The organism is uncultured Sphingomonas sp. (genome assembly GCF_964237155.1).
Taxonomy (GTDB): domain Bacteria; phylum Pseudomonadota; class Alphaproteobacteria; order Sphingomonadales; family Sphingomonadaceae; genus Sphingomonas.
On sequence record NZ_CAXSHH010000024.1, the window covers coordinates 1 to 40830 of the forward strand.

A 40830-nucleotide genomic window follows, 5' to 3' on the forward strand; every position below is an offset into this window, starting at 1 on the left:
GAAGGTGTCGGGCTCGATCAAGCTCGAACTCGCCCAATACCGCGAGATGGCCGCTTTCGCGCAGTTCGGCTCCGATCTCGACGCCTCGACCCAGCGCCTCCTCGCCCGCGGCGCGCGCCTGACCGAGCTCCTGAAGCAGCCCCAGTTCGCGCCGATGCCGTTCGAGGAGCAGACGGTGTCGATCTTCGCGGGGACGAACGGTTATCTCGACAAGGTGCCCGTCGAACAGATCACGCGCTACGAGGCCGCGATGCTCTCCGACATGCGTGCCAACCATGCGAACGTGCTGACCGACATTCGCGACAAGCGCGACCTGTCCAAGGACACGACCGAGTCGCTAAAGGACGCGCTCGACCAGTTCGCGAAGTCGTTCGCGTAAATGGCCAGCCTCAAGGCGCTAAAACTCCGCATCGGCTCCGTGAAGTCGACGCAGAAGATCACCAAGGCGATGAAGATGGTCGCCGCCGCCAAGCTCCGCCGTGCGCAGGACGCCGCGCAGAGCGGGCGACCCTATGCGGAGCGGTTGACGTCCGTGATGGAGACGCTCGCCTCCAAGGTGGCAACATCCGCGAACGGCCCGCTGCTGCTGTCGGGCACGGGGAGCGACCGGACGCACCTCCTCGTCGTCGCCACTTCCGAGCGCGGGCTGGCAGGTGCGTTCAACACCAACATCGTCCGCGCCGCACGTCGCAAGGCCGACGAGCTGACGGCGCAGGGCAAGATCGTCCGCTTTCATCTTGCCGGAAAAAAGGGACGTGTTCTCAAGCGCTTCTACCCGCAGGACGTCACTGGTGACCACGACCTGTCCGGGGTCAAGAAGGTCGCCTTCGCCGACGCGCAGGGTCTCGCCCAGGACCTGATCGCCCGCTACGAGGCCAGCGAGTTCGACGTCGCGCACCTGTTCTACGCCCGCTTCGTCTCCGCGCTGAACCAGGAGCCCGTCGGCGTCCAGATCATCCCCGTGCCGCTTTCGACGGTGCAGATGCCCCTAACTTCGGCAACATCCGCCGCCTCCGTCGTGGATTACGAACCGGACGAGGAAGCGATGCTCGCCGAGCTCCTGCCGCGCAACATCGCCGTCCAGCTATTCCGCGCGCTCCAGGAGAACGCCGCGTCCGAGCAGGGATCGCGCATGAACGCGATGGACAACGCGACGCGCAACGCGGGCGACATGATCAACCGCCTGTCCATCCAATACAACCGCACGCGCCAGGCCGCGATCACCACCGAGCTGATCGAGATCATCGCCGGCGCCGAGGCGGTCTGAGCAGATGCGCGTAGCCGCCCTTCTCCTCTGCGCGATGCTTGCCGCCTGCGGCTCGAACGACAAGGCCGCGTCTACGGCCGTCGTTGAAGAGCGCGGGTCGGTACGCGAGCGGGAGGTCGCGCAGGTCGCGGCCGCCAAGGAACTGACCGGCTGGGATCGTGTGTTCGCCTCCCCCGCCCAGACGGTGGGCACCATCAATCAGGCGGGCTTCGGCCTTCCCGACTACGCCGCCTCGAAGGTCGGCGCTGCGCATACCGCCGCCGGGATCGATCGGTTGATGTCGCGATCGACCGCGCCCACGCCCAACATGGCGACCGCCACCGTCGCCGGCTCGGCCGCCGACCGCATCGACCAGATCAGCTACGTGCTAAAACTGAACGACCCCGAGGACGCCGCCACCGCGCGCGACCGCTTTGCCGGGCTGATCGCCGAGTTCCTGACCCGCGCCCAGATCACCGACGGCGCGCCGCTCGTCGAGGTCGTCCGCGCGGGCCGCTCGGCCGAGCCGGTGGTCGGCGGCCGGCGGGCGACCGTGACCGCCACGGACACCCGCATCGACGTGACTTTTCTCCGCCCGGCCGCTACCGGCGCATCCACGAACTCGTAAAAGGCAAGACTCATGGCGACCGCCGCTGAAATGATCCGCCCCACCCCGACGACCAACAATGTCGGCCGCATCGCGCAGGTGATCGGCGCGGTGGTCGACGTGCATTTCGACCAGAACCTCCCCGCCATCCTGTCCGCGCTCGAGACCGACAATAATGGCAACAAGCTCGTTCTCGAGGTCGCGCAGCATCTGGGCGAGAACACCGTCCGCACGATCGCCATGGACGCGACCGAGGGGCTGACCCGCGGCCAGGTCGTCCGCGACACCGGCTCGCAGATCACCGTCCCGGTCGGTCCGATGACGCTCGGCCGCATCCTGAACGTCGTCGGCGAGCCGATCGACGAGCGCGGTCCGGTCATGACCGACCTGCGCAGCCCCATTCATGCGTCGGCCCCCCTGTTCATCGACCAGTCGACCGAGAGCGCGATCCTGGTCACCGGCATCAAGGTCATCGATCTGCTCGCCCCCTATGCGCGCGGCGGTAAGATCGGGCTGTTCGGCGGCGCGGGCGTCGGCAAGACCGTGTTGATCCAGGAACTGATCAACAACATCGCCAAGGGTCATGGCGGCGTGTCCGTCTTCGCTGGCGTCGGCGAGCGTACGCGCGAGGGCAACGACCTCTATCACGAGTTCCTCGATGCGGGCGTCATCGCCAAGGACGCCGACGGCAACGCCACGCCTGAGGGATCGAAGGTCGCGCTCGTGTTCGGTCAGATGAACGAGCCGCCGGGCGCCCGCGCCCGCGTCGCGTTGTCGGGCCTGACGATCGCCGAATATTTCCGCGACCAGGAGGGGCAGGACGTCCTGTTCTTCGTCGACAACATTTTCCGCTTCACCCAGGCGGGCGCGGAGGTGTCCGCGCTGCTCGGCCGCATCCCGTCGGCGGTGGGATACCAGCCGACGCTGTCGACCGACATGGGCCAGCTGCAGGAACGGATCACGTCGACCAACAAGGGCTCGATCACATCCGTGCAGGCGATCTACGTCCCCGCCGACGACCTGACCGACCCGGCTCCCGCGACGTCGTTCGCCCACCTGGACGCGACGACCACGCTCAACCGCGCGATCTCGGAGCTCGGCATCTACCCCGCCGTCGACCCGCTCGACTCGACCAGCCGCGTGCTCGAGCCGCGCACCGTCGGCCAGGAGCATTACGACACCGCCCGCGCGGTCCAGTCGCTGCTCCAGCGTTACAAGTCGCTCCAGGACATCATCGCCATCTTAGGGATGGACGAGCTGTCGGAGGAGGACAAGCTGACCGTCCAGCGCGCCCGCAAGATCCAGCGCTTCCTGTCGCAGCCATTCCACGTCGCCGAGGTCTTCACCGGCATCCCCGGCAAGTTCGTCCAGATCGAGGACACGATCCGCTCCTTCAAGGCGGTCGTCGACGGCGAGTACGACCACTTGCCCGAAGGCGCGTTCTACATGGTCGGCGGCATCGACGAGGCGGTCGCCAAGGCCGAGAAGATGGCTCAGGAGGCGTAGTCGACTTCAGTCCGCGCTTTGGATAGGGTGGACGAGTGAACATCGACACGCTTTCCAATGCTCGCGATCTGAAGGCGACCGAGTTGCCGGCCGCTCAAGCGGAGGCGATCGCCGCTGCTATTGGTCGTTCAGTCACGGAAGGAGTGGCGACGAAGCTCGACATACAGCTCATGGAGGAGCGACTCGCGGCCAAAATCGAGGTAGCTAAGACGCAAATCTTGATCTGGCTGATGGGCGTCATCATCGCGACTGCCGGCGCGATCATCGCCGTCGTGAAACTGTGAGCGGCGAACTGTTCAGGGCGCGCGCGAACTGGACATTCGCTAGGTTCTTCGCTGCTAATTACATCGTGGCATGTGCCTTCATTATTGTCCTTCGGATAACAGAGTAATTCATGCTCCACTTCGAACTCGTCACCCCCGAACGCCTCGTCCGGTCGGAGGAGGTCCACATGGTCGTCGTCCCCGGCACAGAGGGCGATTTCGGCGTGCTCGAGGGGCATGCGCCCTTCATGTCGACGATCCGCGACGGCGCGCTGTCGGTGTACCGCACCGAGCGCGGCGAGGCGGAGACGGTGGCGATCTCCGGCGGCTTCGCGGAGGTTACGGCTACCGGGCTGACGGTGCTCGCCGAGCGGGTCGACTGACCCGACAGCGTTAGCGCCACTTTAACCATCGTTGGTTGAGGGTTCTCCTGAAAAACCGGGGAAGCCGATGACCGTCCACACGCCGATCGTCGCCGGGTCGAACGTACGCTCGCGCCGGCTCGTTCGTCCGGCCGTCAGCGCGGCGATCGTACTCCTGGTCGCTGCGATCATCCTTCGACGCGGTCAGTTCGGCAATCCGATCGCCGGGTTGGACGAACAGCTCTATCTCCTGATCGGCGATCGGCTTTGGCATGGTGAGCTGCCCTACGTCGACCTTTGGGATCGAAAGCCCTTCGGCCTCTTCATGCTGTTCGCCGCGATCCGCCTGCTGCCCGGCGACGGGGTTCTGGCGGCGCAGATCGTGGCCACCTGCTTCGCGGCGGGCACGGCGTGGTTCGTCTTTCTCTTGGCTCGTCGCGAGGTAGGCTGGTCTGCGGCCACGATGGCGGGGCTTTTCCATCTCGCGGCGCAGATCGAACTATGGGGCGATACCACTCAGACGCCGGTCTTCTACAACCTGCCGATCATCGCCGCCGCATGGTTGACGCTCCGCGCCGAAGCCGATCCACTGATGGCCCGTTCGCGTAGGGAGATGATCGGCGCGGTGCTGCTCGCCGGGTGCGCGCTGCAGCTGAAGACCAATGCCGTCTTCGAGGGCGCGTTCTTCGCCGCTTGGTATCTTTGGCGCGTCTCGGAGACGGCCTGTAGCAATACCGTCGCGATCCGGTGGGCGGGACAACTCGCAGCGGTAGGTGCCGCGCCGACGTTCGCAGTGGTCGCATACTACGCAATGGTCGGTTTCTTGCCCGCCTGGTGGCACGCCAACGTCCTGTCCGTGATCGCGAAGGGGCGGCCCGACGACTTGGCCGTCGGAAGCATGTTAGGAGAGACGGTGGTGCTCGTCGCACCAATCCTGCTGTTGGCGCTTCTCGGCGTATGGGCGCGCACCCGCCGGTTCACGCACTGGGACCGCGGAACCGCATTCCGGCTCGGATGGATCGCGGTCGCCTCGGTGGACTTCGCGGCGATCGGCGGCTATTATCCTCATTACGCGTTGCCGCTGTTGCTTGCCGCGACGCCTTTGATCGCCGAGGCCTTCAATGTACGCAGGTCGGGTCCGGCTCTTTTCCTGGGAGTGATGGTCTGGCCCACGCTTCACACCCAATATTTCATGCCGCGGATTGGCCTCGCCGAGCGAGTCATCGCGCGCACCGTCTTGCAAGCGCTACCGGCCGACGTGACGACGCGCTGCCTGCTCATCTACGAGGGGCCAGTCGCATATTATCATCTCACCGATGCCTGCCGCGTTACCCGCTTCGCGTTCAGCGCCCATCTCAGCTCCAATCGTGAGCAGGCCGCGCTCGGTGTCGATCCCAAAGCAGAGCTGGACGCCGCCATGGCGCGGCGACCGGGCACGGTCATCACCGTCGATGCGCCGCCGCGGCCTGATCGGGCGATGGAGATGGAGCAGCATCTAAAACGCTTGTTACTTCGCGAGTATCATGTCGTCGCGCGCTTACCGCACCGTTACTTCACGCCCGATGAGCGACTGGTGATCTGGCGGCGCGACTAGAGGAAGCTGTACGGGTCCACATCGACCGCGACTCGTACCTTGGCCGGCCATACCAGGTTGCCCAGCCACTCCCGGATCACGTCCTGCACGTCGAGCGCCCGCCTGGCATGCACCAGCAGCCGGAACCGGTGCCGTCCGCGTAGCATCGCCAGCGGCGCGGGGGCGGGGCCGTAGACGGCCATCCCGTCCGCCTCCGGCGCGGCGCGGCCGATCAGGCGGGCAGTCTCCGCCGCCGCCGTTTGGTCCTCCGACGACACGATGATCGCGGCGTAGCGGCCGAAGGGCGGCGCGTCCGCCTCGCGCCGCGACTCGGTCTCCGCCGCGTAGAACGCGTCGGCGTCGCCGGTGACGAGCGCCTGCATCACGCCCACCTTGGGGCTGTGCGTCTGGATGAAAACGTGGCCGGGCTTGGCCCCCCGCCCGGCGCGGCCCGACACCTGGCGGATCTGCTGAAACGTCCGCTCCGCCGCGCGCAGGTCGCCGCCGGACAGGCCGAGGTCGGCGTCGACCACCCCCACCAGCGTCAGATTGGGGAAATGATACCCCTTGGTCACGAGTTGAGTGCCCACCACGATGTCGATGTCGCCCGCATCCATCCGCCCGACGAACTCCGCCGCCTTGGCGGGCGACCAGATCGTGTCGGAGGTGACCACCGCGACCCGAGCTTCGGGAAAGCGTACCGTCACCTCGTCGGCGATGCGCTCGACCCCGGGGCCGCAAGGGACGAGCATGTCCTCCGCCTGGCACTCCGGGCAGACGCGCGGCACCGGCTCCAGGTGCCCGCAATGGTGGCAGGCGAGGCGGCGCGTGAGCCGGTGCTCGACCATCCAGGCGGTGCAGTTGGGACACTGGAACCGGTGCCCGCACGCGCGGCATAGGGTGAGCGGCGCATAGCCCCGGCGGTTTAGGAACAGGAGCGACTGTTCGCGCTTGCCCAGCCGGTCCTCCAGCGCCTGGACGAGGCGGGGCGACAGCCAGCGGCCGCGCTCGGGCGGCTCCGCGATCAGGTCGATCGCCTCGATCGTCGGCATCTCCGCCGCGCCGTAGCGGGCGGGAAGCTGGACCTCGCGGTAGCGGCCGAGCGCGACCTGCTGGCGCGTCTCGATCGCGGGGGTGGCGGAGGCGAGGATCACCGGGCAATCCTCGAACCGTCCGCGCATCACCGCGACGTCACGCGCGTGGTAATGGACGCCGTCCTCTTGCTTGAAGCTCGTCTCGTGCGCCTCGTCGACCACGATGAGGCCGAGCCTAGCGTAGGGCAGGAACAGCGCCGAGCGCGCGCCGACCACGACGCGGGCCTCCCCGCTCGCGATCGCGCGCCAGGCGCGGCGGCGTTGGGTGGAGCGCAGGCCCGAGTGCCAGGCCACCGGCTCGCAGCCGAAACGGTCATGGAACCGCTTCAGGAACGGCTCGGTCAGCGCGATCTCGGGGAGGAGCACCAGGCATTGCCGGCCCGAGCGGATCGCCTCGGCGACCGCCTCGAAATAGACCTCGGTCTTGCCGGAGCCCGTGACGCCATCGAGCAGCGTCGGCTCGAACGCCTGTGCCCCGACGCCCGCCACTAGGCAGTCGGCGGCGGCTTGCTGTTCGGGCGACAACTCGGGCGGGGCATGATCCGGGTCGGGGACGGGGTAGGGGCTGTCCACGTCGATCTCGACCGCCTCCATCGCGCCGACCTTGACCAGGCCGCGGATCACGGCCTCCGACACGTCGGCGATGGTGGCGAGCTCGCGGATCAGGCCCTGGCGGTCGCCGATGCGCTCCAGCGCCTGCGCGCGCTGGGGCGTGAGGCGAGGCGGCACCTCGCCCGTCGCACGGTACTCGATCACCCGGCGCGCGCCCTCCAGCGCGGAGGTGGAGGCGAGCGTCATACGCATGACCGACGCCGGCGGGGCCAGGTAATAGTCGGACGTCCACTCGATGAGGCGGCGGAGCGGAGCGCCGACCGGGGCGACGTCGGCGACGGCGAGCAGATGGCGCAGGCGGTTGTCGCCGACCTCCTTGTCCGACGGCAGCCGATCGGCCTCCCACACGACGCCCAGCAGCTGGCGCGGGCCGAGCGGCGCGACCACGATCGACCCCGGCTCGACCGCCATGCCGTGGGGCACGCGGTAATCGAGGGGTCCCAGGGCGGAGTTCAGGACGAGAACGCGGACGCGCGACATGCGGGTTCATATGGGTGGTATCCGGCCATAGGTGAACCGTTTTCGATCTGTTCCGGTGCGAAAACGATGCGGGCGCGAAAACCGCGAATCATGCGATCACAACGAGTTGACGGCCGGATGTTGGCGAAGGTGCCGCGTAACGTGCGTTCGTGCTTGCACGGGCGCGGGATCGACGATGAGAAAGAGCACCGGCAGGCTAAGGATGATCCGGGCTGTAGGACAGCACTTTCCGCGTGACCGGGAGCGGCTTAGACGGAGGGGATGATGGACGATCCGCCCGTCGCTTTCGCGGCGCATCTCCTGCGCGACCGGCGGCGGTCGATCCATACGGTCCGGGCGTATCGATCGACGGCCGAGCGACTGCTGGCCTTTCTTCAAGCGCATTGGGGCGAAGCGGTCGGACGGGCGCGGCTTGGCGAGACCACCACCGCCGATCTGCGGGCCTTCTTGGCGCATCGGCGGGCCGAGGGACTGGGCAACGCATCGGCGGCGCGAGAGCTGTCGGCGGTGCGGGCCTTCCTGGGTTGGGCGGGTGAGGGCGCTGCCGGTCCGCGCCTGAAGGGGCCGCGCGTCAAGGCGGGCGTGCCGCGCCCGATCGCGCCGCATGAGGCAATCGCGCTCGCGGCGGAGGTGGCGGAGGACGCGGCCGAGCCGTGGATCGGGGCGCGGGACTGGGCGGTGCTGCTGCTGCTGTATGGCGCGGGTCTCCGGATCGGCGAAGCGGTCGGACTGACGGGCGCGGTGCTGCCGCTCGGGCGGACGCTGAGCGTGTTGGGCAAGCGCGGCAAGACGCGGATCGTGCCGCTGCTGCCGCAGGTGCGCGATGCGGTGGAAACGTACGCGGAGGCGTCGCCGTGGCCGACCGAACGCGTCGCGCCGCTATTCCGAGGGGCGAAGGGCGGGCCCCTGTCACCGGGGATCATCCGCACGTCGGTGCGCCGCGCGCGTGGGCGGCTCGGGCTTTCCGACCGGACGACGCCGCACGCGTTGCGCCACAGCTTCGCGACGCACCTGCTGGGGCGCGGGGCCGATCTGCGCGCGTTGCAGGAATTGCTGGGCCATGCGAGCCTGAGCTCGACCCAGGTCTATACCGCCGTCGACGCGGCGCATCTGATGGACGTGTACCGGAACGCTCACCCCCGCGCGGAGTGACGCGGTTCCCAGGTCAAGACGCGGTAGATATAGCCGACGACGATCAACGCCGTCGTCGCGATCGCGACCGGGCCGACATAGTGGTCGAGCTCGCCGAAACGACTGCCCAGGAGGACGCCCGCCTGGGCGAGGATGAAGTTCCAGATCGCCGCGCCGGCCGTGGTCCATAGAATGAATTTCCAGCGCGGCATCGCCGCCATGCCCGCGGGGAGCGACACGATCGTCCGGAACACGGGCAGGAAGCGGAACACGAACACGACCCAGTGTCCGCGGCGGTGGAAGAACCGGTTGATCCGCTCCACCTCCTCCCAGTCGAGCGTGAGCCAACGACCCCACCGGTCGACGAACGGCTTCAGCCCGCGATAGCCGAGCCGTCGCCCGAGCGCGTACCAGAAATAGTTGCCGACCGTGGTGCCGAGCGTCCCGACCGCGACAAGCGGCGCCAGTTCCATATGCCCGCGGGCGACGGCGATGCCGCCCAGGCCCATGATCACCTCCGACGGGATCGGCGGCACGACATTCTCCAACGCCATCAGCAGGAAGATGCCGAGATACCCGCCCCAGGCGATCGCGCGGATGATGAGGTCGGTCATTGCCGGGGTCAGCGCGGAAAGGTCGGGGTTGTTCCCGGGTCAGCCGCCGGCACGAGTCGCCACCTTAGCCTCGATAGCGTCCCAGATCATGCCGGTCACATCGCTTCCGTCGAACCGCTCGATCGCGACGATCCCGGTCGGGCTCGTCACGTTGATCTCCGTCAGCCACTCGCCGCCGATCACGTCGATGCCGACGAACAGCAGCCCGCGTCGCTTCAATTCCGGGGCGAGCACCGCGCAGATCTCGCGCTCGCGCTCGGTGAGGGCCGTCTTCTCCGCCGACCCGCCGACCGCGAGGTTGGAGCGGATCTCGCCCTGGCCGGGCACCCGGTTGATCGCGCCCGCGACCTCGCCGTCGACGAGCACGATGCGCTTGTCGCCCTTCGCCACGGCGGGGAGGAAGGCCTGGACCATGTGCGGCTCGCGGTAGGCGGCGTTGAACACCTCGATTAGCGCGGACAGGTTCTCCCCGCCCGCACGGACGTGGAAGATGGCCTTGCCGCCGTTCCCGTGAAGCGGCTTGACCACGACCTCGCCGTGCTCGGCCAGGAACGCGCGCGCCTCGTCCAGCTCGCGGGTGACCAGCGTCGGCGGCATGAAGCGCGCATAGTCGAGGACCCACAGTTTCTCGGGCGCGTTGCGGACGCTGGCGGGATCGTTGACGACCAGCGTGCGGTCGGCGATCCGTTCAAGCAGGTGGGTGGCGGTGATATAGCCGAGGTCGAACGGCGGGTCCTGGCGCATCAGCACCACGTCGGCTTCGCCGCCCAGATCGAGCGCGATCGGCTCCTCAAAGTGGAAGTGCGCACCCTGGACGGGTTCGACAGTGACGGGGTTCGCGCGCGCCCAGACACGGCCCGATGAATAGTTGAGCCGGTCGGCGGTGTAGTGGAACAGGCGGTGACCGCGCTTCTGGGCAGCCAGCATCAGGGCAAAGCTCGAGTCGCCCGCGATGTTGATGGTGTCGAGGGGGTCCATCTGGACGGCGACGGTCAGGGGCATCGCTTAACTCCGTTCGTCACCCCGGACTTGTTCCGGGGTCCCGCTATAGCCGCATAGGCGGGCTCGCCGATAAGAAGAAGCGGGACCCCGGAACAAGTCCGGGGTGACGGGCTGGGGTAGGCGGACGTCACCCGATCCAGGCATTCTCGATGTGCCGGGGCCGCACGCCCGGCGCGATGAGGATAACGTCGACCCGGATGTCGTCGCCCGGGCCTGCATAGCGCGGCATCAGCATCTCCGCCGCCGCCGCGACGCGGGCGAGGCGGCGTTCGTCGATGGCGAAATCCAGCTCGGCGGCGGTGGCGCGCGCCTTGACCTCGACGAAGGCGATCAGGTTGCCGCGCCGGGCGACCAGGTCGACCTCGCCCGCCGGGGTGCGCACGCGGCGGTCGAGGATGCGCCAGCCCTTGAGCCTGAGCCACCAGCCCGCGAGGCGTTCGCCACGCCGCCCCGCCGCCTCCGCGCGGCGGCGTTCGTCGGGGTTCCTGGCCCTCAACCCCTCAGCTCCAATGCGCGGGCGTACAGCGCGCGGCGGTCGAGGCCGAGCGCCTTGGCCACTTCGCCAGCCGCCTTGGAGGCGGGGAGGCGCGTCAGCGCCTCCATCAGCGCGGCGTCCGCGTCGGCCTCGCTCGCGGCTTCGGGCTCGCCGGGCGGGGCGACGACGATCACGATCTCGCCTCGGGGCGGGGCGTCGGCGTAGCGGGCGGCCAGGTCGGAGAGCTTGCCCGTCACCGCCTCTTCGAAACGCTTGGTGATCTCGCGCGCGATGGACGCGTCCCGGTCGCCAAGGCCGTCGGCGAGCGCCCGGAGGCAAGCGGCGAGTCGTGGGCCCGACTCGTAGAGGACCAGCGTGGCGCGGATGGTCGCGAGTTCGGCGATGGCGGTCGCGCGTGCTTGCGCCTTCGATGGCAGGAAGCCGACGAACAGGAATCGATCGGTCGGAAGCCCCGCCAGCGTCAGCGCCGCGACGGCCGCGCACGGGCCGGGGATCGTCACCACGCCATGCCCGGCCGCGCGGGCGTCGCGAACCAGCTTGTACCCGGGATCGGAGATGAGCGGGGTGCCCGCGTCCGAGACGAGCGCGACCGCCTGCGTCGCCATGCGCGCGACGAGGCCGGGACGGACGCCTTCGGCATTGTGGTCGTGATACGGCGTCATCGGCCGTTTGATACCGATATGGCGGAGCAGCCCGGCGGTGACGCGGCTGTCCTCCACGGCGACGATATCCGCTCGCGCGAGCACGTCGGCGGCGCGGGGGGAGAGGTCGCCGAGATTGCCGATCGGGGTCGCGACGATGTAGAGGCCTGGCCCAAGAGGTTCCGAGGGAGCGTTCATGAACCAGGCGGTAAGTACTTACGAAGGCGGCGTCCATGCACGGCGCTGGGCGGCGCTCGCGGCGGCGCTGTCGCTCTGCGCATGCCAGACCGTCGTTCCGCGCGGCCCCGCGCCGGCGGCCGCTCCCGAGCCTTCGATCGAACGGCCCGCGCCCGCGCCGGGACCGGTGTTCGACGCCGATATCCCGCGCGATACCCAGCGCCACCGCGTCGCGCTGCTCGTGCCGCTGTCGGGCGGCAATGCCGGGGTGGGCCAATCCATCGCCAACGCCACGCAGCTCGCGCTGCTCGACACCCAGAGCCAGCAGGTGCGGATCACCAATTATGATACCGGACCGGGAGCGGCCGCCGCCGTGCGCCGGGCGATCGCGGACGGGGCGCAGCTGATCCTGGGGCCGCTGCTCGCCGACGATGTCCGGATCGTCGCGCCGCTGGCCCGCGCGGCCGGGGTGCCGGTGGTCAGCTTCTCGAACGACGGGAGCGTGGCGGGGAACGGGGCGTACCTGATGGGGTACCTGCCCGCCCAGTCGATCGCGCGGGTGGTCGAGTTCTCGCGCGGGCGAGGGGTCGCGACCTTCGGTGCGCTGGTGCCGAACGGCTTGTATGGCGAGCGGGCGTCGACGGCGTTCCTGCGATCGGTCGAGGGGGCGGGCGGACAGGTCGTGTCGCTGCAGACCTATGGGCGGCAGCCAGGGGGGATCGCGCAGGCCGTGACGCGGCTGAACACGAAGGCGCCTTACGACGCGGTCATGATCGCGGATGGCGGCAACCCGGCCGCGGCGGCCGCGCCGTTGGTCAAGCGTGGGGCGGGAGCGGCGACGCGGCTGCTGGGGACCGAGCTGTGGAACTCGGAAGCCGGGGTCGCAGGCAAGCCGCAGCTCAACGGCGCTTGGTTCGCGAGCGTGTCCGACACCTTCTACCGGCAATATGCGGGCAAGTACCGGGCGCGGTTCGGGGCGGCGCCGTACCGGCTGTCGAGCCTGGGATACGATGCGGTGCTGCTGACGGTCAGGATCGCGCGGGACTGGCGGATCGGCGACGCCTTTCCCGAGAGTCGGTTGCGCGACGCGGGCGGATTTTCCGGTATCGACGGGGCGTTCCGCTTCGGGCGCGACAACGCCGCCGAGCGCGCGCTGGAGGTTCAGGAGATACGCGGCGGGACGACGGTGGTGGTCTCGCCCGCGCCCGCCGGGTTCGGACGCTAGGCGGGAACCGGCTCCGGGCGGACGACCGCGCGGAGGATGCCGTCGAGGAGCAGCGCGCCCGCCTCGGTCGCGCGAAGGCGGGGGCCATCGCGGGCGAGCAGGCCCTGACGTCCCAGTAGCGCGATCGCGGGCAAGTCGACCGGGGCTTCTCCCCCGGCGAGGCGGGCGACACGGTCGAGGTCGACGCCTTCGGTCAGGCGCAGGCCCATGAGCAACGCCTCGACCGCGCGGGTGTGCGGGTCGAGGGGATCCTCGCGCTCGATGCCGTGGCCGTCGCGCACGACCGCGGCGAGCCAATTCTCCGGCTTGCGGCGGCGGGTCGTGGCGAGGCCGCCGCGCCGGCCATGCGCGCCGGGGCCGATGCCGGCATAGTCGCCGTACCGCCAATAGGTCAGGTTGTGGCGGCTCTCGGCGCCAGGGCGGGCGTGGTTGGAGGTCTCGTAGGCGGGGAGGCCAGCCGTCGCCGTCAGGCTGCGCGTGAGCTCGAACAGGTCGGCGGCGGTGTCGCCGTCGGGGATGACCAAGCGTCCGGCCGCTTCCTCCGTCGCGAAGCGGGTGCCGGGTTCGACGGTGAGCTGGTAGAGCGACAAATGCTCGGTGCCGAAGGACATCGCGCGGGACAGTTCGGCCTTCCAGGCTTCGAGGCGCTGGCCGGGCAAGGCGTATATCAGGTCGAAGCCGACGCGCGGGAACACGGATTGCGCGATGTCGAGCGCGGCCAGACCCTCGCGTACGCCGTGGGCGCGACCGAGAAAGCCCAGGGCCGCATCGTCGAGCGATTGCAGGCCGAGCGAGACGCGGCCGACGCCCGCGCGGGCAAGGTCGGCGAAGCGCGCGGCCTCGACGGAGGAGGGATTGGCTTCCAGGGTCACTTCCAGATCGGCGGCGGGGGTCCAGGCGGCGACCGCTGCGTCCAGGACTGCCGCGACGGTATCTGGGGGCATGAGCGAGGGGGTGCCGCCGCCGAAGAAGACGGAGGTCAGGCGGCGGTCGGGAAGGAGCACGGCCTCATGCGCCAGGTCGGCGAGGAGCGCGTCGCGCCACGCGGCCTGGTCCACGGCCGCGCGGACGTGGCTGTTGAAGTCGCAATAGGGGCATCTGGAGACGCAGAACGGCCAGTGGACGTAGAGCGCGAGGTCTTGTGAGCCGGTCATGATTGCGACAGGCCCTTACAGCGCCGGCATCGATCCGCGAAGCCGGGAACCGGGCGCGGCGAGTTGTCGTTTTCCTGTCGAAACGGAGAAGAAACGATGCGCATGATGGTGATGGCGGGCCCTGTTCTGTTTGGGGCCCTGCTCGGGGCGTGCGGCGAGCGCGAGCCGGTGGTGGGCGAGCCGCTGGCGGGCGGGCGGATCGCGACGGCGACGATGCGGACGGCGACCGGCATGGAGGCGGGGCGGGCGACGGCGCGCGAGGTGGCGGGCGGGGTGCGCTTCACTCTCGACGCGCGCGGGGTGCCGGCGGGGATGCACGGCGCGCACGTCCATGCGGTCGGGCGGTGCGACGCGCCGGGGTTCGAGAGCGCGGGCGGGCATTGGAACCCGACCGCGGCCAAGCACGGCGCGAACAATCCGCAGGGGCCGCATCTGGGCGACCTGCCCAACCTTACGATCGGCGAGGACGGTCGGGGCACGCTGGCGCTGACGATGGCGGGCGCGACGATGGCGGGACTGTTGGACGCGGACGGGGCGGCGATGCTGATCCACGCGGCCGCCGACGACCTGCAGACCGATCCGTCCGGGAACAGCGGCGCGCGGATCGCCTGCGGGGTGTTCCAACTCGGTTAGATCGCCTCGCCCGCCGCGCGGGCGCGATCCTCGCGGGTGGCTTCGGCGGTGGGGACCAGGCGGATCGCGGCGATCGCCGCCGCCACGGTGATCGGGACGGAGAGCAGCAGCGAAAGCATGCCGGTCGACAGGCTTCCGGACAGCATCGACACGCGGCCGGCGATGTAGGGTCCGAGCGCGAGACCCAGGAGCGTCGTGCCGATGAAGAAGGTCGCGGTGGCGGTGCCGCGCATGCGGGGCATGACCAGGTCCTGCGTCGTCGCGGCGGCCGCGCCGAGCGCGGTGCTGGCGAAGAGCTGGCCGATGAAGATCGCGGGGAAGAAGACGAGCGGCGATCCCGCGGTGAAGGCGACCGCGAGAAGGGGCGGTTGCGCGAGCGCGCCGAACAGCACGACCCATAGGCGGCCCGCGGCATGGCGACGACGCAAGCGGTCGGCGACCAGTCCGCCGATCGTCACGCCCAGGAACCCCGCCAACGCACCGCAGCCGCCGATATAGAGGCCGGCCTCCGACGGGGTCATCGCCAGCGTGCGGAGCGCATAGGGGGCGGCCCAAAAGCTCGCGGCGTAGGCCAGAAACGAGTTGAGCCCGTAGGCGACGACCGTGCAGAGAAAGGCGGGCGTGGCGACGATCAGCGCGAAGGTGGCGGGGTCGCGCAGGCGAAGCGCGGCGGCCCAGGAGAAGACGGCATAGACACCGATGCCGATCGCGATCCATTGCGGCGCCGGTTCGCCCGCGCCGATCATCAGCCGCGCGACGAGCACGGTCAGGCCCGCCGCGAGCGCGTTGATGGCGAAGGCGCGGCGGCCCTGGCGCGCGGCGCCGAACAGGGTGAGCGGGGGGACTATGGTCAGCAGTTCGTCGAAGAAGGTGCGGAACGGGGCGGGATGCGGCGGCTGCGCCATGCCCTCCGACCGGCCGCGCACGGGTTCGCGCAGCGTGGCGATCCAGGCCGCCAGGAGGAGGCCGGGGATGCCGACCGCGAGGAACGCCGCCTGCCACCCCGCCAGCCCGAGCGGTCCGCCGTCCGGATAGGCGCGGTTCCAGTTCTGGACGATGAGCCCGCCCAGGAACAGCGACGCGCCGCCGCCGACATACAGCCCGGCCGAGTAGATGGAGAGCGCGGTCGCGCGGAGCCGTTTGGGGAACCAGTCGGAGATGAGCGAGTAGGCGGCGGGGCTCGCGGTAGCCTCGCCGATGCCGACGCCGATGCGGGCGGCGGTCAACTGCGTGCCGCTGGACGAGAAGCCCGACAAGGCGGTCATCGCCGACCAGAGCGCGAGGCCGCCCGTCATCAGCCTGACCCGGTGCCAGTTGTCGGCCAACCGCCCGAGCGGGATGCCGAACAGCGAATAGAACACGCCGAAAGCGGTGCCGTAGAGGAAGCCGAGATCGGCGTCGGTCAGGTCCAAGTCGCGCTTGATGTCCTCCGCCAGGATCGAGATGATCTGCCGGTCGACGAAGTTCAGGATGTAGACGAGGAACAGGATCGACAGGACGTACCAGGCGTAGCCGGACGCTTGGGGCTCGCTGGCGGGCGGGGTGTCCGCGGGGGCGGTGGTGGCCATGTGCTCTCCGGGTGTTCGTTCCGGGCCGGTGATGCGGGGCGGGGGCGGGGACGTCAACGGGCGCGTTCGGGCGGGTGCGCCACGGGAGCGTAGGCTGGTCGGAAGTTCACCAAAGTTCACGCCAAGAACGGTGGGTGGTGCGCGGCAGCCCGACCGTCATCGTCGTCACCCCGGACCTGTTCCAGGGTCTACGAACGTCTGAACATCCCAGCTATGGGAAGCGCCCAACGATGGATGCCGGAACAAGTCCGGCATGACGGTAGGGGAGGAGCATCTCCCGGCATCCCTCCCCGGCGAAGGCCGGGGCCTAGTTGCGCGATGTTGACGCTCGCCGTCGCTCCCTGCTTGCCGTGCGTGATGGTCGCGCATGGAAGTTTATATATCACCGGAGTTCTCCAGCGCCTTGGTGCGGTGTTGGCTTCATGTCCGACGTACGATAAGCCCGGTCGAGGGTGGCTTCGGGGGAGTACGCGTCGGTGCGAAAGACGTTCGGGCAGATTCTAGAAGAGAACAAAGGAGCCGGGCCGGGTTTCGATGCTCTCCGCCTCGCGTTGGCGTTGGCGATCCTCTTAGCTCACTTGGCCAGCGTCGGTGGTACTCGCGGCGTGTTCGCCGAGTTCTGGAATCTTTTGGCATCCCTATATAGCGCCTCTCCCCCCGACGTCGTGCTGAATGGGCAGGCGACGACGTTAAGCGTTGTAGTAGGTGCCGAGCACACGGGTGCCGCCCCTCCAGCCGGACTCGCCCAGCCGGGTGTAACAATGCCTCTTGTGCTTACGCACGTTCCAATGTTTTTCGCGCTTAGCGGGTTTCTAGTTTCGGGAAGTGCCTTCCGCACCAAGAAGGTCGGTCCATTTCTTGCACTTCGCTTTTTCCGGATTTTTCCGGCTCTCTGTGTAGAAGTCGTGCTCTCCGCAGTACTCATAGGCGCGTTTTTCACGTCACTCCCGCTAATGATGTATTTCCAAGACTCGTTGTTCTGGTCGTATTTGGGAAACATCCTGGGTATCGTGCAAATGGAACTACCCGGCGTAATTTTCTCCGGTAGTGGCGATAAGCACGCGCTGAATGCCAACCTGTGGACATTACCTAGCGAGTTTTATTCATATGCTGTACTTGCTATTCTCATGATAAGTACAATTGTTTTTAATCGCTACATATATACTATAATATTTGCGTTAGTTTCGATAATATTGCTGATTATAGATTTGACTACGAGTTACAATCCTGAAGTTCTATCAGGTAGCACCAATATATATTACTTTTTTGTCGGAGTGACTTTTTATCAATGGCGGAATCATATTCCGTACAATTATGCGTTATTCGTACTTAGTGCTGTAGCGTCATACTTTTTAATCACGAAGCCGTATGGAGTTTACCTCGCGCCCTTGTTCGTTGCGTATGTTGCGATGTTCATTGGCCTGTCGCGGATTCCAAAGAGCAAAATCTTGCAATCGGGAGACTACTCGTACGGGATTTACCTTTACGGATTTCCAATCAGCCAAGCTCTCGTCCAGATTTTTCCAGCTCTCAGAAATAATTTCTTTGGCCTAGCAGTTCCTGCAATTCTTCTTACAGGCTTGTTTTCTTATTTTTCGTGGCACTTAGTCGAGAAGAAGTTCCTAAAGCTGAAGAAACGCTTTTCCGCTAGCTCTGCGAAGATAACCGAGACGTTACATCCGGGTACAGCGGGGTAGCCATTCGTAGGACAAATATCCTACTCTTGAAAAGATGCAGATCGCCGGTCCATCTCGCGGGCCCGGACTTCGAGCCGCGCGACGATCCCTGGAGAGTACCTCTGGTCGGCACTTATCAGATATCCTAGTCGCCTATTTCAGCGCGGTACTGGTCGGGTTTGGTGGGATCGGTTTCGCAATCCAAGGTTGTTACGCTAGCTAGCTTCTCCCGAGTTCCAGACCCTTTCTCAAGTCGGAAGGAAGGTCGCCGCTTCCCCAAGATGCCCCGTCGACGGCGGGGCCTTAGCGAGAGGACGTCCATCATCGGTCGCGAGTCTCCGGAGTGGGTCGCTCTCCATGTCAAACGGCGCGAGCGGGAGCGCCGCCGACCTTGATCGGCCGACGGCGTTCCCAGCCCGGGCGGTTCAGGCGTGCTCGAACCGGACGGTCGCGGCGCGCTTGCCGCGGCGCATGGTGAAGCCGATCGCGCCGAAGCCGACGATCATCATCGCCCAGGTCGCCGGTTCGGGCACGGCGCCCGAGCTCGCCGCCAGCTGCTGCGCGATGACCACATAGCCCTGCTCGGTCGGGTGGACGTTGCCGATCGGGGCCAGGCCCATGTCGAACTGCGAATAGGGCGGCGGCGTGCGGTCTCCGTTCCCGACCTCGTCGATGAAGGTCAGCTCGCGCTCCCGGCCAACGAACGGCGTGAAATTGTCGACATAGATGCCGCTATACTGCCCGGCCAGTTCCCGGATGATCGCGTTGAGGCGGGGTCCGCCCGCCGCGAAAATGGGCGAGGCCGGGTTGGCCGTCGCATTGTCGTCGCCGGGAAACGGATTGAAATAGTTGAGGATGTAGAGATCGGCGGTCGGGGCGACCGAGCGGATCTGCCCGAGCACCGCGCCGTATTCGGTGCGGTAACGGTCGAGCGTTGGAGCGATCGCGGCCAGCCCGACGTCGGACGGCAGGGCCGACAATGCCGCGAGTTCGTTGAAGCCCAGCGTTATCGAGACGGTGCTTATGGTGTCCCCGGAGGCGGCCACTTGTCCGGCGCGCTGGAGGAGAGTGGCGCTCTGGGACAGCGGGATCGGCCCCGAATAGTTCGTGTTCTGCAGCGCGAGGGGCAGGTCGCCGCGACCCGCCACGGGCGGGGTGCGGCCGAAGCCGGTGAAGAAGCTGGACGCGGTCTCCCCGTCGATCGCGAGATTGAACACGGTCGGCCGGGCGCCGCCGTTCCGGGCGGCGAGCACGTCCGCGAAGTCGTGCACGTAACCGCGGTCACCGTTCGACGGGACGTAGCGAAGGTCGGTCTCGCCGAAGGTGATCGAGTCGCCGAGCGCGATGTAGGAGGCCGCCCAACCGGGAGCCGAGAAAGCGGCCGAAGCCAGCAATGCCAACGCGGCAAGTCCATAGCGCATCGATTCTTCCTTCCTAAACCAAGTTAGTCTTGGATGCCGTGCATGGAAGAGAAGAGGAACTGTCGGATCACAGTCCTTCCGCGCTCCACTACTTGCGAACAGGCGCGGACGTGTTTGGTGCCCATCGTTACGGGTATGTCCAACAAATCTTTTCGGTCGCTGACATGTTCGGCTCGCATATCCGTTCCATGATTCCGGTCCTGAAGTGCGAAAGGCCGCCGATCCTTCGATCGACGGCCTTTGCCGAAAGGTCGTTCAGGTCCGGTGTCAGCCGAAGCCGACGCGCACCGTGACCTTGTCGCGGCGACGCAGCGCGCCGCCGATCACGCCGAAGCCGATGATCATCATGGCCCAGCTCGCCGGTTCCGGGACCGCCCCCGACAGGTTGAACTGACGGTCCATGTCGTCGAACGCGGCCCGCTGGATCGCGGCGGTCGGGTGGACGCCGTCGAACGAGAAATAGCCGGTGCAGGCCGGAAAGGCGTTCGCGCCCTGGCAGGTGCCGCGGTCGGGGCGGGTCGGGTCCGGCTGGATGAGCGGCTCCGGCAGTCCGAACGCGCTCGGCGAGGCGGTCAGCCGCTGGAAGAAGTCGAGGTAGCTGAACCGGTACAGGGTCGTGTCGCCCGAGAGGTTCAGGTCGCCGAGGGCGGTCGTGAGGTAGCCCTCCGCCTCGAGCGAGAAGGACAAGCCAGTGCCCGACGCGACGGGAAAGCCGGTGATCAGGAAATTGCGCGCGCCGAGGTCGCGGAGCGCCTGGACGCCGCCCGCATAGGTCGACGCGGCGTTCTGGAGGAAGGCGCTGTCGCTCGCGAACCCCGTCGGCGCGCCGGCGCCCTGCGCGGCGAAGATGTCGTTCCCACCGAAGTTCAGGACATACAGGCCGGTCCGGTCGACGGTCCCGCCACCCGCGAGGTAGCCACCATACAGCGCGAGCTGTTCGACGAGATCCGGAACGCCCGACGTCGTGCTGGCCCGCGCGTTGCCGAACGCGAAATTCGTGCCACCCAGCCGCGACGCGACGGTCGGCGCGCCGTAGAGCCTGATGCTGAGGAGGTCGGTATAGTCGTAGCCGTTGGTGAACCGCCCCTCGAAATAGCCGCGCGCGGGATCGGCGCCCAAACCAAGCGACCGGATGTTGCCCGCATCGACGAGGCTGTCGCCAAAGACCGTCAACGAGGTGTAGCGCGGCGCGGTCTGCGCCGCGGCGGGACTGGCGATCGCCGCGAACGCCATCGCCAAGCCGAGTATGATCGTCCTGCTCATCCTGTCCTCCTGTTTTATGGTTAAGCAGGTGTAACAGCGGTTCCGAAGCGGTGTAAATGACACGAATCAGTGTGCTCGGTCGCCCGTAGCGAGGGGCACGGCGAGCACGGCCTCGTAGCTCGCGCCCGTGGGCCCGAGATGGCTACGATAGAGTATGAGGCGGTCGAGGGTGAAGGGATCGCTGGTGAGGGCGGCGTGACGCCGGAGCCAGGCCGTCACCTCCGGCGCGCCCAGGGGCAGGCGCCGGGGTAGGCGGGCGACGGTCATGTGAGGGACGAAGGCGCGGTGTTCCGGGGGCAGGCCCGCGCGGACGCATGTCTGGTCGACCTTGCGGTGAAGCGCGGCGAGGGACCCGCGGGGGTCGAGGCCCGCCCAGAGCTGGCCCGACCGGCCGCGCCCGCCGAACGCGCCGACCCCGGCGAGCTGGACGGTAGGCGCGGGCGCGCGGAGCACCTCGAGCGCGGCGGCGATATCCTCGGCCTGGACGCGCTCGACCTCGCCGATGAAGCGGAGGGTTAGGTGGAGCTGGTCCTCGTCCTGCCAGCGCGCGTCGTCGACATCGGTCTCCAGGTCGAGGAGCGCGTCCCGGATCTGAGCGGGTGGACGCAGGGCGACGAAGAGGCGGATCATCGGGGCGGGTCCAGCGTTGTCGGGGCAAGATCGCGTATCGGTTTCGCTTGTATTGCACCATTACACATACGATATTCATAGCATGCCGGTTCCTCCTGAAACCGGCGCAAAGGAGCTGGTTTTCACCATGGCTAATTGGTCCGACCCCCGGCCCGCCGCTTCCGCCTTCGGCGCCCAGCGCCCGGGCGTGCGCACGGACGCGTATGACGCGGGTCTTCGCCGGTACATGCTGTCCGTTTATAACTACATGGCCTCGGGCGTGCTGCTCACGGGCATCGTCGCGCTGCTGTTCGCGCAGAGCGGGATGGCCGCGCAGGTGTTCCTGTCGCCGGGGCCGCTGAAGTACGTCATCATGTTCGCCCCGCTGGCGTTCATCCTGGTGCTGAGCTTCGGCATCAACCGCCTGTCGACGGCGGCCACCCAGGCTACCTTCTGGGCGTTCGCGGCGATCATGGGCCTGTCCATGTCGACGATCTTCCTGCGCTATACAGGCGGATCGATCGCGATCACCTTCTTCGCGACGGCGACGGCGTTCCTGGCGCTGAGCCTTTATGGCTATACGACCAAGCGCGACCTGTCGGCGTTCGGCACGTTCCTCATCATGGGCGTGGTCGGGCTGCTGGTCGCGTCGCTGCTCAACATCTGGCTGCAGTCCTCGGCATTCAGCCTGGTGATCAGCGCGATCGGCGTCCTGCTGTTCGCGGGGCTCACCGCCTACGACACGCAGCGGATCAAGGGCATGTACGACCAGGTCGCGGGCACCGACATGATGGGCAAGGTGGTCATCATGGGCGCGCTGTCGCTGTATCTCGACTTCGTGAACATGTTCCAGTTCCTGCTTTCCTTCATGGGCGGCAGCCGCGACTGAGCTTTGCCTGAGCCAAGGCGCCTGAAGGCCCGGCGGGGAAACTCGCCGGGCCTTTTCATATGGGGAACGGCGGTGCCCGCGCCTCGTTCTATCGTCGAGATCGCATCGCAGGAGCGGGATATGAGCGACAATACCAAGCAGGACATGGATGCGGCGATGGACGCGATGTCGGTGGCGCCGCCCCAGGCGTCGAACAATGGCGAGCGCGATCCGCGTCAGGATGCGGGGCAGGACCAGTCGATCGAGGCGCGGTTGCGCAAGGATCCGGAGTCCGTCGAGGCGCGGCTCGACGCGGGGCTCGACGAGACGATGGACGGCTCCGATCCAGTGTCGATCATCCAGCCCGGCAAGTCGGCGAGCGAGCCCGCCCCATCCTCGGGCTTCGATCCGGCCGCGGAGAAGCGGTTGCGCGACGGCGGCTAGTTCCGACCGGCCGTTTGTTGCGTAAATGACGCAATGCGGCATCTTTTCACATATCCGTCATCGGCTCGTCGCAACGGACATTGCGGCGGGCCCACTTTCCGTGATCTTTCTCCATATCGGGACGGCCCTGTTAGTGCTGGCGTTAACCAATTCAGCCTAGAGCCGTCCGTGGGTGTTTCGAGTGGGGGGTGAAGGCCATGACGGGCAAGACCAAGGCGGCCGAGGGCGCGATGACCCTCGCCGAGATGAAGGAGTTCGCGGGCTTCTCGGCGGCGACGCAGCGTTATGTGCGGCGGTCGCTCGATATCGGGCTCGACCGCGAAGACGCGATGACGCGTTGGGGGCGCGACCCGGTCGAGGCGGCGAGCATCCGGGCTCAGGCGCGCGTGTATGAGAGCCTGCCCGAAATCCGCGAGATGGTGCCCGAGGCGAGCGGGCTCGACGCGGTGGAGCCGTTCCTGGCGCCGATCGTGAAGCTCGCGGCTTTCGATCTCGGGCAGGGGCGGATCACGACCTTCTCGGCGTTCCGGTTCCTGTATGAGCGGCTGGTCGGGGCCGAGGTGCGGCCGTGGTTGCCGTCGACCTTCTGCTCGGCGGCGGCGCTGCCGCACCTGCATCCGGAGCTCCGGCGCAAGTTGCTCCAGTCGATCAGCGAGGCGGCGGCGACCGCGAGCGGCTGGTCGAATCGGCAGCCCGCGTTCTTCCCCTACTGGGTCGAGAAGGTCGATACGTCCGCGCCGATGGCGCACTGATCGCTAGCGGCAGGCGCGCCAGCCCGTCGTCCCGCGCTCCGCCTGGTCGAGGTGGAGGTGATCGCGGTGGGCGGCGTTGTAGTCGGGGGACAGGGTGGTCGCGAACAGGTCGCATGCGCCGTCGCGGACCGCGCGCAGGAAGCGACCCTCGGCTTCGTCGCCGGTCCAGTCGCCGATCACGCTGATCCGCCGCCCATCGCTCAGGCGGAATCCAGCGATGTCGACGGCATCGGCGGTCGCGTGCTCGCTCCACGCGCCCTCGTCGCGGCCATATAGGCGGCGGCAGCTGTAGCTACCGAAATGCTCCACGCTCGTCACGCGCCCGCCGAACAGGCGCTCGGCGGCGGGTTGGACGACGTTCCACTCCCAGACCGCGAGCGCCGCCGCGACGGGGCAGGAGGTGGCGAGGCCCGGCGGTGCGTAGTTGATCGCCCGCGAGCCGCCGGGGCCGAGTCGGATGCCGTCCGTATAGCCGCATCGCACGCCGCCGCGCGGGGGCAGGGCGGTGTAGGTCACGCCCGCGCGGTCAAGCAGCGCGCGGCATGCAGGGGCATCGTCTGTCAACGCGGTGAGCTTGCGGCCTGTGAACATGCCGACCGGCCGGCCGAGATCGAGCGGCGTCCAGGGCAGGTCTTGCGGTCGTCCGCGCGCAAAGGCGTAGAGGAGGAGCGCCGCCGTCGCGATCAGGAGAAGGGTCACGAGCCCGCCCAGGACACGGCGGAGCGCGCGCATCAGCCGCGCAAGACCTCCGTCATCGGTTGGGCGGTTACCGGATAGCCGAGATCGTCCGGGATGCAGAGATGCTCCACGCCATCGCGCATTTCCATGAAGGGCGTGACCGGGCGGATCGGGTGCGCGTGGGCGTGGATCACCGCTTCGTCGAAGCTCGCGAACAGCGCCAGGCGCTCGAGATTGCGGCGGGTCGGGTAGATGATCGTCGCCCGGCTGGCATCGGCCTCGTCGAGGAGCGCCCGGGCGGTGGTCCAGGTGAGGCGGACATTCTCGGTATGGTCGACCGTCGCCTCCCCCCCGGGCGCTCGGGCGAGGAAGAATAGCGTGTCGAAGATGCGCATGTGCCGGTGCGCGGGAAGCCAGCGGGCGAAAGGGGTGAGCCGGGCCAGGTCGAGGACGAGGCCCGCCTCGTCGAGCGCGCGGCCGAAGGCGACACCGTCATGAAGCTTGCGGCGGAGGTCGGCGAGGATGTCGGGGGAGGGCCGCGGGGTCAGGCCGATGGCGAGTCCGGCTTCCTCGATTGTTTCGCGGATCGCGGCGATGCGGGCGGGGGCGTCGGCAAAGGTGGGGTGGAGGGCGGCGAGTGCGTGGTCCTCCGGGTCGATGCGGCCGCCGGGGAAGACCATGGCGCCGCCGGCGAATGCCATCGCCTTGGCGCGTTCGACCATCAGGAGTTCGGGTGGACCAAATGCGTCGCGGAAAATGATGAGCGTGGCGGCGGGGATGGGTCGTTGGGGAGCGGGGTCGGGCATCGGGGTGGATGTAGCGCGGGGGGTGGGCGATGCCAGGGTGGGGTGCCCTGGGCCGCGCCGCGGCAAAGCCGCGTCGTCGAACGACGCTGTGGCGTCGCCGGCCGCGCTTGGATGTCGGCGGCGGCGGCTATGCCGCTTCGCCGCATCCGCGCGGTGGTGGAGCCGAAGGGAATCGAACCCTTGACCTCTGCAGTGCGATTGCAGCGCTCTCCCATCTGAGCTACGGCCCCGCGCGGAAATCTGCCCCTAGCGAGCATCCGCGACCGACGCAATACGCCTGCACCGACGCGGTCAGATACCTACCTTACACCGTGCCCGAGAAGGTGTCGCACGCCGCCGGATCGCCGCGCTCGAGCCCGACGCGCAGCCAGCGTTCGCGCTGCGCGGAGGTGCCGTGGGTGAAGCTGTCGGGGACCACGCGGCCCTGCGACTTCTGTTGGAGCGCGTCGTCGCCGATCGCCTGGGCGGCGCGCATGCCCTCCTCGATATCGCCGGGCTCGAGCCGGTCGCGGTTGCGCGCGGCCCACACGCCCGCATAGCAATCGGCCTGGAGTTCGAGCCGAACCGACAGCTGGTTGCCCTCGGTCTTCGACGCGCGGGCCTGCGACTTGCGTACCTGGTCCGACGTGCCGAGCACGCTTTGGATGTGATGCCCCATCTCGTGCGCGACGACGTAGTATTGCGCGAAATCGCCCGCCGCGCCGAAGCGGGTGGCGAGTTCGTTGAAGAAGCTGGTATCGATATAGATGCCCTGGTCCGGCGGGCAGTAGAACGGCCCCATCGCCGCCTGCGCCGCGCCGCAACCCGATTGGCCGCTGCCTTCGAAGAAGACGAGCTTGGCGGGTTGGAATTTCTGGCCGCCCTGCTGGAACAACGCTTCCCAGGTATTCTCGGTCGAGGAGAAGGCGTTGCAGGTCGCGCGCCGTTCGGGCGTGAGGCCGCATGCCGCCGATGCGCCGCCCGCGCCACCGCCTTCGCCCGAGGCGGCCGCCGTGCGGTCGCCTACCCGGGCCGTGGGGGCCGCGACCTGGCCGCCGCCGCCGAGCATGCCGCCGAGCCCGCCCAGGCCGCCGCCGAACACGGCCAGCAAGATCAGCACGACGACGATGCCGCCGATGCCAAAGCGGCTGCCGATCATGGGGAGAAGCGCGAATAACAACCCACCGCCGCCGCCGCCTCCACCGCCCAAGCCGCCCAGTCCGCCGCGGCCGCCCTGCCCACGCTGGTCCTCGACATTGATATCCCGATCGAAATCGTCGAGCCGCATGCACTTGCTCCCTCGTTACTGGTGCGTAAGGAATGATCGGGGGTGCGGTAGGTTGCACCCGCCACGGTATGGGCCGGAGGATAAGCCATGTTTCTGAAGGGCAGGACCGCGATCGTCACCGGATCGACGTCGGGAATCGGGCTCGCCTATGCCCGCGCCTTCGCGGGCGAGGGGGCGACGGTGGTCATCAACGGCTTCGGCGACCGGCGGGAGATCGAGGCGACACGGGCCGGACTGGCGGCCATCGGTCGAACCGACGCCTTTTACGATCCCGCGGACATGACGCGCGGCGACGAGGTCGCGGCGATGATCGAGCAGGCGGTCCAGCGGACAGGAAGCGTCGACATCCTGGTCAACAACGCCGGCATCCAGCATGTCTCGCCGATCGACGGGTTCCCGCCGGAAAAGTGGGACGCGATCATCGCGATCTGCCTGTCGTCGGCATTCCACACGATGCGCGCCGCCGTACCCCACATGAGGAAGGCGGGATGGGGTCGGATCATCTCGACCGCGTCGGCGCACTCGCTTGTCGCGAGCCCGAACAAGGGTGCGTATGTGGCGGCCAAGCATGGGCTGGTCGGGCTGACCAAGACCGTCGCGCTGGAAACGGCGACGAGCGGGATCACCGTCAATTGCATCTCGCCCGGATACGTCTGGACGCCCCTGGTCGAGAACCAGATCCCCGACACGATGGCGGCGCGCGGGCTGACGCGCGAGCAGGTGATGAACGACGTGCTGCTCGCCGCGCAGCCGACCAAGGCGTTCGTGACGCCCGAGCAGGTGGCGGCGCTGGCGCTATTCCTGTGCCGGGAGGAAGCGAAGTCGATCACGGGGGCGAACCTGTCGGTCGATGGCGGGTGGACGGCGACGTGAGGGCGGCGCGCGTCCTGATCGCGGTCTGCGCGTTGATGGCGCCGGTCGACGCGCAGACGAACCGGCGAGGCTGGCGCGAGATCGCGACGGCCGACGATCGGCGGCGGTTGCGGGGGTGGCGGACCGCATGGATGGCGGCCCTGCCGGCGGCGCGGGCGGGCGGGGGAGCGACGGCGATCGCGGCGGACCCGGTGTTCTTCGACCCGGACCGGGCGTTGCACGATCCGGTGCCGCCGGCGGGTGCGTATAGGTGCCGGAAGTTCAGGCTCGGAGCGCGGGGGGCCGGCGCACCGCATTTCGTCACGCATCAGGCCTCCCCATGCCGGGTGGGCGAGGACGGTCGCTTCGCCAAGGTCGACGGGCCGCAGCGGCCGATCGGCGTGATCTATCCCGAGACGACCGGGCGCGCGGTGTTCCTGGGGACGATGGTTCTGGGCGACGAGCGCAAGGCGATGCGGTACGGGCGGGATGCGACGCGTGACATGGCGGGCTGGGTCGAACGCATCGACGACACGCGCTGGCGGATCGTGCTGCCCTACCCGCGATTCGAGTCGGTGCTCGACGTGGTCGAGCTGGTGCCGGATACCGTCGGCACGACGGGCGGGGGGACGACCGCCAGCCTGGGCGCGACCGCGGGAGCCGGAAGCGATGGAAGCGAGGGGAGGTAGTCGTCGCCGTCCCGGGCGACGATCGTCACCCGACCCGCGTTGGCGGCGGCGAGCGCCTTCATGTAGCTGCGGGGCTTCTTCATGAGCCTGGGCTGTTCGATGCCGACGAGGCCGAGGCGGCGCGCGGCTTCCTTGGTGAAATGGACGCAGTTGCGGCCGTTCAGCTCATAACGGACCGCCGGTTGGCTCCATTCATAGGCGAGCGAGACCATGTCGCGATACTGGGCGTCGGTCAGCGTCAGCGAGAACTGCGCGTCGCTGCGGCGCATGTATCCCTTGGTCGTGAGGTCGAGTCGGGCGGGAACCGAGCCGAACAGGGCGGCGGGGCTTACGGTGCGGAGCGTGTAGCCGTAGCTGATGTCGACGGGCGGGCCACCCGCGTCGGGGACGCCGCGTAACGAGTAGAAGGCATGCGGGAAGTCGTCGCCGAGCTCGTGCGACCAGAAGGTGATGGTGACGGCGGCGCGGGCGGGGAACGCGGCGCCGAGAATCAGCAGGAGGGCGGTCAGGGCGTTGGTCGGGATGCGCATGGTCGTTCGTCCGGTTTGGTCGGACCTTGGCCGATTCGGGGTGCGGAGGACAGCCCCGAAACGGGCAGGTTGGTCCTGTGCGTGTGTGAAGGCTTCACAGCCCACGTCCGCCTTGGCATGGTCCGGCCCTCACCCTCCGCCAGTGCCCCCATCCTCTCCCGCGAGGGCGGGAGAGGATGGGGGCACTGGCGGAGGGTATGGGTCATGGCCGAGCGCAAGATCTTCGCGGGGCATGCGGTACGGCGGGTTAGGCGGGAGGCGGGGATCAGCCAGGCGGCGTTCGCAAGTATAATCGGCATTTCGGCCAGTTATCAGAACCTGATCGAGCGCAACCAGCGGCCGGTGACGGCGGGGGTGCTGATGAAGCTGGCCGAGCGGTTCGATTTCGACCCGCGCGCGCTGTCGGCGGCCGAGCCCGGCGGCGGGGCGGAGGCGATGCGGCGGCGGCTGGCCGATCCGCTGTTCGCGGACCTGGGCGTCGACCGGAACGAGGTGGCCGAATGGCTGGCGGCGGCGCCGGGCGGGGCGGAGGCGTTCGCGCGGGTGTTCGACCGTGCCGGCGGCGGCGGCGCGGAGTCGCCAGCGTCCGGCGATCCCGTCCAGACGGTGCGGCGCGAGATCGGGCGGTGGCGCAACCATTTCGCCGATCTCGACGAGCGCGCGGAGATGCTGGCGGACGAGCTGCGGCTGCGGTCGGGCGACCTGTACGGCGCGGTGGCCGAGCGGCTGCGCGTGAAGCACGGGCTGTCGATCCGCGTGCTGCCGGTCGACGTGCTGCCCGACGTGCTCCGGCGGCTGGACCTGCATGCGCGGCAGTTGCAGCTGAGCGAACTGCTCGATCCCGCGTCGCGCACCTTCGCGGCCGCGTACCAGCTGGCGCTGACCGAGGCGCGCGGCGAGGTCGACGCGCTCGTAAAGGGGGCCGACCTGACCGACCGGACGGCGGAGCGGCTGTATGGGCGGCACCTGTTCAGCTATTTCGCGGCGGCGCTGATGATGCCGTACGCGCGGTTCCTGCGCGCGTGCGAGGCGACGGGATACGATCTCGAGCTGCTCCAGCGGCGCTTCGGCGCGGGGCTCGAGCAGGTGGCGCACCGGCTGACGACGATGCAGCGCGTGGGGGCGCGGGGCCTGCCGTTCTTCATGATCCGCGTCGACCGGGCGGGGCAATCGTCCAAGCGGTATGGCGGGGCGAGCGGCGCGGCGTTGGTCGAGGCGGAGGGGCGGTGCCCCCTATGGCGGCTGCACCACGCGTTCGACCGGCCGGGAACGCTGGCGGTGCAGCTGGTCGAGCTGGAGGCGGGAGAACGGTGGCTGACGCTGTCGCGGACGGTGACGCCACAGGGGCGGCGGTATGGCGGGATCGCGGCGTCGTTCGCGATCGGGCTGGGCGTCGAGGCCGGATCGGCGGGCGTGCTGGCGGCGGCGCGCGGGGTCGATCTGGACGGCGACGCGACACCGATCGGGCTCGGCTGCCGCGCCTGCCTGCGCCCGGACTGCCCGCAACGATCGGCCGCGCCGGCGGGGCGGGCGTTGGTCGTCGACGAGCGCGAGCGGCGGATGAGCGCGCTGACCTTCGTCGGCGACTGACGATTCCTATGCCATCCTAATGACCTAAGGCAGGTTTCGCCCTCGAACTCGCCCGCGCGTCGGGTCCACATCGCTTCCCGTGACGAGCGAGGAGCGTGTTGGCATGACCGGGCGGGTGGGGACGGACGGGACCAGGCGATTGGTGGAACGGGCGCTCGCGCGCCTGCGGGACGAGGGTCGCCGCGCGCGGGGCGGCGCGTCGATCGGCCGCGTCGGTGGCGGCGGTGGCGTGAGATGATCGACATGAACAAGCGTCGCAACCGGACGCGGCAATTGGGCGGGCTGGCGCTGTTCGCGATCGCCTGCGCGGTGTCGCCGTCGGTCCGCGAGCTGGTGAGCGGCCAGCCCGTGACGGAGCCGGCCGCGATGTCGCTGCTGAGCTTTTGCCTCGCCTGCGTCGCGCTGGCGTTGGTGATCAGGAGCGCGATCGGCGATGGGGGCGGGCGCGTGCGGACGGGCGAGGGTCGGCATGCCGACGCCTGGTCCAACCAGACGCGCGCGGGACGCGGCGCGCGCGGGCGACCGCTCCGGCAGGATCCGGGACGGGACTGAAGCCGGCGGCCCGGTCGGCGGTCCAGCCGAACACGTCGCCGCCGAGCACAAGCGGCGCGATGCGGAGGTCGGTCTCGCCAAGGCGGCGGGTGGGGGTCACGCCGCCGTCGCCCGGGTCCCGTTCAGGTCGATGCCGTTCGCGTCGAGCATCCCGGCGGCCTCGTTCAGCTGGCGTGCCTCGTCGGTGGTCACCTGGCCGGGGTCGTCCGGGGCGGCGGAGCAGGCGGCGAGGAGGAGGGTGAGTGCGAGAGAGAGGAAGCGCATGGCTGGCCTTCTTAACCCTCTCCCGCCTTCGCGGGAGAGGGACAGGCGCGTTAGCGCCAGGGTGAGGGCAGGACCTCTCCGAAGAACGTCCCTCACCCGACCTGGCTACGCTCGGCCACCCTCTCCCGCAAAGGCGGGAGAGGGCAAGATGAGGGGGGGCTAGATCAATCCTCGATGGCCTTGCCCGCGCGGATCAGCGTGTTGCCGGTCGCGTCCGCGGCCTTCTCCGCCCCGTTCTCGACCGCCGCGCCCGTCGCTTCGGCGCCGTTCTCGATCGAGCGGCCCGCCTGGTCGAGCGACTGTTCGGCCGATCCGAACGCGTTCTCGGTCGCGGCGTCGACGTCGGTCACGGCCTCGCCCGTCGCCGCGGAGGCGTCGGCGGCGGTGGCGTTGGCGGCCTCGGCGGTCTCGTTCCGCGCATTCTGGCCGCAGGCGGCGAGCGCGAGGGCGGACATGAGGGTAACGGTGAGCTTCTTCATCGGTGGTCCTTCTTCGGTCGTTCGTGCGACCGGCGGAGGATCAAACGACTCCGCTCCGTCGCGTCAAGTCGGTTGACCTCATATAAAGACATCTTTATATCGTTATGTCATGACGGAGCCGCTCGAGATCTTCCGCGCCCTGGCCGACGCGACGCGGCTGCGCATCCTGGCGCTCGCGCGGCGGATGGAGTTGTCCGTGGGCGAGCTCGCGCAGGTATTGGGCCAGAGCCAGCCGCGCGTGTCGCGCCATGTCAAGATCCTGATCGACGCCGGCCTGGCCGAGCGCCGCAAGGAGGGGAGCTGGGTCTTCGTCGCGCTCGGTCCCGACGCGGTGGTCGCGCCGGTCAGCGCGTCGCTCGATACCTGGGGCCTGGGCGCGCTCGACCAGTCGGTCGAGGCCGACCTCGCGCGGCTGACGGCGGTGCGCGCCGACCGCGCGGCGGCGGCGGCGGCATGGTTCGAGGCGCATGCGGGCGAGTGGGACGCGATCCGGTCGCTCCATGTCGCCGAGAGCGAGGTCGAGGCGGCCATGGTCGCGGTGCTGGGCGACGCGCCGGTCGGGATGCTGGTGGATATCGGCACGGGCACCGGGCGCATGCTGGAGCTGTTCGGAGGCTTGGCGCGCGAGTCGGTCGGTGTCGACCGGTCGTCCGAGATGCTCCGGCTCGCGCGCGCCAAGTTGCACGACCGGGCGAATATCGAGCTGCGGCAGGCGGACCTGTACCGGCTGCCCATCGGGGATGGCGGGGCCGACCTGGCGATCCTGCATCACGTGCTGCATTTCGCGGAAGCGCCCGACCTGGCGATCGGCGAGGCGGCGCGGGTATTGGGGCCGGGCGGGCGGTTGCTGATCGTCGATTTCGCGGCCCACGGGCGCGAGGAGCTGCGCCAGCGTGACGCGCATGCGCGGCTAGGTTTCTCGGACGAGCAGGTCGCGGGCTGGTTCGAGGCGGCGGGGCTCGCGTCCGTGCGGACGGAGACGCTGAAAGGCGGCGAGCTGACGGTGAAGTTATGGCTGGGCCGTCGGCCCGGCGTTCGCCTGAAGGAAGTCTTGGTGAAGGAGGTATTGGCGGCATGACGATCTTGACCGTTCCGCAGATGGATGAGGCGCGGCGCGCGCTCGCCGAACCGCTGTTCGCCGATCTGGCGGGCGACATGGCGGTCTCGTTCGAGTTCTTCCCGCCCAAATCGGACAAGATGGACGCGCAATTGTGGGAAGCGGTCGAGATGCTCGCGCCGCTGGGGCCGCGCTTCGTGTCGGTGACGTACGGCGCGGGCGGGTCGACGCGCGAGCGGACGCACGCGACGGTGGCGCGGCTGCAGCGCGAGACGCCGATCGCGGCCGCCGCGCACCTGACCTGCGTCGAGGCGAGCCGCGAGGAGATCGACCAGGTCGCGCAGGAATATTGGGCGGCGGGGGTGCGGCACATCGTCGCGCTGCGCGGCGACATGCCGACGCCGGGCGCGCCGTTCGCGCCGCATCCGGGCGGATACCGGAACGCGGCGGACCTGGTGGGTGGGTTGCGGCGCTTGCACCCGTTCGAGATCTCGGTCGCCGCCTATCCCGAGCGGCATCCCGACAGCGCGTGCGACGACAGCGACCTCGACAACCTCAAGCGCAAGATCGACGCGGGGGCGCACCGCGCGATCACGCAGTTCTTCTTTTCGCCCGACGTGTATTTCCGGTTCCGCGACCGGGCGGCGGCGGCGGGGATCACCGCCGAGATCGTGCCGGGCATCCTGCCGGTGATGAGCGTGGCGCAGGTGCGGCGCTTCGCGGGGCAGTGCGGGGCGGCGATCCCCGATTGGATGGACCGATTGTTCGAAGGGTTGGACGACCGGCCCGCCGCGCGGCAGCTGGTGGCGGCGACGATCGCGGCGGAGCTGTGCCGTCGCTTGTATGCGGGCGGGGTGCGCGAGTTCCATTTCTACACGCTCAACCGCGCGGAGCTCGCCTATGCGATCTGCCACATGCTGGGCTTGCGGCCGCAGGCGGTCGCCCGGGCCGAGGCGGCGTGATCACTTCCGATCGTCACCCCGGCCTTGAGCCGGGGTCCCGCTATGTTTCGTGGTGGGAGGGAAGAAGCGGGACCCCGGATCAAGTCCGGGGTGACGGAGATTTGCTATGAGCAAGCGGGCACAACTTTTGGCGGAGGCCGAAAAGCGCATCCTGATCACCGACGGGGCGTTTGGGACCGAGATCCAGAACTGGAAGCTCGACGAGGCGGCCTATGCTGGCGATCTGAGGCTGTCGCACGACCAGAAGGGCAACAATGACATCCTCGCGCTGACGATGCCGGAGGTGCCGCGCGACATCACGCGGGCGTATCTTGAGGCGGGGTCGGACATCGTGTCGACCAACACCTTCTCGGCGAACGTGATCAGCCAGGCGGATTACGGGGCGGAGCATCTGGTGCGCGACATCAACGTCGCGTCGGGGCGGATCGCGCGCGAGCTGGCGGACGAGTTCGAGGCGCGGGACGCCAAGAACGGCATCGAGCGCCCCCGCTTCGTGGCGGGGGCGATCGGGCCGACGAACAAGACGCTGTCGCTCTCGCCCGACGTCAACGATCCGGGCTACCGGGAGATCGATTTCGATCATCTGAAGGGCGTGTACCGCGAGCAGATCGACGCGTTGGTCGAGGGCGGGGTCGATTTCATCCTGATCGAGACGGTGTTCGACACGCTCAACGCCAAGGCGGGGGTGATGGCCGCGCTGGAGGCCGGATGGGCGCTCGGGCGCGATCTGCCGATCATGCTGTCGATGACGTTGACCGATCTGTCCGGGCGCAACCTGTCGGGGCATACCGTCGAGGCGTTCTGGCACGCGGTTCGGCATGCCAAGCCGGTGACGATCGGGCTGAATTGTTCGTTCGGCGCCGAGCAGTTGCGGCCGCATGTTCGCACGCTGTCGGAGATCGCGGATACGTTGATCATGGTGTATCCGAACGCGGGATTGCCCAACGAGCTCGGCGAGTATGACGAGCGGCCGGCGACGACCGCCGGGCTGGTGGGCGAGTGGGCGCGGGCGGGGCAGGTGAACGTGCTCGGCGGATGCTGCGGTTCGACGCCGGCGCACATCAGGGCGATCGCGGACGGGGTGGCGGGGTTGGCCCCGCGACGGGTCGCGCGGCCCGAGGTGCGGACGCGGCTGGCCGGGCTGGAGCCGATGACGATGGCGGCTTGATCTTACTTACTCCCTCTCCCCTGCGGGGAGAGGGTTGGGGAGAGGGGCTGTCCAGAGCGCCGTCCTGTCCCCTGAACAGCCCCTCTCCCCGGCCCTCTCCCCGAAGGGGAGAGGGAGAAGGTATAAGATGACCCTTTCCACCGCCCAGTTCGTGAATATCGGCGAGCGCACCAACGTCACCGGCTCGGCGCGCTTCAAGAAGCTGATCATGGCGGGGGACTATCCGGCCGCGGTCGAGGTCGCGCGCCAGCAGGTCGAGGCGGGGGCGCAGGTGCTCGACGTCAACATGGACGAGGGGCTGCTCGACGCGCACCACGCCATGACGACGTTCCTGAAGCTGATCGCGGCCGAGCCGGACATCGCGCGCATCCCGTTCATGGTCGACAGCTCGAAATGGAGCGTGATCGAGGCCGGACTGAAATGCGTGTCGGGCAAGCCGATCGTCAATTCGATCAGCATGAAGGAGGGCGAAGCTCCCTTCCTGTCGCAGGCGCGTACCTGCATGGCATACGGCGCGGCAGTGGTGGTGATGGCGTTCGACGAGGTCGGTCAGGCGGACACGCGGGAGCGCAAAGTCGAGATCTGCTCGCGCGCCTACGCGCTGCTCGTCGGCATTGGCTTTCCGCCCGAGGACATCATCTTCGACCCTAATGTGTTCGCGGTCGCGACGGGGATCGAGGAGCACAATAACTACGGCGTCGATTTCATCGAGGCCTGCCGCGACATCAAGGCGAACTGCCCGCACGTCCACATCTCGGGCGGCTTGTCGAATTTGAGCTTCTCGTTCCGTGGCAACGAGCCGGTTCGGCGAGCGATGCATTCGGTGTTCCTGTACCATGCGATCCCGGCGGGGATGGACATGGCGATCGTCAATGCCGGGCAGCTCGACGTGTACGACACGATCGACGCGGAACTTCGCACGGCGTGTGAGGATGTCGTCCTAAACCGTGATCCGGGATCGACCGAGCGGCTGATCGCGCTGGCCGAACGCTACCGGGGGTCGGACCCGGTGGTCGAGGCGCAGGCGGCGGAGTGGCGCGGATGGGACGTGCGCCGGCGGCTGGAACACGCGCTGGTCAAGGGCATCGACGCGCATGTCGTCGACGATACCGAAGAGGCGCGGCAGGGTTACGCGCGGCCGATCGAGGTGATCGAGGGGCCGTTGATGGACGGGATGAACGTCGTCGGCGACCTGTTCGGATCGGGCAAGATGTTCCTGCCGCAAGTCGTTAAAAGCGCACGGGTAATGAAGAAGGCGGTGGCGCACCTGCTCCCGTTCATCGAGGCATCGAAGGAGCCCGGCGCGCGCGGCAAGGGCAAGATCATCATGGCGACCGTCAAGGGCGACGTGCACGATATCGGCAAGAACATTGTCGGGGTCGTGCTCCAGTGCAACGGGTTCGACGTGGTCGATCTGGGCGTGATGGTGCCCTGGTCGAAGATTTTGGAGGCGGCGAACGAGAACGACGCGGACATGATCGGGCTGTCGGGGCTGATCACGCCGTCGCTCGACGAGATGGTGACGGTCGCGGAGGAGATGAAGCGCGCCGGGATGGCGATGCCGCTGCTGATCGGTGGGGCGACGACGTCCAAGGTCCATACCGCGCTCCGCATCTCGCCCGCCTATGACGGGCCGGTCGTGCACGTGCTGGACGCCAGCCGGGCGGTCGGCGTCGCGACGACCTTGGTGAGCGACACGACGCGCGACGAGTATGTGGCGGGGGTCGCGGCGGACTACCACGCGGTGCGCGATGCGCGGGCGGGGCGGACGGGCAACGACCTGCTCCCGATCGCCGAGGCGCGCGCGCGGGGGTTCGCGGCGGACATGGCGTTGAAGGCGCCGGATGTGGCCAAGCCGGGGGTGCACCGGTTCGACGCGTGGGACCTCGCCGACCTGCGACGGTATATCGACTGGACGCCGTTCTTCCGGGCGTGGGAGCTGGCGGGGAACTTCCCGGCGATCCTGACCGACGGGGTCGTGGGGGAGAGCGCGACGGGGCTCTACGAGGACGCGCAGGCGATGCTCGATCGGATCGTCGATGAGAAATGGCTGACGGCGCGGGGTGTCGTGGGATTGTGGCCGTGCCGGCGCGAGGGGGACGATGTCGTCCTGTCCCCCTCCCGCTCGCGGGAGGGGCTAGGGGAGGGCACGTCCGGTGCCAGGAAGGAAACAGGCCCTCCCCCGACTCCTCCCGCGAGTGGGAGGGGAGAAGGAGTTCGGCTGCCCTTCCTTCGGCAGCAGATCGCCAAGCGCGAGGGGCGGGCCAACATGTGCCTGGCGGACTTCGTCGATCCGGCGGGGGATTGGATCGGGGGGTTCGCGGTCGGGATTCACGGGATCGACAGCCACATCGCCGCGTACAAGGCCGGGCATGACGATTATAACGATATCCTGCTCAAGGCATTGGCCGACCGGTTGGCGGAGGCTTTCGCGGAGGCGCTGCATCGGCACGTGCGGACCGACCTGTGGGGCTACGCGCCCGACGAGCAGCTGACCAACGAGGCGCTGATCCGGGAAAAGTACCGGGGCATCCGGCCCGCGCCGGGTTATCCGGCATGTCCGGAGCATTCGCTGAAAGGTCAGCTGTTCGACCTGCTCGGCGCGGAGGCGGCGGCGGGGCTGGAGTTGACCGACAGCTTCGCGATGCTGCCGACGGCGGCGGTGTCGGGCTTTTACCTCGGGCACGCGCAAGCCGAGTATTTCGGGGTGGCGCGGATCGGGCGCGATCAGGTCGAGGAGTACGCGGTCAGGCGCGGCGTGCCGATCGAGCAGGCGGAGCGGTGGCTGAGGCCGAATCTGGATTGACCCTCTTCCCGTCACCCCGGATCAAGTCCGGGGTGACGAAATTGGAAAGTGACGTACTCCCCGTTATTGGCAGGTGTCCGCCTCGCCGGGGTCGAGGTCGAGGCAGCGGCCGTCTATGCCGGGGACGGCCAGCCCGAGCGGAGCGGCCAAGGTGGGGAGGATGTCGATCGTCCCGACCGAGAGAGGCTGTTCGAAGGCGGGCTGGCCCTTGCGCCAGAACAGGAGCGGGACGCGGCGGTCATAGTCCCAGGGGCTGCCGTGCGTCTCGACATAGCCGGGGCCGGGTTTCTCGATGGCGGTGACGCGGGGCTTCAGGAGGACGAGCAGGTCGCCCGAGCGCGCAGGGTCGTAGCTGGCGCGGGCGCGTTCGATGAGGGTCCAGGTTTCGGGCGGGGTGGTCGGGATCGGCGTCGCGACGATCTCGGCGGCGGTGTAGGCGGCGGCGACCTGAGGCTGCGCCGAATAGCGGCGCTTGGCGACGGCGAGGATGCGGGCGCGGACGGCGGGGGGAAGCTTGCGGTCGATATAGACGTCGCCCTCGGCGGCGAGGAGGACCGGGCCGGGGAGCTTCAGCTCGGCGGCGATCGCGGCGTCCATGGCCTTGAGCGCGAGCGCGGGTTCGACGCGCGCCTCCATCGGCATGGCGCGCTCGCGCTGGCGCTCTGTCGCGTCGTGCGCGCCGTGGTCGGCGGTGAGCATGACCTGATAGTCGACGCCGGTCGCGTCGAGCACGTCGAGGAAGCCGCCGAGCGCGGCGTCGAGTTCGGCCATCTGGATGCACATCTCCGCGCCGCCATTGCCGTAGGTGTGGCCGATATAGTCGGTCGCCGACGCGCCGACCGCGATCACGTCGGTGGCGGGACCACGTCCGAGCCTCATGTCCTGGACCAGCCCGGCGGCGAGCGACAGCACGGCGGCGTCCGAGGCCGGGGAGGCGCGAAAGGCCTTCGCATCGTCCGCCGCGCGCTCGAAGCGGCCGCGGCCGAGCGTCTGCTCGCCGACGCGGGTGGCGCGGTCGACGGGGGCGCAAAAGCCGGGGAGCGGGAGCGCCCCTTCCGGGCGCGCGATCAGCGCGGCGACGGCGTCGCGCGTGCGCTGGACGACGGGGGGGACGGGGCGGCCGGCGTAGGAACTGTAGGTCTTGCCATCCCACCACCATAGCTCGTCGACGCGGTGGCCGCCCATCATGATCGCGGCGCGGTCCTTGCCCGCGACCGAGACGACGCGCGAGGCGGGGGAGACCGTCTTCAGGCGCTCGCCGAGCGTCGGCACCTTCAGATGCACGTCGGAGGCGGTGTATTTGGTGTGGTCGGAGCCGGGCGCGCGCTCGTCCTCGGCGCAATAGACCAGCTTGTCGGCGCGCGGGGCGTTCTGGTCGACCCACGTATTGGCGACGATCCCGGTCCGGGCGGGGTGGTAGCCGGTCAGGATGGTGGAATGGCCGGGACAGGTCTCCGACGCGGCGTGGCCCTGATAGGCGGAGGGGAACACCGCGCCGCGTAGCAGCCGGGCGAAGCCGCCGGTGAAGTGCTGGCGATATTGCGCGAACAGGTCGGCGGAGAGCTGGTCGACCGAGATGGCGACGATGAGCTTGGGGGCGGTGCTTTGCGGCGACCTCGGCGGGGTGATCTGCGAGGCGGGCACCTCCAAGTCCCCGTCCGAGGGGACGGTGCGGGGAGCGGACGCCTCCACACCTCCGTTCGAGCTGAGCTTGTCGAAGCTTCGTCCTTTTTCGACGGCCGGGGAAGGGAAGGACGACCCTTCGACAAGCTCAGGGCGAACGGATGGAGGACTGGTTACGGTAACCGAGGCTAGGAGGGCGGCGAGGAGCGGATTCATCGGCGATCCTTGGGGTCCGGGGTCCGACCCGCTATGTGCGGCAGATGAGAATTGAGCAATGATGCGGGCGCTGCTTTACAGGCTGATGACGCTGCTCGCCCTCTCTGGTCTGACAGGGAGCGGCGTCGCGCCGGCGCAGGCGCCCGGCGCGAAGCATGTCGCGATGGAGCTGGTCGCCGAGACGCCGCGTCCGGCGGCGGGTGGACGGGTGACGTTGGCCTTTGTCTCCAGGCCCGAGGCGGGGTGGCATGGCTATTGGAAGAACGGCGGCGATGCGGGGGTGGAGACGACGCTCGGCTGGACCTTGCCGGCCGGGGTTACGGCGGGGCCGCTCGAGTATCCGGTGCCGGGGCGGCTGATCGTCTCGGGGCTGATGAACTATGTCTATGAGCGGCCCTGGGTCCAGTTCGTCAAGCTGGCGGTGCCGGCGGGGCTGGCGGCGGGAACGCGGCTGCCGCTGAAGGTCAAGGCGGACTACCTGGTCTGCACCGTCGAGATCTGCGTGCCCGAAAGCCGCGAGCTGGCGACCGAGCTGGTCGTCGGCGACGGCGCGATCGACCCGGCGACGCGCGCGCGGTTCGACGGGTGGCGGCGCGCCCTGCCCAAGCCGCTGGGGAGCGAGGCGACGTTCGCGGTCGCGGACGGGCGGTTCCGGATGGCGGTGCCGTTCCCGGCGGGCGTGCCGATCGGCGAGGCCTATTTCTATCCGGTCGAAGGTGGCGCGATCGATCATGCCGCCAGGCAGGCGGTCACGCGATCGGGCGATACCGTGCTGATCGAGACGGCGGCGGCATCGGTCGGGACCGCGCCGACGGTGCTGTCGGGCGTGCTCGCGACGGGCGAGGGGCGCGGATTCGCGCTCACGGCGCAACCCGGGATAGTCGCTACCGAGGCGGGCGACGCGACCCAAGGGGCCTGGCCGACCGCGCTCGTGGCGCTGGGTGCCGCGATGCTGGGCGGGCTGCTGCTCAACGTCATGCCGTGCGTGTTCCCGATCCTGAGCCTGAAGGCGCTGAGCCTGGCCAGGTCGGGCGCGGACGCGGGCGCGGCGCGACGCGAGGCGCTGGCCTATATGGCGGGCGTGGTGCTGGTGTGCCTGGGGCTGGGCGCGGCGATCCTGCTGCTGCGGGCGGGCGGGACGATGGTCGGCTGGGCGTTCCAGTTGCAGGATCCGCGCGTGATCGTGGTGCTGCTCGCGTTGACGGTCGCGATCGCGCTCAATCTATCGGGGTTGTGGGAAGTGCCGTCGGTCAGCGTCGCCACGAAAGGTGGGCCGGGTAGCTCCTTCGCGACGGGGGCGCTGGCGGCGGTGGTCGCGACGCCGTGCACGGGGCCGTTCATGGGCGCGGCGCTGGGCGCGGCGCTGGTGCTTCCGTGGCCGGCGGCGCTCGCCGTGTTCGGCGGGCTCGGGATCGGGCTGTCGCTCCCGTTCCTCGCGATCGGGTTCATCCCTGCTTGGCGGCGGTGGTTGCCGAAACCCGGCGCGTGGATGGAGACGTTCCGTCATATCCTGTCGGTGCCAATGTTCCTGACCGCGATCGCGCTCGGCTGGGTGCTCGGGCGGCAGACCGGGGTGGACACGCTGACGCTCGCGCTGGTCGCGGTGCTGGCAGTCGGCGCGGTGCTGTGGATCGGCGGCTCGCGCCAGCGCAAGGGCAAGTCGTTTGGCATCGTCGCGCAGGTCCTGCTGCTCGTCGTGTTCGTCGGTAGCGCGGTTCTGATCTCACGCGCGCCACCGGCCGCCGCCAAGACTGCGACCGCCGGCGACGAGGCGTTCACCGAGGCCAAGCTCGCGTCGCTGCGCGCCGAAAAGCGACCGGTGTTCGTCTACTTCACCGCCGACTGGTGCCTGACGTGCAAGGTCAACGAGAAGG

At 68.7% G+C, this 40830-nt stretch carries 38 protein-coding genes, 1 tRNA gene and 4 pseudogenes; 24 read left to right on the forward strand and 19 right to left on the reverse strand.

Going from position 1 to position 40830, the window contains the following annotated elements:
• The 7 genes and pseudogenes from ACFE71_RS07415 to ACFE71_RS07445 form a co-directional block, all read left to right on the forward strand.
• Window positions 1–379 (forward strand): annotated as a pseudogene (locus ACFE71_RS07415) (F0F1 ATP synthase subunit alpha); the annotation flags it as partial.
• Complete coding sequence (locus ACFE71_RS07420; RefSeq protein WP_375428172.1) at window positions 380–1267, forward strand: F0F1 ATP synthase subunit gamma; 888 nt, start codon at window positions 380–382, stop codon at window positions 1265–1267.
• Between the two features lie 4 nt (window positions 1268–1271).
• On the forward strand, window positions 1272–1874 hold the full coding sequence (locus ACFE71_RS07425) for a hypothetical protein (protein WP_375428173.1): 603 nt from the start codon (window positions 1272–1274) through the stop codon (window positions 1872–1874).
• Between the two features lie 33 nt (window positions 1875–1907).
• Entirely contained in the window at window positions 1908–3359 is a 1452-nt protein-coding gene (gene atpD, locus ACFE71_RS07430) for a F0F1 ATP synthase subunit beta (protein WP_375428208.1), read from the forward strand.
• Between the two features lie 35 nt (window positions 3360–3394).
• Window positions 3395–3643, forward strand: coding sequence for a hypothetical protein (locus tag ACFE71_RS07435; RefSeq protein ID WP_375428174.1), 249 nt, complete (start codon window positions 3395–3397; stop codon window positions 3641–3643).
• Window positions 3644–3753: 110 nt separating this feature from the next.
• The gene (locus ACFE71_RS07440; protein WP_375428175.1) at window positions 3754–4005 is read left to right on the forward strand and encodes an ATP synthase F1 subunit epsilon; all 252 of its coding nucleotides are present in this window, start codon (window positions 3754–3756) and stop codon (window positions 4003–4005) included.
• 67 nt (window positions 4006–4072) lie between these two features.
• Window positions 4073–5578: an ArnT family glycosyltransferase gene (locus ACFE71_RS07445; protein WP_375428176.1), complete on the forward strand. Its 1506-nt coding sequence runs from the start codon at window positions 4073–4075 to the stop codon at window positions 5576–5578.
• Here ACFE71_RS07445 and ACFE71_RS07450 read toward each other — a convergent pair.
• A complete protein-coding gene (locus tag ACFE71_RS07450) occupies window positions 5575–7743 on the reverse strand; it encodes a primosomal protein N' (RefSeq protein WP_375428177.1) in 2169 nt (722 codons plus the stop codon). The genes ACFE71_RS07445 and ACFE71_RS07450 overlap by 4 nt on opposite strands.
• Before the next feature lie 264 nt (window positions 7744–8007).
• Here ACFE71_RS07450 and ACFE71_RS07455 point away from each other — a divergent pair, with 264 nt between their 5' ends.
• A complete protein-coding gene (locus tag ACFE71_RS07455; RefSeq protein ID WP_375428178.1) occupies window positions 8008–8895 on the forward strand; it encodes a tyrosine recombinase XerC in 888 nt (295 codons plus the stop codon).
• Here ACFE71_RS07455 and ACFE71_RS07460 read toward each other — a convergent pair.
• The 4 genes from ACFE71_RS07460 to rsmI all read right to left on the reverse strand — a co-directional run bounded on the left by ACFE71_RS07460 (window position 8877) and on the right by rsmI (window position 11825).
• Window positions 8877–9488, reverse strand: a complete 612-nt coding sequence (locus tag ACFE71_RS07460) for a DedA family protein (RefSeq protein WP_375428179.1) — start codon at window positions 9486–9488, stop codon at window positions 8877–8879. The two genes, ACFE71_RS07455 and ACFE71_RS07460, sit on opposite strands and share 19 nt — an antisense overlap.
• A 39-nt stretch (window positions 9489–9527) precedes the next feature.
• Window positions 9528–10490, reverse strand: a complete 963-nt coding sequence (gene gshB, locus ACFE71_RS07465; protein WP_375428180.1) for a glutathione synthase — start codon at window positions 10488–10490, stop codon at window positions 9528–9530.
• A gap of 127 nt (window positions 10491–10617) precedes the next feature.
• On the reverse strand, window positions 10618–10986 hold the full coding sequence (locus tag ACFE71_RS07470; RefSeq protein WP_375428181.1) for a YraN family protein: 369 nt from the start codon (window positions 10984–10986) through the stop codon (window positions 10618–10620).
• Window positions 10983–11825, reverse strand: coding sequence for a 16S rRNA (cytidine(1402)-2'-O)-methyltransferase (rsmI, locus tag ACFE71_RS07475; RefSeq protein ID WP_375428182.1), 843 nt, complete (start codon window positions 11823–11825; stop codon window positions 10983–10985). The genes ACFE71_RS07470 and rsmI overlap by 4 nt, the downstream gene beginning before the upstream one ends.
• Between rsmI and ACFE71_RS07480 the strand changes: the two genes are divergently transcribed.
• A complete protein-coding gene (locus ACFE71_RS07480; protein ID WP_375428183.1) occupies window positions 11824–13029 on the forward strand; it encodes a penicillin-binding protein activator in 1206 nt (401 codons plus the stop codon). The two genes, rsmI and ACFE71_RS07480, sit on opposite strands and share 2 nt — an antisense overlap.
• Here the strand turns inward: ACFE71_RS07480 and hemW are convergent.
• A complete protein-coding gene (hemW, locus tag ACFE71_RS07485; RefSeq protein WP_375428184.1) occupies window positions 13026–14183 on the reverse strand; it encodes a radical SAM family heme chaperone HemW in 1158 nt (385 codons plus the stop codon). The two genes, ACFE71_RS07480 and hemW, sit on opposite strands and share 4 nt — an antisense overlap.
• 96 nt (window positions 14184–14279) lie before the next feature.
• Between hemW and ACFE71_RS07490 the strand changes: the two genes are divergently transcribed.
• Complete coding sequence (locus ACFE71_RS07490; RefSeq protein WP_375428185.1) at window positions 14280–14816, forward strand: superoxide dismutase family protein; 537 nt, start codon at window positions 14280–14282, stop codon at window positions 14814–14816.
• On the opposite strand, the gene ACFE71_RS07495 is transcribed toward ACFE71_RS07490, so the two are convergent.
• Window positions 14813–16384, reverse strand: a complete 1572-nt coding sequence (locus ACFE71_RS07495; RefSeq protein WP_375428186.1) for a spinster family MFS transporter — start codon at window positions 16382–16384, stop codon at window positions 14813–14815. The two genes, ACFE71_RS07490 and ACFE71_RS07495, sit on opposite strands and share 4 nt — an antisense overlap.
• Before the next feature lie 476 nt (window positions 16385–16860).
• Between ACFE71_RS07495 and ACFE71_RS07500 the strand changes: the two genes are divergently transcribed.
• Window positions 16861–18081, forward strand: coding sequence for an acyltransferase family protein (locus tag ACFE71_RS07500; RefSeq protein ID WP_375428187.1), 1221 nt, complete (start codon window positions 16861–16863; stop codon window positions 18079–18081).
• Between the two features lie 404 nt (window positions 18082–18485).
• Here the strand turns inward: ACFE71_RS07500 and ACFE71_RS07505 are convergent.
• The 4 genes and pseudogenes from ACFE71_RS07505 to thpR form a co-directional block, all read right to left on the reverse strand.
• A pseudogene (locus ACFE71_RS07505) lies at window positions 18486–18602 on the reverse strand (PEPxxWA-CTERM sorting domain-containing protein); the annotation flags it as partial.
• A 24-nt stretch (window positions 18603–18626) separates the two neighbouring features.
• Window positions 18627–19481 (reverse strand): annotated as a pseudogene (locus ACFE71_RS07510) (SGNH/GDSL hydrolase family protein); the annotation flags it as partial.
• Window positions 19482–19748: 267 nt separating this feature from the next.
• Window positions 19749–20744 carry an SGNH/GDSL hydrolase family protein gene (locus tag ACFE71_RS07515; protein WP_375428188.1) on the reverse strand — a complete coding sequence of 332 codons (996 nt, stop codon included), beginning with the start codon at window positions 20742–20744 and terminating at the stop codon, window positions 19749–19751.
• 66 nt (window positions 20745–20810) lie between these two features.
• Window positions 20811–21374 carry an RNA 2',3'-cyclic phosphodiesterase gene (gene thpR, locus ACFE71_RS07520; RefSeq protein WP_375428189.1) on the reverse strand — a complete coding sequence of 188 codons (564 nt, stop codon included), beginning with the start codon at window positions 21372–21374 and terminating at the stop codon, window positions 20811–20813.
• A gap of 127 nt (window positions 21375–21501) precedes the next feature.
• On the opposite strand from thpR, the gene ACFE71_RS07525 reads away from it, so the two are divergent.
• From ACFE71_RS07525 to ACFE71_RS07535, 3 genes are all read left to right on the forward strand, one after another.
• Complete coding sequence (locus ACFE71_RS07525; RefSeq protein ID WP_375428190.1) at window positions 21502–22242, forward strand: Bax inhibitor-1 family protein; 741 nt, start codon at window positions 21502–21504, stop codon at window positions 22240–22242.
• 120 nt (window positions 22243–22362) lie between these two features.
• Window positions 22363–22665, forward strand: coding sequence for a hypothetical protein (locus ACFE71_RS07530; RefSeq protein WP_375428191.1), 303 nt, complete (start codon window positions 22363–22365; stop codon window positions 22663–22665).
• A 197-nt stretch (window positions 22666–22862) separates the two neighbouring features.
• On the forward strand, window positions 22863–23417 hold the full coding sequence (locus ACFE71_RS07535; protein WP_375428192.1) for a hypothetical protein: 555 nt from the start codon (window positions 22863–22865) through the stop codon (window positions 23415–23417).
• Between the two features lie 3 nt (window positions 23418–23420).
• Here the strand turns inward: ACFE71_RS07535 and ACFE71_RS07540 are convergent, their stop codons facing one another.
• The 4 genes from ACFE71_RS07540 to ACFE71_RS07555 form a co-directional block, all read right to left on the reverse strand.
• Window positions 23421–24149 carry an extensin family protein gene (locus ACFE71_RS07540; protein WP_375428193.1) on the reverse strand — a complete coding sequence of 243 codons (729 nt, stop codon included), beginning with the start codon at window positions 24147–24149 and terminating at the stop codon, window positions 23421–23423.
• Entirely contained in the window at window positions 24149–24901 is a 753-nt protein-coding gene (locus ACFE71_RS07545) for an NUDIX domain-containing protein (protein ID WP_375428194.1), read from the reverse strand. The genes ACFE71_RS07540 and ACFE71_RS07545 overlap by 1 nt, the downstream gene beginning before the upstream one ends.
• A 154-nt stretch (window positions 24902–25055) precedes the next feature.
• Window positions 25056–25131 (reverse strand) — tRNA-Ala (locus tag ACFE71_RS07550).
• Window positions 25132–25205: 74 nt separating this feature from the next.
• A complete protein-coding gene (locus ACFE71_RS07555; RefSeq protein ID WP_375428195.1) occupies window positions 25206–26168 on the reverse strand; it encodes a neutral zinc metallopeptidase in 963 nt (320 codons plus the stop codon).
• An 87-nt stretch (window positions 26169–26255) separates the two neighbouring features.
• Here ACFE71_RS07555 and ACFE71_RS07560 point away from each other — a divergent pair, with 87 nt between their 5' ends.
• The 5 genes from ACFE71_RS07560 (at window position 26256) to ACFE71_RS07580 (ending at window position 30381) form a co-directional block, all read left to right on the forward strand.
• Complete coding sequence (locus ACFE71_RS07560) at window positions 26256–27041, forward strand: 3-hydroxybutyrate dehydrogenase (RefSeq protein WP_375428196.1); 786 nt, start codon at window positions 26256–26258, stop codon at window positions 27039–27041.
• A complete protein-coding gene (locus ACFE71_RS07565; RefSeq protein WP_375428197.1) occupies window positions 27038–27709 on the forward strand; it encodes a DUF4893 domain-containing protein in 672 nt (223 codons plus the stop codon). The genes ACFE71_RS07560 and ACFE71_RS07565 overlap by 4 nt, the downstream gene beginning before the upstream one ends.
• A 734-nt stretch (window positions 27710–28443) precedes the next feature.
• Window positions 28444–29829, forward strand: a complete 1386-nt coding sequence (locus ACFE71_RS07570) for a short-chain fatty acyl-CoA regulator family protein (RefSeq protein ID WP_375428198.1) — start codon at window positions 28444–28446, stop codon at window positions 29827–29829.
• 103 nt (window positions 29830–29932) lie between these two features.
• Window positions 29933–30067: a hypothetical protein gene (locus tag ACFE71_RS07575; protein WP_375428199.1), complete on the forward strand. Its 135-nt coding sequence runs from the start codon at window positions 29933–29935 to the stop codon at window positions 30065–30067.
• On the forward strand, window positions 30064–30381 hold the full coding sequence (locus ACFE71_RS07580) for a hypothetical protein (protein WP_375428209.1): 318 nt from the start codon (window positions 30064–30066) through the stop codon (window positions 30379–30381). Before ACFE71_RS07575 ends, ACFE71_RS07580 begins: the two co-directional genes overlap by 4 nt.
• Here the strand turns inward: ACFE71_RS07580 and ACFE71_RS07585 are convergent.
• The 3 genes and pseudogenes from ACFE71_RS07585 to ACFE71_RS07595 form a co-directional block, all read right to left on the reverse strand.
• Window positions 30377–30481 (reverse strand): annotated as a pseudogene (locus ACFE71_RS07585) (aldo/keto reductase); the annotation flags it as partial. The gene ACFE71_RS07580 and the pseudogene ACFE71_RS07585 sit on opposite strands and share 5 nt — an antisense overlap.
• Entirely contained in the window at window positions 30478–30645 is a 168-nt protein-coding gene (locus tag ACFE71_RS07590) for a hypothetical protein (protein WP_375428200.1), read from the reverse strand. The gene ACFE71_RS07590 and the pseudogene ACFE71_RS07585, both read right to left, overlap by 4 nt.
• Window positions 30646–30809: 164 nt before the next feature.
• On the reverse strand, window positions 30810–31124 hold the full coding sequence (locus ACFE71_RS07595) for a hypothetical protein (protein ID WP_375428201.1): 315 nt from the start codon (window positions 31122–31124) through the stop codon (window positions 30810–30812).
• A 109-nt stretch (window positions 31125–31233) separates the two neighbouring features.
• Here ACFE71_RS07595 and ACFE71_RS07600 point away from each other — a divergent pair, with 109 nt between their 5' ends.
• From ACFE71_RS07600 to metH, 4 genes are all read left to right on the forward strand, one after another.
• Window positions 31234–32202: an ArsR/SmtB family transcription factor gene (locus ACFE71_RS07600; protein WP_375428202.1), complete on the forward strand. Its 969-nt coding sequence runs from the start codon at window positions 31234–31236 to the stop codon at window positions 32200–32202.
• Entirely contained in the window at window positions 32199–33143 is a 945-nt protein-coding gene (metF, locus tag ACFE71_RS07605) for a methylenetetrahydrofolate reductase [NAD(P)H] (protein ID WP_375428203.1), read from the forward strand. The genes ACFE71_RS07600 and metF overlap by 4 nt, the downstream gene beginning before the upstream one ends.
• A 106-nt stretch (window positions 33144–33249) precedes the next feature.
• Window positions 33250–34311 carry a homocysteine S-methyltransferase family protein gene (locus tag ACFE71_RS07610; protein WP_375428204.1) on the forward strand — a complete coding sequence of 354 codons (1062 nt, stop codon included), beginning with the start codon at window positions 33250–33252 and terminating at the stop codon, window positions 34309–34311.
• A gap of 127 nt (window positions 34312–34438) precedes the next feature.
• Window positions 34439–37117, forward strand: coding sequence for a methionine synthase (gene metH / locus ACFE71_RS07615; protein ID WP_375428205.1), 2679 nt, complete (start codon window positions 34439–34441; stop codon window positions 37115–37117).
• 63 nt (window positions 37118–37180) lie between these two features.
• Here metH and ACFE71_RS07620 read toward each other — a convergent pair whose 3' ends face one another.
• The gene (locus ACFE71_RS07620; protein ID WP_375428206.1) at window positions 37181–38761 is read right to left on the reverse strand and encodes an alkaline phosphatase family protein; all 1581 of its coding nucleotides are present in this window, start codon (window positions 38759–38761) and stop codon (window positions 37181–37183) included.
• A gap of 253 nt (window positions 38762–39014) precedes the next feature.
• Between ACFE71_RS07620 and ACFE71_RS07625 the strand changes: the two genes are divergently transcribed.
• On the forward strand, window positions 39015–40830 hold a 1816-nt coding region (locus ACFE71_RS07625), incomplete at its 3' end, for a protein-disulfide reductase DsbD family protein (RefSeq protein ID WP_375428207.1).

What these genes read in the sequence shown, in the direction of transcription:
- thpR (WP_375428189.1), bottom strand. Translation starts at nt 21,374, where the DNA reads ATGATCCGCCTCTTCGTCGCCCTGCGTCCACCCGCTCAGATCCGGGAC.
- ACFE71_RS07445 (WP_375428176.1), top strand. Translation starts at nt 4,073, where the DNA reads ATGACCGTCCACACGCCGATCGTCGCCGGGTCGAACGTACGCTCGCGC.
- ACFE71_RS07610 (WP_375428204.1), top strand. Translation starts at nt 33,250, where the DNA reads ATGAGCAAGCGGGCACAACTTTTGGCGGAGGCCGAAAAGCGCATCCTG.
- hemW (WP_375428184.1), bottom strand. Translation starts at nt 14,183, where the DNA reads ATGACCGGCTCACAAGACCTCGCGCTCTACGTCCACTGGCCGTTCTGC.
- gshB (WP_375428180.1), bottom strand. Translation starts at nt 10,490, where the DNA reads ATGCCCCTGACCGTCGCCGTCCAGATGGACCCCCTCGACACCATCAAC.
- ACFE71_RS07580 (WP_375428209.1), top strand. Translation starts at nt 30,064, where the DNA reads ATGATCGACATGAACAAGCGTCGCAACCGGACGCGGCAATTGGGCGGG.
- ACFE71_RS07490 (WP_375428185.1), top strand. Translation starts at nt 14,280, where the DNA reads ATGCGCATGATGGTGATGGCGGGCCCTGTTCTGTTTGGGGCCCTGCTC.
- ACFE71_RS07555 (WP_375428195.1), bottom strand. Translation starts at nt 26,168, where the DNA reads ATGCGGCTCGACGATTTCGATCGGGATATCAATGTCGAGGACCAGCGT.
- ACFE71_RS07460 (WP_375428179.1), bottom strand. Translation starts at nt 9,488, where the DNA reads ATGACCGACCTCATCATCCGCGCGATCGCCTGGGGCGGGTATCTCGGC.
- ACFE71_RS07575 (WP_375428199.1), top strand. Translation starts at nt 29,933, where the DNA reads ATGACCGGGCGGGTGGGGACGGACGGGACCAGGCGATTGGTGGAACGG.
- ACFE71_RS07570 (WP_375428198.1), top strand. Translation starts at nt 28,444, where the DNA reads ATGGCCGAGCGCAAGATCTTCGCGGGGCATGCGGTACGGCGGGTTAGG.
- ACFE71_RS07540 (WP_375428193.1), bottom strand. Translation starts at nt 24,149, where the DNA reads ATGCGCGCGCTCCGCCGTGTCCTGGGCGGGCTCGTGACCCTTCTCCTG.
- ACFE71_RS07525 (WP_375428190.1), top strand. Translation starts at nt 21,502, where the DNA reads ATGGCTAATTGGTCCGACCCCCGGCCCGCCGCTTCCGCCTTCGGCGCC.
- ACFE71_RS07590 (WP_375428200.1), bottom strand. Translation starts at nt 30,645, where the DNA reads ATGCGCTTCCTCTCTCTCGCACTCACCCTCCTCCTCGCCGCCTGCTCC.
- ACFE71_RS07535 (WP_375428192.1), top strand. Translation starts at nt 22,863, where the DNA reads ATGACGGGCAAGACCAAGGCGGCCGAGGGCGCGATGACCCTCGCCGAG.
- rsmI (WP_375428182.1), bottom strand. Translation starts at nt 11,825, where the DNA reads ATGAACGCTCCCTCGGAACCTCTTGGGCCAGGCCTCTACATCGTCGCG.
- ACFE71_RS07425 (WP_375428173.1), top strand. Translation starts at nt 1,272, where the DNA reads ATGCGCGTAGCCGCCCTTCTCCTCTGCGCGATGCTTGCCGCCTGCGGC.
- ACFE71_RS07455 (WP_375428178.1), top strand. Translation starts at nt 8,008, where the DNA reads ATGGACGATCCGCCCGTCGCTTTCGCGGCGCATCTCCTGCGCGACCGG.
- ACFE71_RS07530 (WP_375428191.1), top strand. Translation starts at nt 22,363, where the DNA reads ATGAGCGACAATACCAAGCAGGACATGGATGCGGCGATGGACGCGATG.
- ACFE71_RS07450 (WP_375428177.1), bottom strand. Translation starts at nt 7,743, where the DNA reads ATGTCGCGCGTCCGCGTTCTCGTCCTGAACTCCGCCCTGGGACCCCTC.
- ACFE71_RS07595 (WP_375428201.1), bottom strand. Translation starts at nt 31,124, where the DNA reads ATGAAGAAGCTCACCGTTACCCTCATGTCCGCCCTCGCGCTCGCCGCC.
- ACFE71_RS07515 (WP_375428188.1), bottom strand. Translation starts at nt 20,744, where the DNA reads ATGAGCAGGACGATCATACTCGGCTTGGCGATGGCGTTCGCGGCGATC.
- metH (WP_375428205.1), top strand. Translation starts at nt 34,439, where the DNA reads ATGACCCTTTCCACCGCCCAGTTCGTGAATATCGGCGAGCGCACCAAC.
- ACFE71_RS07420 (WP_375428172.1), top strand. Translation starts at nt 380, where the DNA reads ATGGCCAGCCTCAAGGCGCTAAAACTCCGCATCGGCTCCGTGAAGTCG.
- ACFE71_RS07600 (WP_375428202.1), top strand. Translation starts at nt 31,234, where the DNA reads ATGACGGAGCCGCTCGAGATCTTCCGCGCCCTGGCCGACGCGACGCGG.
- ACFE71_RS07560 (WP_375428196.1), top strand. Translation starts at nt 26,256, where the DNA reads ATGTTTCTGAAGGGCAGGACCGCGATCGTCACCGGATCGACGTCGGGA.
- ACFE71_RS07545 (WP_375428194.1), bottom strand. Translation starts at nt 24,901, where the DNA reads ATGCCCGACCCCGCTCCCCAACGACCCATCCCCGCCGCCACGCTCATC.
- ACFE71_RS07440 (WP_375428175.1), top strand. Translation starts at nt 3,754, where the DNA reads ATGCTCCACTTCGAACTCGTCACCCCCGAACGCCTCGTCCGGTCGGAG.
- ACFE71_RS07480 (WP_375428183.1), top strand. Translation starts at nt 11,824, where the DNA reads ATGAACCAGGCGGTAAGTACTTACGAAGGCGGCGTCCATGCACGGCGC.
- ACFE71_RS07495 (WP_375428186.1), bottom strand. Translation starts at nt 16,384, where the DNA reads ATGGCCACCACCGCCCCCGCGGACACCCCGCCCGCCAGCGAGCCCCAA.
- metF (WP_375428203.1), top strand. Translation starts at nt 32,199, where the DNA reads ATGACGATCTTGACCGTTCCGCAGATGGATGAGGCGCGGCGCGCGCTC.